Annotated in this window: 55 protein-coding genes, 5 tRNA genes and 1 pseudogene (2 of these 61 only partly in view); 48 read left to right on the top strand and 13 right to left on the bottom strand. The window is 68.8% G+C overall.

The window, feature by feature from the left end; translation table 11 throughout:
* The 7 genes from gltX to OHS16_RS07970 form a co-directional block, all read left to right on the top strand.
* Nucleotides 1–776, top strand: the 3' portion of a protein-coding gene (gene gltX, locus OHS16_RS08000; protein ID WP_328536475.1) for a glutamate--tRNA ligase. It extends 745 nt beyond the left edge of the window; only the last 776 of its 1,521 coding nucleotides appear in the window; its start codon lies off the left edge, out of view; the stop codon is at nucleotides 774–776.
* Nucleotides 777–892: 116 nt separating this feature from the next.
* Nucleotides 893–1,612, top strand: coding sequence for an HAD family hydrolase (locus OHS16_RS07995; protein ID WP_328536474.1), 720 nt, complete (start codon nucleotides 893–895; stop codon nucleotides 1,610–1,612).
* A gap of 87 nt (nucleotides 1,613–1,699) precedes the next feature.
* Nucleotides 1,700–1,771, top strand: a tRNA-Gln gene (locus OHS16_RS07990).
* 33 nt (nucleotides 1,772–1,804) lie between these two features.
* Nucleotides 1,805–1,877 (top strand) — tRNA-Glu (locus OHS16_RS07985).
* A gap of 61 nt (nucleotides 1,878–1,938) precedes the next feature.
* Nucleotides 1,939–2,011: transfer RNA gene (locus OHS16_RS07980), tRNA-Glu, on the top strand.
* Between the two features lie 8 nt (nucleotides 2,012–2,019).
* Nucleotides 2,020–2,091 (top strand) — tRNA-Gln (locus tag OHS16_RS07975).
* A gap of 19 nt (nucleotides 2,092–2,110) precedes the next feature.
* Nucleotides 2,111–2,183, top strand: a tRNA-Glu gene (locus OHS16_RS07970).
* 554 nt (nucleotides 2,184–2,737) lie between these two features.
* On the opposite strand, the gene ndgR is transcribed toward OHS16_RS07970, so the two are convergent.
* Nucleotides 2,738–3,454, bottom strand: coding sequence for an IclR family transcriptional regulator NdgR (ndgR, locus tag OHS16_RS07965; RefSeq protein WP_328536473.1), 717 nt, complete (start codon nucleotides 3,452–3,454; stop codon nucleotides 2,738–2,740).
* A 172-nt stretch (nucleotides 3,455–3,626) separates the two neighbouring features.
* Here ndgR and leuC point away from each other — a divergent pair, with 172 nt between their 5' ends.
* From leuC to OHS16_RS07945, 4 genes are all read left to right on the top strand, one after another.
* Nucleotides 3,627–5,051, top strand: coding sequence for a 3-isopropylmalate dehydratase large subunit (gene leuC, locus OHS16_RS07960; RefSeq protein ID WP_328536472.1), 1,425 nt, complete (start codon nucleotides 3,627–3,629; stop codon nucleotides 5,049–5,051).
* Between the two features lie 5 nt (nucleotides 5,052–5,056).
* Nucleotides 5,057–5,665 carry a 3-isopropylmalate dehydratase small subunit gene (gene leuD, locus OHS16_RS07955; protein ID WP_328536471.1) on the top strand — a complete coding sequence of 203 codons (609 nt, stop codon included), beginning with the start codon at nucleotides 5,057–5,059 and terminating at the stop codon, nucleotides 5,663–5,665.
* Nucleotides 5,666–5,769: 104 nt separating this feature from the next.
* Nucleotides 5,770–6,015: a hypothetical protein gene (locus tag OHS16_RS07950; protein ID WP_328536470.1), complete on the top strand. Its 246-nt coding sequence runs from the start codon at nucleotides 5,770–5,772 to the stop codon at nucleotides 6,013–6,015.
* A gap of 125 nt (nucleotides 6,016–6,140) precedes the next feature.
* Entirely contained in the window at nucleotides 6,141–6,800 is a 660-nt protein-coding gene (locus tag OHS16_RS07945; RefSeq protein ID WP_328536469.1) for an HU family DNA-binding protein, read from the top strand.
* Nucleotides 6,801–6,891: 91 nt separating this feature from the next.
* Here the strand turns inward: OHS16_RS07945 and OHS16_RS07940 are convergent, their stop codons facing one another.
* Together OHS16_RS07940 and cofC are read right to left on the bottom strand one after the other, a co-directional pair.
* Nucleotides 6,892–7,095: a hypothetical protein gene (locus tag OHS16_RS07940; protein WP_328536468.1), complete on the bottom strand. Its 204-nt coding sequence runs from the start codon at nucleotides 7,093–7,095 to the stop codon at nucleotides 6,892–6,894.
* A 34-nt stretch (nucleotides 7,096–7,129) separates the two neighbouring features.
* Nucleotides 7,130–7,798, bottom strand: coding sequence for a 2-phospho-L-lactate guanylyltransferase (gene cofC, locus OHS16_RS07935; protein ID WP_328536467.1), 669 nt, complete (start codon nucleotides 7,796–7,798; stop codon nucleotides 7,130–7,132).
* 134 nt (nucleotides 7,799–7,932) lie between these two features.
* Between cofC and OHS16_RS07930 the strand changes: the two genes are divergently transcribed.
* Genes OHS16_RS07930 through OHS16_RS07920 form a run of 3 tightly spaced genes read left to right on the top strand, consistent with a single transcriptional unit; the run spans nucleotide 7,933 to nucleotide 10,875 of the window.
* Nucleotides 7,933–8,685 (top strand): lysophospholipid acyltransferase family protein, encoded by a 753-nt coding sequence (locus OHS16_RS07930; RefSeq protein ID WP_328536466.1) that lies wholly within the window; start codon nucleotides 7,933–7,935, stop codon nucleotides 8,683–8,685.
* Nucleotides 8,682–9,683, top strand: a complete 1,002-nt coding sequence (locus OHS16_RS07925) for an NAD(P)H-dependent glycerol-3-phosphate dehydrogenase (RefSeq protein WP_328536465.1) — start codon at nucleotides 8,682–8,684, stop codon at nucleotides 9,681–9,683. The genes OHS16_RS07930 and OHS16_RS07925 overlap by 4 nt, the downstream gene beginning before the upstream one ends.
* Nucleotides 9,684–9,717: 34 nt before the next feature.
* Complete coding sequence (locus tag OHS16_RS07920) at nucleotides 9,718–10,875, top strand: D-alanine--D-alanine ligase family protein (protein WP_328536464.1); 1,158 nt, start codon at nucleotides 9,718–9,720, stop codon at nucleotides 10,873–10,875.
* Between the two features lie 69 nt (nucleotides 10,876–10,944).
* On the opposite strand, the gene OHS16_RS07915 is transcribed toward OHS16_RS07920, so the two are convergent.
* Complete coding sequence (locus OHS16_RS07915) at nucleotides 10,945–11,415, bottom strand: DUF3515 domain-containing protein (RefSeq protein ID WP_328536463.1); 471 nt, start codon at nucleotides 11,413–11,415, stop codon at nucleotides 10,945–10,947.
* Between the two features lie 20 nt (nucleotides 11,416–11,435).
* A complete protein-coding gene (locus OHS16_RS07910) occupies nucleotides 11,436–11,669 on the bottom strand; it encodes an Lrp/AsnC family transcriptional regulator (RefSeq protein WP_328536462.1) in 234 nt (77 codons plus the stop codon).
* A gap of 204 nt (nucleotides 11,670–11,873) precedes the next feature.
* On the opposite strand from OHS16_RS07910, the gene OHS16_RS07905 reads away from it, so the two are divergent.
* Both OHS16_RS07905 and thiD read left to right on the top strand, forming a co-directional pair.
* On the top strand, nucleotides 11,874–12,839 hold the full coding sequence (locus OHS16_RS07905) for a thiamine-phosphate kinase (protein WP_328536461.1): 966 nt from the start codon (nucleotides 11,874–11,876) through the stop codon (nucleotides 12,837–12,839).
* Nucleotides 12,836–13,630 (top strand): bifunctional hydroxymethylpyrimidine kinase/phosphomethylpyrimidine kinase, encoded by a 795-nt coding sequence (thiD, locus tag OHS16_RS07900; RefSeq protein WP_328536460.1) that lies wholly within the window; start codon nucleotides 12,836–12,838, stop codon nucleotides 13,628–13,630. Before OHS16_RS07905 ends, thiD begins: the two co-directional genes overlap by 4 nt.
* A gap of 328 nt (nucleotides 13,631–13,958) precedes the next feature.
* On the opposite strand, the gene rpmB is transcribed toward thiD, so the two are convergent.
* Complete coding sequence (gene rpmB / locus OHS16_RS07895) at nucleotides 13,959–14,144, bottom strand: 50S ribosomal protein L28 (RefSeq protein WP_015036441.1); 186 nt, start codon at nucleotides 14,142–14,144, stop codon at nucleotides 13,959–13,961.
* Between the two features lie 235 nt (nucleotides 14,145–14,379).
* On the opposite strand from rpmB, the gene OHS16_RS07890 reads away from it, so the two are divergent.
* From OHS16_RS07890 to mutM, 9 genes are all read left to right on the top strand, one after another.
* The gene (locus OHS16_RS07890) at nucleotides 14,380–16,008 is read left to right on the top strand and encodes a DAK2 domain-containing protein (protein ID WP_328536459.1); all 1,629 of its coding nucleotides are present in this window, start codon (nucleotides 14,380–14,382) and stop codon (nucleotides 16,006–16,008) included.
* Between the two features lie 64 nt (nucleotides 16,009–16,072).
* Nucleotides 16,073–18,256 (top strand): ATP-dependent DNA helicase RecG, encoded by a 2,184-nt coding sequence (gene recG / locus OHS16_RS07885; protein ID WP_328536458.1) that lies wholly within the window; start codon nucleotides 16,073–16,075, stop codon nucleotides 18,254–18,256.
* Between the two features lie 4 nt (nucleotides 18,257–18,260).
* Complete coding sequence (rsmD, locus tag OHS16_RS07880) at nucleotides 18,261–18,887, top strand: 16S rRNA (guanine(966)-N(2))-methyltransferase RsmD (protein ID WP_328540756.1); 627 nt, start codon at nucleotides 18,261–18,263, stop codon at nucleotides 18,885–18,887.
* Nucleotides 18,888–18,913: 26 nt separating this feature from the next.
* Entirely contained in the window at nucleotides 18,914–19,396 is a 483-nt protein-coding gene (coaD, locus tag OHS16_RS07875; protein ID WP_328540755.1) for a pantetheine-phosphate adenylyltransferase, read from the top strand.
* A gap of 96 nt (nucleotides 19,397–19,492) precedes the next feature.
* Complete coding sequence (locus tag OHS16_RS07870; RefSeq protein ID WP_328536457.1) at nucleotides 19,493–20,593, top strand: cell division initiation protein; 1,101 nt, start codon at nucleotides 19,493–19,495, stop codon at nucleotides 20,591–20,593.
* Nucleotides 20,594–20,751: 158 nt separating this feature from the next.
* Nucleotides 20,752–21,405, top strand: a complete 654-nt coding sequence (locus OHS16_RS07865) for a YceD family protein (RefSeq protein WP_328540754.1) — start codon at nucleotides 20,752–20,754, stop codon at nucleotides 21,403–21,405.
* Nucleotides 21,406–21,407: 2 nt separating this feature from the next.
* Entirely contained in the window at nucleotides 21,408–21,581 is a 174-nt protein-coding gene (gene rpmF / locus OHS16_RS07860; RefSeq protein ID WP_030753522.1) for a 50S ribosomal protein L32, read from the top strand.
* Between the two features lie 19 nt (nucleotides 21,582–21,600).
* The gene (gene rnc / locus OHS16_RS07855; protein WP_328536456.1) at nucleotides 21,601–22,419 is read left to right on the top strand and encodes a ribonuclease III; all 819 of its coding nucleotides are present in this window, start codon (nucleotides 21,601–21,603) and stop codon (nucleotides 22,417–22,419) included.
* 91 nt (nucleotides 22,420–22,510) lie between these two features.
* Nucleotides 22,511–23,371 (top strand): bifunctional DNA-formamidopyrimidine glycosylase/DNA-(apurinic or apyrimidinic site) lyase, encoded by an 861-nt coding sequence (mutM, locus tag OHS16_RS07850; protein ID WP_328536455.1) that lies wholly within the window; start codon nucleotides 22,511–22,513, stop codon nucleotides 23,369–23,371.
* Here mutM and OHS16_RS07845 read toward each other — a convergent pair.
* The 3 genes from OHS16_RS07845 to OHS16_RS07835 form a co-directional block, all read right to left on the bottom strand.
* Nucleotides 23,344–23,745, bottom strand: coding sequence for a winged helix-turn-helix transcriptional regulator (locus tag OHS16_RS07845; protein ID WP_328536454.1), 402 nt, complete (start codon nucleotides 23,743–23,745; stop codon nucleotides 23,344–23,346). The genes mutM and OHS16_RS07845 overlap by 28 nt on opposite strands.
* A 710-nt stretch (nucleotides 23,746–24,455) precedes the next feature.
* Entirely contained in the window at nucleotides 24,456–24,785 is a 330-nt protein-coding gene (cutA, locus tag OHS16_RS07840) for a divalent-cation tolerance protein CutA (protein ID WP_328536453.1), read from the bottom strand.
* A gap of 9 nt (nucleotides 24,786–24,794) precedes the next feature.
* The gene (locus OHS16_RS07835; RefSeq protein WP_328536452.1) at nucleotides 24,795–25,391 is read right to left on the bottom strand and encodes a helix-turn-helix transcriptional regulator; all 597 of its coding nucleotides are present in this window, start codon (nucleotides 25,389–25,391) and stop codon (nucleotides 24,795–24,797) included.
* Between the two features lie 160 nt (nucleotides 25,392–25,551).
* Here OHS16_RS07835 and OHS16_RS07830 point away from each other — a divergent pair, with 160 nt between their 5' ends.
* From OHS16_RS07830 to OHS16_RS07815, 4 genes are read left to right on the top strand one after another with little or no spacing between them, the layout of a single operon-like run.
* Nucleotides 25,552–26,157, top strand: coding sequence for a hypothetical protein (locus OHS16_RS07830; protein WP_328536451.1), 606 nt, complete (start codon nucleotides 25,552–25,554; stop codon nucleotides 26,155–26,157).
* A complete protein-coding gene (repSA, locus tag OHS16_RS07825; protein WP_443042573.1) occupies nucleotides 26,154–27,572 on the top strand; it encodes a replication initiator protein RepSA in 1,419 nt (472 codons plus the stop codon). Before OHS16_RS07830 ends, repSA begins: the two co-directional genes overlap by 4 nt.
* A gap of 2 nt (nucleotides 27,573–27,574) precedes the next feature.
* A complete protein-coding gene (locus tag OHS16_RS07820) occupies nucleotides 27,575–27,769 on the top strand; it encodes a helix-turn-helix transcriptional regulator (RefSeq protein WP_328536450.1) in 195 nt (64 codons plus the stop codon).
* Nucleotides 27,769–29,007 carry a tyrosine-type recombinase/integrase gene (locus OHS16_RS07815; RefSeq protein ID WP_328536449.1) on the top strand — a complete coding sequence of 413 codons (1,239 nt, stop codon included), beginning with the start codon at nucleotides 27,769–27,771 and terminating at the stop codon, nucleotides 29,005–29,007. Before OHS16_RS07820 ends, OHS16_RS07815 begins: the two co-directional genes overlap by 1 nt.
* A gap of 20 nt (nucleotides 29,008–29,027) precedes the next feature.
* Here the strand turns inward: OHS16_RS07815 and OHS16_RS07810 are convergent, their stop codons facing one another.
* Complete coding sequence (locus OHS16_RS07810; protein ID WP_328536448.1) at nucleotides 29,028–29,942, bottom strand: CAP domain-containing protein; 915 nt, start codon at nucleotides 29,940–29,942, stop codon at nucleotides 29,028–29,030.
* A 133-nt stretch (nucleotides 29,943–30,075) separates the two neighbouring features.
* Here OHS16_RS07810 and OHS16_RS07805 point away from each other — a divergent pair, with 133 nt between their 5' ends.
* From OHS16_RS07805 to OHS16_RS07790, 4 genes are all read left to right on the top strand, one after another.
* Entirely contained in the window at nucleotides 30,076–30,357 is a 282-nt protein-coding gene (locus OHS16_RS07805) for an acylphosphatase (RefSeq protein ID WP_328536447.1), read from the top strand.
* A gap of 381 nt (nucleotides 30,358–30,738) precedes the next feature.
* Nucleotides 30,739–30,954: a hypothetical protein gene (locus OHS16_RS07800; RefSeq protein ID WP_328536446.1), complete on the top strand. Its 216-nt coding sequence runs from the start codon at nucleotides 30,739–30,741 to the stop codon at nucleotides 30,952–30,954.
* Nucleotides 30,955–31,140: 186 nt separating this feature from the next.
* Entirely contained in the window at nucleotides 31,141–34,971 is a 3,831-nt protein-coding gene (locus OHS16_RS07795) for an AAA family ATPase (protein ID WP_328536445.1), read from the top strand.
* A gap of 199 nt (nucleotides 34,972–35,170) precedes the next feature.
* Entirely contained in the window at nucleotides 35,171–36,589 is a 1,419-nt protein-coding gene (locus OHS16_RS07790; RefSeq protein WP_328536444.1) for a sugar porter family MFS transporter, read from the top strand.
* A 40-nt stretch (nucleotides 36,590–36,629) separates the two neighbouring features.
* On the opposite strand, the gene OHS16_RS07785 is transcribed toward OHS16_RS07790, so the two are convergent.
* Nucleotides 36,630–38,159, bottom strand: coding sequence for a purine-cytosine permease family protein (locus tag OHS16_RS07785; protein ID WP_328536443.1), 1,530 nt, complete (start codon nucleotides 38,157–38,159; stop codon nucleotides 36,630–36,632).
* 158 nt (nucleotides 38,160–38,317) lie between these two features.
* On the opposite strand from OHS16_RS07785, the gene ftsY reads away from it, so the two are divergent.
* A complete protein-coding gene (gene ftsY / locus OHS16_RS07780) occupies nucleotides 38,318–39,538 on the top strand; it encodes a signal recognition particle-docking protein FtsY (RefSeq protein ID WP_328536442.1) in 1,221 nt (406 codons plus the stop codon).
* A gap of 211 nt (nucleotides 39,539–39,749) precedes the next feature.
* Here ftsY and OHS16_RS07775 read toward each other — a convergent pair whose 3' ends face one another.
* Nucleotides 39,750–40,406, bottom strand: a complete 657-nt coding sequence (locus OHS16_RS07775) for a bifunctional DNA primase/polymerase (protein WP_328536441.1) — start codon at nucleotides 40,404–40,406, stop codon at nucleotides 39,750–39,752.
* Between the two features lie 430 nt (nucleotides 40,407–40,836).
* Between OHS16_RS07775 and nsdA the strand changes: the two genes are divergently transcribed.
* From nsdA to ffh, 5 genes are all read left to right on the top strand, one after another.
* The gene (nsdA, locus tag OHS16_RS07770) at nucleotides 40,837–42,312 is read left to right on the top strand and encodes a transcriptional repressor NsdA (RefSeq protein WP_328540752.1); all 1,476 of its coding nucleotides are present in this window, start codon (nucleotides 40,837–40,839) and stop codon (nucleotides 42,310–42,312) included.
* Between the two features lie 300 nt (nucleotides 42,313–42,612).
* Nucleotides 42,613–43,962: an ammonium transporter gene (locus OHS16_RS07765; RefSeq protein WP_328536440.1), complete on the top strand. Its 1,350-nt coding sequence runs from the start codon at nucleotides 42,613–42,615 to the stop codon at nucleotides 43,960–43,962.
* The gene (locus OHS16_RS07760; RefSeq protein ID WP_328536439.1) at nucleotides 43,959–44,297 is read left to right on the top strand and encodes a P-II family nitrogen regulator; all 339 of its coding nucleotides are present in this window, start codon (nucleotides 43,959–43,961) and stop codon (nucleotides 44,295–44,297) included. Before OHS16_RS07765 ends, OHS16_RS07760 begins: the two co-directional genes overlap by 4 nt.
* A gap of 25 nt (nucleotides 44,298–44,322) precedes the next feature.
* Nucleotides 44,323–46,788, top strand: a complete 2,466-nt coding sequence (locus OHS16_RS07755; RefSeq protein WP_328536438.1) for a [protein-PII] uridylyltransferase — start codon at nucleotides 44,323–44,325, stop codon at nucleotides 46,786–46,788.
* A gap of 141 nt (nucleotides 46,789–46,929) precedes the next feature.
* Nucleotides 46,930–48,471, top strand: a complete 1,542-nt coding sequence (gene ffh, locus OHS16_RS07750) for a signal recognition particle protein (RefSeq protein WP_328536437.1) — start codon at nucleotides 46,930–46,932, stop codon at nucleotides 48,469–48,471.
* 77 nt (nucleotides 48,472–48,548) lie between these two features.
* Here the strand turns inward: ffh and OHS16_RS07745 are convergent, their stop codons facing one another.
* Nucleotides 48,549–49,397: an SAM-dependent methyltransferase gene (locus OHS16_RS07745; protein WP_328536436.1), complete on the bottom strand. Its 849-nt coding sequence runs from the start codon at nucleotides 49,395–49,397 to the stop codon at nucleotides 48,549–48,551.
* A 222-nt stretch (nucleotides 49,398–49,619) separates the two neighbouring features.
* Here OHS16_RS07745 and proS point away from each other — a divergent pair, with 222 nt between their 5' ends.
* The 9 genes and pseudogenes from proS to lepB (OHS16_RS07700) form a co-directional block, all read left to right on the top strand.
* Nucleotides 49,620–51,047, top strand: coding sequence for a proline--tRNA ligase (proS, locus tag OHS16_RS07740; protein ID WP_328536435.1), 1,428 nt, complete (start codon nucleotides 49,620–49,622; stop codon nucleotides 51,045–51,047).
* 255 nt (nucleotides 51,048–51,302) lie between these two features.
* Complete coding sequence (locus tag OHS16_RS07735; protein ID WP_328536434.1) at nucleotides 51,303–51,896, top strand: hypothetical protein; 594 nt, start codon at nucleotides 51,303–51,305, stop codon at nucleotides 51,894–51,896.
* Nucleotides 51,897–52,138: 242 nt separating this feature from the next.
* Nucleotides 52,139–52,585 (top strand): 30S ribosomal protein S16, encoded by a 447-nt coding sequence (gene rpsP / locus OHS16_RS07730; protein ID WP_328536433.1) that lies wholly within the window; start codon nucleotides 52,139–52,141, stop codon nucleotides 52,583–52,585.
* Nucleotides 52,586–52,587: 2 nt separating this feature from the next.
* Nucleotides 52,588–52,827: an RNA-binding protein gene (locus OHS16_RS07725; protein WP_007266827.1), complete on the top strand. Its 240-nt coding sequence runs from the start codon at nucleotides 52,588–52,590 to the stop codon at nucleotides 52,825–52,827.
* A gap of 105 nt (nucleotides 52,828–52,932) precedes the next feature.
* The gene (gene rimM, locus OHS16_RS07720) at nucleotides 52,933–53,478 is read left to right on the top strand and encodes a ribosome maturation factor RimM (RefSeq protein ID WP_328536432.1); all 546 of its coding nucleotides are present in this window, start codon (nucleotides 52,933–52,935) and stop codon (nucleotides 53,476–53,478) included.
* Nucleotides 53,478–54,299, top strand: a complete 822-nt coding sequence (trmD, locus tag OHS16_RS07715) for a tRNA (guanosine(37)-N1)-methyltransferase TrmD (protein ID WP_328536431.1) — start codon at nucleotides 53,478–53,480, stop codon at nucleotides 54,297–54,299. Before rimM ends, trmD begins: the two co-directional genes overlap by 1 nt.
* Nucleotides 54,300–54,429: 130 nt before the next feature.
* Nucleotides 54,430–54,780: a 50S ribosomal protein L19 gene (gene rplS / locus OHS16_RS07710; protein WP_328536430.1), complete on the top strand. Its 351-nt coding sequence runs from the start codon at nucleotides 54,430–54,432 to the stop codon at nucleotides 54,778–54,780.
* 33 nt (nucleotides 54,781–54,813) lie between these two features.
* Nucleotides 54,814–55,581 (top strand): signal peptidase I, encoded by a 768-nt coding sequence (gene lepB / locus OHS16_RS07705; RefSeq protein WP_328536429.1) that lies wholly within the window; start codon nucleotides 54,814–54,816, stop codon nucleotides 55,579–55,581.
* Nucleotides 55,574–56,217, top strand: a pseudogene (lepB, locus tag OHS16_RS07700) (signal peptidase I) (its annotated part continues 412 nt past the right edge of the window); the annotation flags it as partial. The gene lepB (OHS16_RS07705) and the pseudogene lepB (OHS16_RS07700), both read left to right, overlap by 8 nt.

The raw sequence follows: 56,217 nt of genomic DNA, 5'->3' as shown, positions 1-56,217 counted from the left end.
AGATCGGTGTCGCCAAGCGGATCCCGCAGTTCGGCCACCTTCCCTACGTCATGGGCGAGGGCAACAAGAAGCTCTCCAAGCGTGACCCGGAGGCATCCCTCAACCTCTACCGCGAGCGCGGCTTCCTTCCCGAGGGACTGCTCAACTACCTGTCCCTGCTGGGCTGGTCCTTCTCGGCGGACAAGGACATCTTCACCGTCGCCGAACTGGTCGAGAAGTTCGACATCGCGGACGTCAACGCCAACCCTGCCCGCTTCGACCTGAAGAAGGCCGAGGCGATCAACGCCGACCACATCCGGCTGCTCGACGTGAAGACCTTCACCGACGCCTGCACCCCCTGGCTGCGTGCCCCGCACGCCAACTGGGCGGAGGAGAGCTTCGACCGGGCGGCCTGGGAGGCCATCGCGCCGTACGCCCAGACCCGCCTCACCGTCCTCTCCGACATCACAGCCAACGTCGACTTCCTCTTCCTCGACCGGCCGGTGGAGGACGAGGCGTCCTGGGCCAAGGCCATGAAGGGCGACCCGGTGGCCCTGCTGACCACGGCCCGCGCCAACCTGGCCGAAGCGGACTGGGCCAGCCCGGAGGCCCTCAAGTCAGCCGTCCTGGCCGCAGGGGAGCAGCACGGCCTGAAGCTCGGCAAGGCCCAGGCGCCGGTCCGCGTCGCGGTCACCGGCCGCACGGTGGGTCTGCCCCTCTTCGAGTCACTGCAGATCCTGGGCAGGGAGCGCTCGCTCGAGCGCATCGACGCCGCGCTGGCGAAGCTGGCGGGATAGCCGGCCGTGTCCCGGGGCGGGCGGCAGTCGCACCTGCTGCCGCCCGCCCCGTCGGACCCGCCCCCCCGGACGCCTTCCCGGGGCGTCCGACGTGCTCCGCGCGGTACGTTCGGAGCATGCCGGTACGCGCCGTCCTCTGGGACATCGACGACACGATCTTCGACTACACCGGCGCCGACCGCGCCGGTATGCGAGCGCACCTGAACATCGAGGGCCTGCCCGACGGATACGGCTCCGTCGAGCAGGCCCTCACCCGTTGGCGTGAGATCACTGATCTGCACTGGGGCCGGTTCTCAGCCGGGGAGACCGACTGGCAGGGGCAGCGCAGGGCCCGGGTGCGGATGTTCGTCGGCCGGGACCTGAGCGACACGCAGGCCGACGACTGGTTCGGCCGGCATCTCGGGCACTACGAGGCGGCGTGGTCGCTCTTCCCCGACTTCGTTCCCGCCCTCGATCTGCTGACGGCGGACTACCGACACGGCGCGCTGTCGAACTCCTCCGTCCACAGCCAGGACCACAAGCTGCGCGTCCTCGGTGTGCGGGACCGCTTCGAAGCCCTCGTCTGCGCCGCTGAGCTGGGCTTTGCCAAGCCCCGGCCGGAGGCGTTCCTCGCCGCGTGCGACGAGATGGGGCTGGCCCCGGCGGATGTCGTGTACGTGGGAGATCACCCGGATATCGACGCAGTCGGCGCGCTCGCAGCCGGGTTGAGTGCCGTCTGGCTGGACCGTACGGACACGGCCGGCCGGCCCGAGCTGATCCGGATCACCGGACTCGACCAGCTTCCGGCCCTGCTGCGGCGCGATACCCGTTTTGGAGCGCCGTCCACCTTCAGGTAATGTTCTTCCTGCGCCGCTCGACCGGGCCGGAAGGCCGGAGTGGACGGTGCGATCCGAGCAAAACCTCGACAAGGGGTTGCGCTTTGGTGGGCTATGGTGTAATTGGCAACACAACGGTTTCTGGTACCGTCATTCTAGGTTCGAGTCCTGGTAGCCCAGCGCAAGATCAGCAGTAACCACCTTGAAGTACAAGCCCCCGTTGTGTAGCGGCCTAGCACGCTGCCCTCTCACGGCAGTAGCGCCGGTTCGAATCCGGTCGGGGGTACAGATCCTTCCCGCGAGATCATCAGGGTCGCACCCGATGGACTTGATGCAGGATCGCCAGGGCCCCCGTTGTGTAGCGGCCTAGCACGCTGCCCTCTCACGGCAGTAGCGCCGGTTCGAATCCGGTCGGGGGTACTCCACCATGGGCTATGGTGTAATTGGCAACACAACGGTTTCTGGTACCGTCATTCTAGGTTCGAGTCCTGGTAGCCCAGCGCAACATCTGTAGTACACGCCCCCGTTGTGTAGCGGCCTAGCACGCTGCCCTCTCACGGCAGTAGCGCCGGTTCGAATCCGGTCGGGGGTACAGGATGGAAGGGTCCTTCACTTCGGTGAAGGGCCTTTTTGCATGGCCGCGGCCGGCTGTCCGGCGGCCCGCCGGCCGGGCCGGGTTCGCGGATCTCCCGTTGCCCCGTGGGTGGTTCACAGTCCGTGGTGCCGCGCCGACTCCTCCTCCTGGGCCACTCTGCGCAGCGAGACCAGCAACGGCCCGCAGGCCCGTACTGCTTGCAATGCCGATAATGCTCAGGGAGTTGAGCAGAGACCGGAGCCGGGGCTGCTCGGCTGCACCCTGCCGTCCGGCTCACCGCGGATGTACTGCGTCGCGTCCATGGCACGGGACCTGCGTCGTGCCCGGGGGATCGTACGAGTCGATCTACGGCGATGTGCCGTTGCACGGTCCGGCGGCGACCGGTGTGATGCCGGTCCGGGGGAGGGGCCGCACGGTGGCGGATCGTCTCGCGCACCGCTCCGGCGCGAAGTGACCGGGCCGGGGGCGGCCGACCGGGATCCGGCGGCCGGGAAAGGGGGCCGCCACGACGCTGGGGCGGCCTGCTGAAAGGAAAAAGGCGCTGCGCGGCGTCAGCTGGTCCGGCGCAGGGCCTCGGAGAGCCGGCCTGCCGCGTCAATGACCGCCTGGGCGTGCATCCGGCCGGGGTGCCGGGTGAGCCGCTCGATCGGACCCGATACCGAGACGGCCGCGACCACGCGGTTGGAGGGTCCGCGCACCGGGGCGGAGACCGAGGCCACGCCCGGCTCGCGCTCGCCGATGGACTGGGCCCAGCCCCTGCGCCGTACGCCTGACAGTGCCGTCGCCGTGAAGCGGGCACCCTGGAGCCCTCGGTGGAGACGCTCGGGCTCCTCCCAGGCCATCAGGATCTGGGCCGACGAGCCGGCCTTCATGGTGAGGGTCGAGCCGACCGGAACGGTGTCCCGCAAGCCGGAGAGGCGCTCGGCCGCCGCCACGCAGATCCGCATGTCGCCCTGTCGTCGGTAGAGCTGAGCGCTCTCACCCGTGACATCGCGCAGGTGCGTCAGCACCGGTCCTGCCGTCGCCAGCAGCCGGTCCTCGCCCGCAGCAGCGGCGAGTTCCGAAAGCCGCGGGCCGAGAATGAAGCGCCCCTGCATGTCCCTCGCCACCAGTCGGTGGTGTTCCAGTGCCACGGCAAGACGATGTGCCGTGGGTCGTGCCAGCCCGGTCGCCGCGACCAGCCCGGCGAGGGTGGCCGGGCCGGACTCCAGAGCGCTCAATACCAGAGCTGCCTTGTCGAGAACGCCGACGCCGCTAGAGTTGTCCATGCAACGATACTCGCGTCTCACTCTGTGAAACGCAAGTTCAATTTTCTCGGGAACTTGCCAACCTGTAGGGGCGGCCGTACAACGGCTCGCAGTTTTCGCCCGGTACGGGGGTTCGGACGGGGACGCCCGATTTCTAGTTGGGCCGGCGAAGACGCCGGCCGGAGGGAAAGCGATGGGTAGGACACTCGCGGAGAAGGTCTGGGACGACCATGTCGTCAGGCGCGCCGAAGGCGAGCCCGACCTCCTCTTCATCGATCTGCACCTGCTGCACGAGGTGACCAGCCCGCAGGCGTTCGACGGCCTGCGCCAGAACGGCCGGCCGGTGCGGCGCCTCGACCTCACCATCGCCACCGAGGACCACAACACCCCGACCCTCGACATCGACAAGCCGATCGCGGACCCGGTGTCCCGTGTCCAGCTGGAGACGCTGCGCAAGAACTGCGCCGAGTTCGGTGTACGCCTGCACCCGCTGGGCGATGTCGAGCAGGGCGTCGTCCACGTCGTGGGGCCGCAGCTGGGTCTGACCCAGCCGGGCACCACGGTGGTCTGCGGTGACAGCCACACGTCCACGCACGGCGCGTTCGGCGCGCTGGCGTTCGGTATCGGCACCTCGCAGGTCGAGCACGTGCTGGCCACCCAGACGCTGACGCTGGACCGTCCGAAGACGATGGCCATCACGGTCGGGGGCGAACTGCCCGACTCCGTCACCGCCAAGGACCTGATCCTGGCGATCATCGCCCGTATCGGCACCGGTGGCGGCCAGGGCTACATCCTCGAATACCGCGGACCCGCCATCGAGAAGCTGTCGATGGAAGCCCGCATGACCATCTGCAACATGTCGATCGAGGCGGGTGCCCGGGCCGGCATGATCGCCCCCGACCGGACCACCTTCGACTACCTCCAGGGCCGTGACCACGCCCCGAAGGGTGCCGAGTGGGACGCGGCGGTCGAGTACTGGAAGACGCTGCGCACCGACGACGACGCGGTCTTCGACGCCGAGGTGTTCATCGACGGTGCCGAACTGGCTCCCTTCGTCACCTGGGGCACCAACCCCGGCCAGGGCGCGCCGCTCTCGGCCAGCGTCCCCGACCCGGCTTCGTACGAAGACGCATCGGAGCGCCTGGCCGCCGAAAAGGCCCTGGAGTACATGGGGTTGACGGCCGGACAGCCGCTGCGCGACATCAAGGTCGACACGGTCTTCGTAGGTTCCTGCACCAACGGCCGTATCGAGGACCTGCGGAACGCGGCCGCTCTCCTGGAGGGCCGCAAAGTCGCCGACGGCGTACGGATGCTGGTCGTCCCGGGCTCCGTGCGGGTCGCACTGCAGGCAGTGGAGGAAGGCCTGGACAAGGTCTTCACCGCCGCGGGCGCCGAATGGCGGCACGCGGGCTGTTCGATGTGCCTGGGCATGAACCCCGACCAACTGGCGCCGGGCGAGCGTTCCGCGTCCACCTCCAACCGTAACTTCGAAGGCAGGCAGGGCAAGGGCGGGCGTACCCACCTGGTCTCCCCGCAGGTGGCTGCCGCCACCGCGGTGCTGGGTCATCTGGCCTCGCCGGCCGACCTGTCCGACGCCCCGACCCTCGTGGAGGCCTGATTTCCATGGAAGCTTTCACCAAGCACACCGGCAGGGGCGTCCCGCTGCGCCGCTCCAACGTCGACACCGACCAGATCATCCCGGCCCACTGGCTGAAGAAGGTCACCCGGGACGGTTTCGAGGACGGGCTCTTCGAGGCCTGGCGCAAGGACCCCGAGTTCATCCTGAACCGTCCCGAGCGCGCGGGTGCCTCGGTGCTGGTGGCCGGTCCCGACTTCGGCACCGGCTCATCGCGTGAGCACGCGGTCTGGGCGCTGCAGAACTTCGGATTCAAGGCCGTCATCTCCTCGCGGTTCGCCGATATCTTCCGCGGCAACTCGCTCAAGAACGGCCTCCTGACCGTGGTGCTCGACCAGAAGGTCGTGGACGCGCTCTGGGACCTCACCGACGCCGACCCGAATGCCGAAATCACGGTGGACCTGGAGGGCCGGCAGGTCCTGGCGGAGGCTGTCGACGGATCAAAGCTGACGGCGGACTTCGAGCTCGACGAGAACGCCCGCTGGCGTCTGCTGAACGGTCTGGACGACATCGCCCTCACCCTTCAGAACGAAGCGGACATCACGGCTTACGAAGGGGCGCGCCCGGCCTTCAAGCCGCGCACAATTGAGGTCTGAGCAGCGCTTTTTCGAGACTGCGCCCCCTGCCGACCGGCAGGGGGCGCAGTCGCATGTTGAGCCCCCGTCGGGCGACAACTCGCCCCAGATGGCACAATCGGCGCATGGGAAGCGACAACCAACTCAAGCTCTACGCGGAAGTCGCCGAACAATTGAAAGAAGCGCACACAAGGGTGCGCGAACTGCAAGTCCCGGAGGGCGTAAGGATGGCGCTGTCCCGGAAGCTGTTGGTCATCACGGCCGCGGCGAAGCACGATCTCACCGATGCAGCAACGCGCCTGGATCGGTTGATGAAGGACCTCGACGAGGGTCGATTCCCCGATGGCAACTCCCTTGGTGGATCTCCGTGACGGTTCAGTTCGTTGCGGCACAAGGGTGATTAGACCGTTTCGTGTTTGATTTGCGGTATATATCTGCCTAACGTGCGAAAAAGCCTGAACAGTTTCGTTCTGGCAATGTCTCCGAAGGGGAAGACGTGAACAAGGCGCAGCTCGTAGAGGCCATTGCCGACAAGGTCGGCGGCCGCCAGCAGGCCGCAGACGCGGTGGACGCGGTACTGGACGCCATCGTCCGCGCGGTGGTCGGAGGCGACCGGGTCTCGGTCACCGGCTTCGGATCGTTCGAGAAGGTCGACCGCCCGGCCCGTTACGCCCGTAACCCTCAGACGGGAGAGCGGGTACGGGTCAAGAAGACCTCGGTTCCGCGTTTCCGCGCCGGTCAGGGCTTCAAGGACCTGGTCAGCGGCTCGAAGAAGCTCCCGAAGAACGATGTGGCCGTCAAGAAGGCGCCCAAGGGCAGCCTCTCGGGCGGATCTTCCACGCGTACGGCCGTCAAGAAGGCCGCGGCCAAGAAGGCCACCGCCGCCAAGAAGACGGCAGCGAAGAAGACCACGGCCGCGAAGACCGCCGCCAAGAAGACGACGCCGGCGAAGAAGACGGCCACAGCAGCCAAGAAGACCGGCTCCGCCGCGAAGACGGCCGCGAAGAAGGCCACGCCGGCGAAGAAGGCCACCACGAAGAAGGCCACCGCGAAGAAGACCGCCCCGGCGAAGAAGGCCGTGGCCAAGAAGGCGCCCGCGAAGAAGACCACGGCGCGCAAGACCACCGCCAAGAAGGCCACCGCACGGAAGAAGTAAGCGGCACAGGCCACCCACGCGTCGGGCCGGGCTCCCCTGGGGAGCCCGGCCCGCGGCGCGTCGGCAGGACAAGCCGCCGGAAGACGTGCGGTCAGAGGGTCTGCAGTGTGATCAGGGTGATGTGCCGGCTGTCGCCCTCACCCGTGGTCTCGATCCGCACCCGCTGGCCGGGCCGCAGGAGACGCAGCCCCCCGGCGTCGAAGGCCGGGGCGTCGAAATCCACCGGGGTGCCGTCGTCGAGCAGCACACTGCCGCTGCGGGTCTCGGAGTCGTATGTGTACGCGGTCGCCTGCATGGCCGCAGCTTAGAGCCTCGGGCAGGAGGCGCTGTCAGCCGCCGCCCGGCCCCCGCAGCCCGGCCGCCCCATACCGCCGGGATGTGTACCGGCCGAGCCCCATCGCGGCAGCGACCCGCAGATCGTCCCCGGTGTCCACGTCCTGGCGGACCGAGGCGACCCCGTCCAGCAGTATCTCCACAGCACCGGAGGCGGAATGCCCCGCCCGGGAGCGGCCGCCGAAAACCGGCCCCAATTCGACTCCGGGAGCCGACGTGAGCAACGTTGTGCCGATTCCGGCGGCATCAGCCAGAAATGCCCGTTGAAAATCTGCTGCACGGTCGAGCACCCGTCGCAATTCCCCGGGACGCAGCGCCGGAAGATCGGCATTCAGTGCGGCCACCGCCGCTCCGGGGCGCGACGCGCGCACCGAACGCGCTCCGAGCGTGAGTGCGCCGTTGAGTCCCGTCGTGGAAAGATCCGGCACAATCCGGGCACCCAGGGCAGCCAGCTCCGCCGACGCACGGGCGTCATTGGTGACTACGGCCACATCCCGCACGGCAGAACAAGCCAGTGCCGCGGCCACGGTGTCCTGGGCGAAGGCGAGAGCGAGCTCCGGGCGTACCTCGTCGTCCGCCGTCGGAGCAAGTCTGCTTTTCGCCAGCGCCAAGGGCTTCAGGGGTACGACCAGGGACCAGTTGGCGGCCCGATCCATGTTCGGCATCGGTCCTATTGTGGCCCGAGCCCGCGATACCGGACGGGCCGGGCCGGGCGTACGGTGTTCTCGACAGAGCAGGGGCCTGGGGCGAGACTCGACGTTCGGTGACCGGGCAATGAGTCCTAGAGGAAGGTGTCCGGGTGTCCGGCCGTAGAATCGGCTTCTGGTACCGCCTGGCGGCGGTCATTTCGAAACCGCCGTTGCTGGTTCTGTTCAAGCGGGACTGGAGCGGAATGGAACACATTCCGGATGACGGCGGATTTATCACCGCCGTCAATCACAACTCGTATCTGGATATGTTCTCCTACGGGCACTTCCAGTACAACACGGGTAAAGTCCCCCGTTTCCTGGCCAAGGCGGCGCTCTTCGACGTGCCTGGTGTCGGGCTGCTGCTGCGCGGCACCGGGCAGATCCCGGTCTACCGCGATTCCTCCAACGCGTTCGGCGCCTTCCGCGCCGCAGTGGAGGCCGTCGAACAGGGGCAGTGCGTGGCCTTCTATCCCGAAGGCACCCTCACCCGCGACCCCGGACAGTGGCCGATGACTGCCAAGAGCGGGGTCGCACGGGCCGCGCTGCTCACCAAGGCGCCTGTTATCCCGGTGGCCCAGTGGGGCGCCAACCTGGCCATGCCGCCGTACGCCAAGGAGAAGCGGATCCGCCTCTTCCCGCGGAAGACCCTGGTGGTCAAGGCAGGACCGCCCGTCGACCTGGCGCGCTTCTACGGCCAGGACCCGACGCCCGAGGTGCTGAGGGAGGCGACCGAGGCAGTCATGGCGGCGATCACCGCCCTGCTGGAGGAACTGCGCGGTGAGAAGGCTCCCGACGAGCCCTACGATCACCGCAAGGCCCGCACGGAAGAGCGGCGCAAGGCCGCAGGGGAGGGCACCAAGTGACGCGAGCGGCCGTTTTCGGCAACGGATCCTGGGGCACGGCGTTCGCCATGGTCCTCGCCGACGCGGGCTGTGAGGTGACCCTCTGGGGGCGCCGCGCCGGGCTCGTCGACGCCATCAACACGACTCGTACCAACCCCGATTATCTGCCGGGAATCGAGCTTCCCGCATCGGTACGGGCCACCACCGACCCCATCGAGGCCGCCCGCGGCGCCGACTTCACGGTGCTGGCCGTGCCGTCCCAGACACTGCGCGCCAACCTCGCCGACTGGGCGGAGCTGTTGCCGTCGGAGACCGTCCTGGTGTCGCTGATGAAGGGCGTCGAACTCGGCACGGCCAAGCGGATGAGCGAGGTGATCGAAGAGGTCGCCAAGGTCCCCGCCGAGCGGGTCGCGGTCCTCACCGGTCCCAACCTGGCCAAGGAGATCGCGGGCCGGATGCCGGCCGCCGCCGTGGTCGCCTGCTCGGACGAAGCAGTGGCCCAGCGCCTCCAGGCCGCCTGCCACACCGCGTACTTCCGGCCCTACACCAACACCGACGTGGTCGGGTGTGAGCTCGGCGGTGCGGTCAAGAACGTGATCGGCCTCGCCGTCGGGATCGCCGACGGCATGGGTCTCGGTGACAACGCCAAGGGCTCACTGATCACCCGCGGGCTGGCCGAAACCACCCGGCTCGGCCTGGCGATGGGCGCCGATCCGCTGACCTTCTCCGGACTCGCCGGGCTCGGTGACCTCGTCGCCACCTGCTCGTCGCCGCTCTCACGCAACCACACCTTCGGCACCAACCTCGGGCGGGGCATGACCCTGCAGGAGACCATCGCGGCCACCAGCCAGACGGCCGAAGGCGTCAAATCCTGCGAATCGGTGGCCGATCTGGCCCGGCGGCACCACGTCGAAATGCCCATCACCGAAACCGTCGTGGACATCGTGCATCACGGGAAGGCGCCGGTCGTCGCACTGAAGGAACTGATGTCACGCAGCGCCAAGGCCGAGCGTCGCTGACTGAATTCCTACCAGCAGGTACTCTCAACGCGATATGAGCAGCGAGAACTCCTCCCAGAACCCTGAGCAGCAGCGTCGTAAGCCGCGTGTGGCGGTCGTCTTCGGCGGACGCAGCTCCGAACATGCCATCTCGGTGGTGACCGCGGGCGCGGTCCTGCGCGCCATCGACCGTACGAAGTACGACGTGCTGCCCATCGGCATCACCACGGACGGCCGCTGGGCGCTGACCGCGGACGACCCCGAGCGGATGGCGATCAACGACCGTACGCTGCCGACGGTCGCCGCGCTCGCCGAGTCCACCGAGGGCGGCGTGGTGCTCTCCGTCGACCCCGGGAACCGTGAAGTCGTCTACAGCGAGCCGGGCTCGGTGCCCAAAGCGCTGGGGGACGTCGATGTCGTCTTTCCCATGCTGCACGGCCCGTACGGCGAGGACGGCACGCTCCAGGGCCTGCTGGAGCTATCCGGAGTGCCCTATGTCGGCGCCGGTGTGCTCGCCTCGGCCGTGGGCCAGGACAAGGAGTACATGAAGCGGGTGTTCATCTCCTTCGGGCTGCCCGTCGGCCCGTACGAGGTGATCCGGCCCCGCGAGTGGGACCGTGACCCGGCGGCCGCCCGGAGAAGAATCGTGGACTTCGCCGGCGAGCACGGCTGGCCGCTCTTCATCAAACCCGCGCGCGGCGGCTCGTCGATGGGCATCACGAAGGTCGACTCGCTCGCAGGTCTCGACGACGCGGTCGAGGAGGCCAGGCGACACGACCCGAAGATCCTGGTCGAGTCGCTGCTGCGCGGCCGTGAGATCGAGTGCGGAGTGCTGGAGTTCGAGGACGGGCCGCGGGCGAGCGTGCCCGCCGAGATCCCGCCGGTCACCTCGCACGACTTCTACGACTTCGAGGCGAAGTACATCGACGCGGCAAACGGCCTGGTGCCCGCGCCGCTGACCCCCGAGGAGACCGCCGAGGTGCAGCGGCTGGCCGTCGCCGCTTTCGACGCCACATCCTGCGAGGGCCTGGTGCGCGCCGACTTCTTCCTCACCGACGACGGCGGGTTCGTCATCAACGAGATCAACACGATGCCGGGCTTCACACCGATCTCGATGTACCCGCGGATGTGGCAGGAGAGCGGTGTCGGCTACCCGGAACTGGTGGACAAGCTCATCCAGGCGGCGCTGAGCCGTCCGACGGGCTTGCGCTGACGGCGCCCGCCCGGAGGTGGTCCGGTGCTGTGGCAGGCGGCGTCCGCCCCGCCGATGCCTGCCACAGCACTAGAGGATGGAAGGGTCGGTCCTGCTGACGGCGTGCGCGAAGTCGGAGAGCGGGGTGACGTCATGGGCGTACTGCGCCGCCATGGTCACCTCGATGTACGCCTTGCGGTAGGTGGTCGTGAACCGGGTGCCGCTCTTCTGCTGCTCCACCATCCAGTTCACCCCGTTCGCGGCGACCGCGTCCGCATGGGGGTCGTCCATCTTCGCGGGCCGGGGGACGCCGCAGCGCAGTACGATCGCCGCGTCCCCCCACCCGGCGGTCAGTTCCGAACCGGGGGAGGGGTCGCTGCGGGACTTCCCCGCGACGGAGTTCGGCAGCTCCTTGTCGAGCGCCTTGCACAGTGCGACCTGGTCCGCGGGCGGCTCGGGAACCGCGACGGGCGCCGCGTCGTCCCCCGAGGAGCAGCCCGCGGCAGCCAGCAGCAGTGCGCAGACGGGAAGAGGCAGGAGCCGATGGCGGGAGAACGTCACCGGCTCAGCGTAGACGGGGGCTACAGGTGGACGACCGGGCAGGTCAGCGTGCGGGTAATGCCGTCCACTTGCTGGACCTTGGCGACCACGATGCGGCCCAGCTCATCGACCGTGTCGGCCTGCGCCCGAGCGATCACGTCATAAGGCCCTGTCACGTCTTCCGCCTGGATCACCCCGGGGATCTTGCCGACGAGCTCGGCGACAGTTGTCGCCTTGCCCACTTCGGTCTGGATAAGGATGTACGCCTGTACCACGGAACCTCCAAGGCGGCCACGAGGATCATGTGGGGGAAAGGGACGCCACGGTATCGCGTCGCTCCGGGCAAGGGGGAGACCCCGGCGTCCGACAGCCGCGCGCGTTCGGGGCGCAGAGATAACAGAGTTGACGTACGTATTGACCGTACCTACAGCAGTGATGGCTCGCGACCGCAAGCGCACTGGGGCAGAAGGGGCACAAGAATGAAGGGCACCGTGGGGGAGCTCGGGGAGTTCGGGCTGATCAGAGAGCTCACCTCCCGGCTCACCACCACCCCGGCGGTACGGCTGGGGCCGGGCGACGACGCCGCGGTCGTGGCCGCACCGGACCGGCGGGTGGTGGCGAGTACGGACATCCTGCTCGAGGGCCGGCACTTCCGCCGCGACTGGTCCACCGCATACGACGTGGGCCGCAAGGCGGCAGCCCAGAACCTCGCGGACATCGCGGCCATGGGCGCGGTACCGACCGCGATACTTCTGGGCCTCGTCGTGCCGGCCGAGCTCCCGGCCACCTGGCCGACCGAACTGATGGACGGGATCCGCGACGAGTGCCAGGTCGCGGGTGCGGCCGTGGTCGGCGGCGATGTCGTACGGGGAGAGACGATCACGGTCGCCATCACCGCCCTCGGCGACCTGCGCAACCACGAACCGGTCACCAGGGCGGGCGCCCAGCCGGGCGATGTCGTCGCTGTCACCGGCTGGTTGGGCTGGTCCGCGGCCGGATACGCGGTCCTCTCCCGGGGCTTCCGCTCGCCGCGCGCCTTCGTCGAAGCACATCGGCGCCCCGAACCCCCGTACCACGCGGGCCCCGCGGCTGCCGGGCTCGGCGCCACCGCGATGACCGACGTCAGTGACGGCCTGGTGGCCGATCTCGGTCACATCGCCGAGGCCAGCAAGGTCCGGATCGATCTGCGGGCCGGACTCATCGACATCCCCACCCAGATGAACGACATCGGGCAGGCCGTCGGAGTGGATCCGCTGCAGTGGGTGCTCACCGGAGGGGAGGACCACGCCATGGTGGCGACCTTCCCGCCGGACGTGAAACTGCCTGCCCGCTGGAAGGTGATCGGTGAGGTGCTCAACCCCTCGGCGCTGCCCCAGGTGACGGTCGACGGAGCACCGTGGACGAGCAAGGGCGGCTGGGACCACTTCGGGGACGACCCCTCATGACGACGCCTCCACTGGTCCTGACCGTCGCAGGCTCCGACTCCGGCGGCGGCGCGGGCATTCAGGCAGATCTCAAGACGATGCTGGCGCTCGGCGTGCACGGAATGAGCGTGCTCACGGCGGTCACCGCGCAGAACTCACTGGGCGTGCACGGTGTGTGGGAGCTTCCCGCCGACGCCGTGCGGGCCCAGTACCGCGCCGTCGTCGACGACATCGGCGTCCAGGCAGTGAAAACCGGGATGCTGTCGTCGGGCGAGCTGGTGGAGACGGTGGCCGCGCTGCTCGCCGCGACCGGGGCTCCGGTGGTGGTCGACCCGGTGGGTGTCTCCAAGCACGGGGATCCGCTGCTCGCCGCATCCGCGCTCGACGCGGTGCGCACGAAACTGCTGCCGACGGCCACGGTCGCTACTCCGAACCTCGACGAGGTGGCCCTGCTCACCGGCGTGCAGGTGGAATCCGAGGCCGATCTGCCGCGGGCAGCTGCCGCGGTGCTGTCGTACGGGCCGCGCTGGGCGCTGATCAAGGGAGGCCATCTCGCGGGAGAGGCGGTGGACCTGCTGACGGACGGCACCGAGGAACACTGGCTTCGGGCGCCGCGGCACGACAACCGGCACACCCATGGCACCGGTTGCACGCTGGCCTCGGCGGTCGCCTCGTATCTGGCCCGCGGGCTCACCGTGCCGGAGGCCGTCGCGGCGGCGAAGACATACGTCACGGGCGCGATCGCCGGGGGCTTCCCACTCGGTGGTGGCATCGGGCCGGTCGATCACGGCTGGGGTTTCCGCGCCGGCTGAGGTCTTTCGTCCGGATCGGGCCCGACCAGTGAGGGGTTCCGGTGCCGTTGATCGCATGACGGGGGATCGCGCGGCGGAGGATCGCAGCGCTGAGGAGGGAGGCAGCTGGGGCCCTCGCCCTGGTCGGGCGGTCGAGGTTCCGGGGGAGGAACTGTGCCGTCGTCGGCAACGCGGCGAGGCGCGGTGCCAGGGCGTGCGCGCCCGGCACGATCCGGACGAGAGGTCCCGGCCGGATGGACGCCGAGGGGACGCGAAAAAGCCGGTCCACCGAGGTGGACCGGCTTTTCAAGGCAACCGCAAGGGGCTGCGCAACGACGAAACGTCGGCGTTAGCGCGAGACCTTGCCGGCCTTGATGCACGAGGTGCAGACGTTGAGCCGCTTCGGCGTCCGACCGACCACGGCACGCACGCGCTGGATGTTGGGATTCCAGCGACGGGGCGTACGGCGGTGCGAGTGCGAAATGTTGTTGCCGAAGCCCGGCCCCTTGCCGCAGACGTCGCAGTTGGCAGCCACGGGTCACTCCAAAGACTTCAGGTGCACTTACAGTGAAATCCGGCGCGCCGGAATCATTATCTGAAGTGGCGGTACCGGAGGAATGGCCCGATTCTCATCGGGCAACCGAAGCAGCATACAACGACTGCGTCGGAGATACGAAACTACCATGGTTGACCCCGCCTGCTTCCCGGCCCCCCGTCCGGGCCCCCGGGTCTACGCTGCGATGCAACCCCGCTGCTCAAGGAGGCTCCAGGTGCCGCAGCCCCCCGACGATATCGACGCCGTCGCGGTCCGCACCTGGTGCTCACTGGCCCTGGAGGCGCTGGGCAGGGACCGCGAGGAAATCGACGCGATCAACGTCTATCCGGTCGCCGACGGGGACACCGGCACCAATCTCTATCTGACGGTGGAATCGGCGGCCGCCGCCGTGGAAGCGGTGTTCACCGCGCACGAGACCGTCGAACGGGCGTCGGCCCCCGCGCTGGCCGACGCGGTACGGGCCATGGCGCACGGGGCACTGATCGGCGCCCGGGGGAATTCGGGGACGATCCTGGCGCAGTTGCTGCGCGGCATGGCCGAGGTGCTCGGCGCTCCCGCGGGTGACGATGATCACGCCGAACTGCTGCGCGCATCCCTGCGCCGTGCGGCCGAATCGGCGTATCAGGCGGTCGCGCACCCGGTGGAAGGCACCGTGCTGACGGTGGCCACCGCGGCTGCCGACGCGGCGGCCGGGGCCGGCCCCGGCTGCACCGCGGTGGCACGCGCGGCCTACGAGGGAGCGCGGACGGCGCTCGACGCGACCCCGGGGCAGCTGGCCGTGCTCGGCCGCGCCGGCGTGGTGGACGCGGGCGGTCGCGGACTCGTCGACATCCTCGCCACCCTGGTCGGTGCGCTCTCGGGGCAGGTGCCCGCGTCCGGTGGACGGGTGAGTGCACCGGTTCTGCCGCCGCACTTCGCCGACGACTGCCCGGCCGAGGGCGGTCCCGCCTTCGAGGTGATCTATCTCCTGGAGGCCGACGACGAGGCGGTGGCCCGGCTGCGGACCCGGCTCGACGGGCTGGGGGACTCCCTGGTCGTCGTCGGCGGCGACGGCCTGTGGAACGTGCATGTCCATGTGGACGACGCGGGCGCGGCCGTGGAGGCTGGCATCGACGCGGGGCGCCCGTACCGGATCAGGATCACCCACTTCGGCTCGGTGGTGGCCAGGCCGCGGGAGCAGGCCCAGCGCGCGGTGGTGGCGGTCGTCCCCGGCGAGGGTCTCGCGGGACTCTGCACGGAAGCCGGTGCGACCACGGTGCTCGCACGCCCTGGTGAGCTGCCCGCGAGCGGTGAACTGGTCGACGCCATCAGGCGGGCGCACGCCCGGGAAGTGGTGCTGCTGCCCAATGACGCGGAGCTGCGGCACACGGCGGCCGCTGCGGCGGAACAGGCCAGGGCGGAGGGCGTACGGGTCGCTCTCATCCCCACCCGGGCGGCCGTCCAGGGCATCGCTGCCCTGGCCGTCCACGAACCCGAGCGCCGCTTCGACGAGGACGTGGTGGCCATGACTGCGGCGGCCGGCGCCACCCGTTACGCCGAACTGGCCGTGGCGGAGCGGCAGTCCTGGACATCGGCCGGCATCTGTCAGGCGGGGGACGTGCTCGGCCTCATCGACGGCGATGTGGCGGTGATCGGTGCCGATCTGGCGACGACGGCGGAGTCGGTACTCCAGCGGATGCTGGCGGCGGGCGGTGAACTGGTCACCCTGGTACTGGCCGACGACGCGCCGCCGGATGTCGCCGAGCGGCTGGAGGCATTCGTCCGCGACGGCCATCTGGCCGTCGACACGGTTGTCTATCCAGGAGGCCGGCAGGCAGCGCCGCTGCTGATCGGGGTGGAGTAGCCGCCACCGGCCGCCCGCACGAGGCGCCCGGGAAATACCCCCGCTGTCGGACCCATGGTGTGCAATGGGCCGTGTGCCCGCGCTAGACGAACCCCTGAAGAACACGCTCGGCGCCCCCACCGCCAAGGTGATGGCCGAGCAACTCGACCTGCACACGGTCGGCGACCTGCTGCACCACTACCCCCGCAGATATGCCGAGCGGGGTGAGCTGACGCAGCTCGCCGAGCTGCCGCTGGACGAACACGTCACCGTTTTCGCGCGGGTGGCGGACGCCCGCGTCCTGACGTTCAACCAGGGCCGGGGCAAGCGCCTGGAGGTCAACATCACCGACGGCAGCGGCCGCCTGCAACTGGTGTTCTTCGGCAAGGGAATCCACAAGCCCCACAAGGACCTGCTGCCGGGCCGCCGGGCGATGTTCGCCGGCAAGGTGTCCAGGTTCAACCAGAAGCTGCAGCTCGCCCACCCCACGTACGAACTGCTGGACGACGACACGGACGCGGGGGCCGTCGAGGCCTGGGCGAATCAGCTGATCCCGATCTATCCGGCGTGCAAGGGGCTGGAGTCCTGGAAGATCGCCAAGGCGGTCGACGCGGTACTGCCGAGCGCCGGGGAGGCCGCCGACCCGCTGCCGGCCGCACTGCGCGAAGGGCGCGGACTGACCACGCTGCCCGATGCGCTGCTGAAGGTGCACAGACCGAAGACCAGGGCGGATGTCGCGACGGCACGGGACCGTCTGAAGTGGGACGAGGCCTTCGTGCTCCAGGTCGCTCTCGCCCGGCGGCGTCACGCGGAGGCCCAACTCCCCGCCGTGGCAAGGAGACCTGTGGCGGGCGGTCTGCTGGACGCCTTCGACGCCAGACTGCCGTTCACCCTCACCGAGGGGCAGCTGAAGGTCTCCGGGGAGATTTTCGGCGAACTGGCGACCGAGCACCCGATGCACCGGCTGCTCCAGGGGGAGGTCGGGTCGGGAAAGACCATGGTCGCGCTGCGCGCGATGCTCGCCGTGGTCGACTCCGGTGGGCAGGCCGCGATGCTCGCGCCCACCGAGGTGCTCGCCCAGCAGCACCACAGATCCATCACCGAGATGATGGGGGAACTGGCCGAGGGCGGGATGCTCGGGGGCGCGGAGCAGTCCACCAAGGTGGTGCTGCTGACCGGCTCCATGGGTGCTGCCGCCCGCCGCAGGGCGCTGCTGGACCTGGTCACGGGTGAGGCCGGACTGGTGATCGGCACCCATGCACTCATCGAGGACAAGGTGCAGTTCCACGATCTCGGACTGGTGGTCGTCGACGAACAGCACCGGTTCGGCGTGGAGCAGCGTGACGCTCTGCGCGGCAAGGGCAAGCAGCCCCCGCATCTGCTGGTCATGACCGCGACACCCATCCCCCGTACCGTCGCGATGACCGTCTTCGGAGATCTGGAGACCTCGGTACTCGACCAGCTCCCGGCCGGCCGCTCACCCATCGCCACCCACGTGGTGCCGGCCAAGGACAAGCCGCATTTCCTGGCACGCGCCTGGGAACGGGTGCGCGAAGAGGCGGGCAACGGCCACCAGGCGTACATCGTGTGCCCGCGCATCGGGGACGGCGAGGACGAGCCCAGGAAGAAGCAGGCGGCCGATGAGGCGGACAAGAGGCCACCGCTCGCCGTGGTGGAGATCGCCGAGCAGCTCGCCAAGGGCCCGCTGAGCGGACTCCGCATCGAAATGCTGCACGGACGGATGGCACCCGACGACAAGGACGGCGTGATGCGCCGCTTCGCCGCCGGCGAGGTGGACGTCCTGGTCGCGACGACGGTCATCGAGGTCGGCGTCAATGTGCCCAATGCCACCGTGATGGTGATCCTGGACGCCGACCGTTTCGGCGTATCGCAGCTCCACCAGTTGCGCGGCCGGGTGGGCCGCGGTTCCGCGCCCGGTCTCTGTCTGCTGGTCAGCGAGGCCCATGAGGCCGGCCCCGCGCGCGCCAGACTCGATGCTGTGGCCGCCACTCTCGACGGCTTCGAGCTCTCCCGCATCGACCTCGAACAGCGCCGTGAGGGCGATGTGCTGGGTCAGGCCCAGTCGGGTGTGCGTTCCTCGCTGCGGATGCTGGCGGTGATCGAGGACGAGGAGGTCATCGCAGCCGCCCGTGAGGAGGCCGCGGTGGTGGTCGCCGCCGATCCCGAGCTGACGCATCTGCCCGAGCTGCGCATCGCGCTGGACGCCCTTCTCGACCAGGAGCGCGAGCGGTATCTCGACAAGGGCTGAGAGACTGACCGGGACAGGCTCGACCCCACTCCCGAGAAGGACCGAGATGACCCGCGTGATCGCCGGTACGGCAGGCGGACGGCTCCTGGCCGTGCCGCCGGGCAACGGCACCCGCCCCACGTCCGACCGTGCGCGGGAGGGGCTCTTCTCGACCTGGGAGTCCCTTCTGGGGACGCTGGAGGGAACCAGGGTCGCCGACCTGTACGCGGGATCCGGGGCCGTCGGTCTGGAGGCACTGTCCCGCGGATCGGTGCACGCGCTGCTGGTCGAGGCCGACAGCCGGGCCGCCGCCACGGTACGTGACAACGTCCGCACCCTTGGTCTCCCCGGAGCGGAGGTGCGCAGCGGCAAAGCGGAACAGATCGTGACAGGCCGCGCGCCCGAACTCCGCTATGACGTCGTCTTTCTCGATCCGCCCTACGCCGTCACCGATGACGATCTTCGCGAGATACTGCTCACACTCCTCGCTCAGGGCTGGCTCGCGGAGGATGCCGTCGTCACGGTGGAACGGAGCACCAGAGGCGGAGAGTTCAAGTGGCCCAAGGGTTTTGAGCCGTTGCGGGCCCGTCGCTACGGCGAGGGCACGCTTTGGTACGGTCGCGCCGCCTCTACGTGCGAAGACGCACGATGACCGGACCCGGGAGCGAGGGACTTCAGTTGCGCCGCGCCGTATGTCCGGGGTCATTCGACCCCATCACCAATGGCCACCTCGACATCATCGGCAGAGCCTCGAAGCTGTACGACGTCGTACATGTGGCTGTGATGATCAACCAGTCGAAGAAGGGCCTGTTCTCCGTGGAGGAGCGGATCGAGATGATCCGCCGGGTCACCGCCGACTTCGGAAACGTCGAGGTCGAGTCCTTCCACGGCCTGCTCGTCGACTTCTGCAAGCAGCGCGACATCCCGGCCATCGTGAAGGGCCTGCGGGCGGTGAGCGACTTCGACTACGAGCTGCAGATGGCTCAGATGAACAACGGTCTCTCCGGAGTCGAGACGCTGTTCGTTCCGACCAACCCCACCTACAGCTTCCTCTCGTCCAGCCTGGTCAAGGAGGTCGCGACCTGGGGCGGGGACGTCTCGCACCTGCTGCCGCCGATGGTTCACGATGCCCTGGTGGAGCGCCTCGGCGCGAAGCGATGAACTGACAGTCCGTCACCAGGTGTCGGGCGGGCGCCGACTGGCCGTACAGTCGTCCCCGTCCGTCTCCAGGCCGGAAGAACAGGTGGCGAGCACACGGTGGACGTGCAGAAGAAGCTCGACGAGATCGTCGACACGGTCGGCAACGCCAGATCCATGCCCATGTCGGCCTCCTGCGTGGTCAACCGCGCCGAGCTGCTGTCGATGCTCGAAGAGGTCCGGCATGCCCTGCCGGGTTCGCTGGCGCAGGCCGAAGAGCTGATCGGCGGCCGCGAGCAGCTGGTCGAGGAGGCCAGGAGCGAGGCCGAGCGGATCATCGAGGCGGCCCACCTCCAGCGCGGCTCCCTGGTCTCCGACACCGAGGTCGCCAGGCAGTCCCAGGGCGAGGCCGACCGTGTTCTCGCCGAGGCGCACCGGGAAGCCGACGAGATCCGCGCCGAGGCCGACGACTACGTCGACTCCAAGCTGGCCAACTTCGAGGTCGTCCTCACCAAGACGATCGGCTCCGTCGACCGGGGCCGGGAGAAGCTCCTCGGCCGCGGCCCTGGGCTGGACGAGCAGGGATACGAGGACCCGGAGGCTCCCGAGCGCAGTCACGACCCGGAGACGCTGAAGGTACGGGCCGACGAGTACGTGGACACCAAGCTCGGTGCCTTCGAGGCGGTGCTGGCCAAGACGCTCGAGGCGGTGGGCCGGGGCCGGCAGAAGCTGCACGGCCGGGTCGCCACGGACGACCTCGGAGTGCACATGGCCGCCCAGGACGAGCTCGGTATGCAGCGCAGCAGCGATGCCGACTTCCTCGCCGACCTGGCAGAGCCGCAGGCCGCGGTTCCGGCCCAGCCACAGGCCCCGATGGAGCCGGCCCCGATGGAGCAGGCCCCGATGGCGGCGCAGGTGCCACCCGATGTCATGGGGCAGCAGCCGGAGATCCCGGTCCAGCAGGGATACGACCCGTACGGCTATCAGCAGCAGGTCCAGCAGCAGGACCCCTACGGCTACCAGGACCCGTACGCGTACCAGCAGGACCCGTACGGCTATCAGCAGCAGGTCCAGCAGCAGGACCCCTACGGCTACCAGCAGCCCGATCAGTATCAGCAGCAGCAGCCGCAACAGCAGCAGAGTGCTCTCGACGAGACCAGCCTCTTCGACACCAGCATGATCGACCTCGACCAGCTGCGCGCATACGAGCAGGGGCGGTAGCGGGCCGAAGGGGCGGATTGGGTCTACGGCGGCCGGTCCAGTATCCTGGCTCTTCGGTCGCCGTATGTCCGCGATCACCGTTGCCCGTTTTGAACGTTTCTGATGCGGCAGCGCCACATTCCCAGCAGTTTCTCAGAGATCCGAAAGCAGGAAGAGCCCTGAACGCCCGCCTCGACCACCGCAACCCCCTCGTGTTCGACACACACGAGCTGGGCCGGCGTCCCGGTGCGCTCCAGCGGCTTACCCGCTCGATCGCAGCCCCCGCCGACCTCGGTATAGAAGGGGTCATCGGAGTGCCGGAAGGCACCCCCGTGGAACTGCAGCTCCGCCTGGAGTCGGTCATGGACGGGGTGCTTGTCACAGGCACCGCCGGTTCAACCGCCCGGGGGGAGTGCGTAAGGTGTCTGGAGCCGCTGGAGCGAGAGCTCGAAGCGGATTTCCAGGAGATGTTCTCGTACCCTGACGCCGATGACCGGGGCCGCAGCAAGAAGGCGGACCCCGTCGACAGTGCCGAGGACGAGGACGAGGAAATCACCCCCCTCGAGGACGGCTTGTTCGACCTCGAACCCGTGCTGCGTGATGCGGTGGTGCTCGCACTGCCGATGCAGCCGGTGTGCCGGGAGGATTGCGCCGGTCTGTGTTCCGAATGCGGAATCAGGCTGGATGACGAACCCGGCCACCACCATGACGCCGTCGACGCTCGATGGGCGGCGCTGCAGGGACTCGTCGGGACCGGCCAGGTCGACGAGAAGGACAACGTGAACGATGCTGCGCCTCAAGTGGAGCGCGGCGCCGAGAAGCAGGAGAAGTAGCCGTGGCTGTTCCGAAGCGGAAGATGTCGCGCAGCAACACGCGCCACCGCCGGTCGCAGTGGAAGGCTGCGGTCCCCACCCTGGTTGCGTGTGAGCGCTGCCAGGAGCCGAAGCTCCAGCACATCGCGTGCCCGAGCTGCGGCACCTACAACAAGCGCCAGGTCCTCGAGGTCTGAGCGGCTGGTGAGAGGCGCAATGTCTGACGTCAACAAGACGGACAATGCCTCGTCCCACACGCTTCTGGAAGGGCGGCTCGGGTACAGACTCGAGTCCGCCCTTCTGGTGCGTGCACTGACTCACCGTTCGTACGCATACGAGAACGGCGGTCTGCCCACCAACGAGCGACTGGAGTTCCTCGGGGATTCCGTGCTCGGCCTGGTGGTCACGGACACGCTGTACCGCACCCACCCCGACCTCCCGGAAGGCCAGCTGGCCAAACTCCGGGCCGCGGTGGTCAACTCGCGTGCGCTCGCAGGGGTGAGCCGTGGGCTCGAACTCGGTCTCTTCATCCGGCTCGGCCGGGGCGAAGAAGGCACGGGCGGGCGGGACAAGGCGTCCATTCTCGCCGACACCCTTGAAGCGGTGATCGGCGCCGTCTATCTCGATCAGGGCCTTGAAGCGGCATCGGAGCTGGTGCACCGGCTCTTCGATCCGCTGATCGAGATGTCCTCCAACCTCGGTGCGGGCCTGGACTGGAAGACCAGCCTCCAGGAACTCACCGCGAGCGAAGGCCTCGGAGTTCCGGAGTATCTGGTCAGTGAGACCGGACCGGACCACGAGAAGACCTTCACTGCTGCTGCCCGCGTCGGTGGTGTCTCGTACGGCACCGGCACCGGCCGCAGCAAGAAGGAAGCGGAACAGCAGGCCGCGGAATCCGCATGGCGTGAGATCAGCGCCGCCGCGGAGAAGCGAGCGGTGGCGGCCGAGGCCGCTGCCGAAGTGCCTGAGGAGCCCGAGCCCGAAGCGGACGCCGACGCCCCTTCGGCTCCGGCCGCCGGTACGGCTTCGGCCTGACGCCGGCGCTTTCCCCGCCCGTCCCCTCCGGGGGGCGGGCGGTCCGTGTTCACCGGCCGCCCGGACCGCGGCCGTACTGCCGAGGAGTGCCGTGCCCGAGCTGCCCGAGGTCGAAGTCGTCCGGCGCGGACTCGAGCGCTGGGTGGCCGGACGTACCGTCGCCGCGGTCGAGGTGCTCCACCCCCGGGCAGTGCGCCGCCACGTGGCGGGCGGCGCGGACTTCGCCGCCGCTCTGAAAGGGCACAGGTTCGGGGTGGCCCGGCGGCGGGGCAAGTACCTGTGGCTGCCGCTCGACGACGGCGCGACCTCGGTCCTCGGCCATCTGGGCATGAGCGGCCAGTTGCTCGTCCAGCCCGGCAGCGCACCGGACGAGAAGCACCTGCGGATCCGTATCGCTTTCGACGACGCGGACGACACCGAGCTGCGTTTCGTCGACCAGCGGACTTTCGGCGGACTGTCGCTCCACACGAATTCCCCCGACGGGCTGCCCGATGTCATCGCGCACATCGCCCGCGACCCGCTGGACCCGGCCTTCGACGACGACGCGTTCCACTCGGCGCTGCGTCTTCGCCGTACGACCATCAAACGCGCGCTGCTGCACCAGTCGCTGATCAGCGGGGTCGGCAACATCTACGCCGACGAGGCGCTCTGGCGTGCCCGGCTGCACTACGAGCGTCCGACGGCGTCCTTCACCCGCCCCCGCACCGCCGAGCTCCTTGGCCATGTACGCGATGTGATGAACGCCGCGCTGGCCGTAGGCGGCACCAGCTTCGACAGCCTCTACGTCAACGTGAACGGTGAATCGGGCTACTTCGACCGGTCACTGGACGCATACGGGCGCGAGGACGAGCCCTGTCGCCGCTGCGGGACCGCGATGCGCCGACGCCCCTGGATGAACCGCTCCAGCTACTTCTGCCCGCGCTGTCAGAGACCGCCGCGCGCCGCGTCGTAACTCCCGCGCGCCAGGAGCACGTCGTCCATCCGGCCTTCGACGAGATGGATCAGATCCAGCAGCCGCTGCGCGACCTCCCGCCCGAGCGGGGTGAGTTCGTAGTCGACGCGCGGGGGATTGGTCGGCTGGGCCTCGCGGTGCACCAGACCGTCCCGCTCCAGGGCGTGCAGCGTCTGGGAGAGCATCTTCTCGCTGACACCGTCGACGCGCCGCCGCAGTTCGTTGAAGCGCAGCTGACCGCCGTGCAGCGCCCCCAGGGTCAGGCTGCCCCAGCGGCCTGTGACGTGTTCGAGCGTGCCACGCGAGGGGCAGGCCCTGGCGAACACGTCGAAGGCGCGGTCCTCGGCCTCGCCGTCCCGGAGGGTGGGTTCCATAGCGGAAGCATACTCCGGTGCAGCGCTAACTCAGTGGCTGCGCAAACCCATGGGCTGCGGTAGCGAAAAGTTAGTAGTCACGTCCGCGCGCGGCTCAGAAGCCGAAGAAGTGACGCTTCAGGTTCCTGACCTGCGGCTGACTATTCGATCAACGCGCTGACCTGGTATTGAGCTGTCAACGGTTGTCAGTGTTGGTCGACCTTGAGCACCCTTTCACGGCCCAGTGACGGCCCGAGAGGGTGCTTCTTCTTGCCAGCTCGTCACCGCCGCCACGTCCTCAACCCACCACTCACCCCGGCTCCCATCCCGTCCGCCTTCGACCCACACACCGTGGAGCGGGCGTGGTTCAGGGCGTCAAGGTGGAGCGCGCCACTGTACGAACGACCTTGACGCCCTGGGCCGCGACTGCTCGGCTCTGCCTGGGTCGGAGGTGGTCGGGATGGGAGCCCCACAACGTTCACCACGAATCCGCCGGCACTCGCCAACGGCGCCCAATCCATCCCGGAGTCTGAGCGCCCCCGCCGGAGGCGTGTCTTTGCCCGCGGCTTCCCCTCGTCAGGATCTCTCGCTCTAGTTGCGCGACCGGCGGAGCCGGGGCCCAGCGCGGGGCGGAGACAGGAGCGCAGGGCCCCGGCGGTGAGCCGGGGAGCGCGCGACGAGCGGAGCGAGGAGCCTTGATGAGGTAGAGAAATCCGTAACAGCTTCTGGTGTCATGGCCGTTCGGTCTGCTCGACGATCCAGGCGGCGTAATCCGGTGCAGCGTCCGTGATCTCCGTGGCGACGACGCACGGGACTTCGTAGGGGTGCTGGTCGTTGGCTCGGGCGATGATCGCCGGTACGTGCTCGGCCCTGGTGTGCAGCGTGACGTGAGCCTCGGGGCGATCGTAGATTTCGCTCTGCCATCGGTAGATGGACCGGATCGGTGACGTGATGTGCGCCCCGGCACACAAGCGGTCGGCCACCAGGCTGCGTACGAAGTCGGCAAGCCACGCCTCTTCTGGCGCTGTGATCGTTACGGCGCAGAGTCGAACGTCTGCCACGGGGACTCCTTAGTCCGTCTTGAGTGCTGCGATCAGGTCGCGGCATGCTTCCTCGCTGCGGGCAGCGGCCCCCCAGCCGGTCATGATCTTGCCGTCGTAGCTGAGACCGACCCAGCGGCCGGACATGTGGATGCCGTGAGGGTGCAGCACGAAGTACAGAGTCCCCTTCGAGCGCACGGGGCCTTCGTTGGCGACGTACCAGCCCATCAGGATCTCGTTGTCCCACAGGCGTAGTTCACCGTTCCACATGAAGCCGCCGTCTTCGACCGTGATCCCGCGCGTGACCGTGTCGAGGTGGATCAGCTCGTCCTGCTGGTGGAAGCGGACTTCCTGAGCGGTGATGACCTCGACGCCGTCCTTCGACGTCTGCCAGGACATCCACCAGTCGCCGGACAAGTTCACGCGGTGCGAAGGCATGCCCGCCAACTCGTTGACCGTGATCTTCAGCGCCTGGGCGATAGCAACGGCCAGGGAGAGTACGGGCTGCTGCTCTCCCGCCTCGTACCGCCTGATCTGCCGCTTGTCGACGCCTGCGGCAATGGCCAGGTCCGCCTGGGACATGCCCAGCTCGGCCCTGCGCTGCTTGATGATTTCGCCCATTTCCATGCCCCCATCATGAGGGGACGTTCTAGTCCTTGACAACAGGACGGATCCGCCCTCTACTACTAGAGGCAGTATTAGTCCTCACGCAGAGGACGAAAACGTCGGGAGCGGCGCACCCACCGCCAAGCAGATTCGCCGCTCCCCATCCCCTGAGGGAGCTTCCATGATGCCTGCGACACTCACCCCTTCGCACGCTCTGTCTCTCGTCCGGCCTGTCGAGACTGCGTCGGTGCCTCTGTCGGCTCCGCTGTCCCGGTCGGACGATGCCGAGGTCATCCCGTCGCCGTGCATGACGTGCGGCGCTGAGGTGGAGGGCTGGGGCTGGATCAACTACCACGGCCGTGGCGTCCTCGTGCACGAGGTTGACGAAGAGACCACGCCGTGCCCGGTCTCGCGCCCGATCGACTGGGCAACCGGCAACGTCCTGCCCTCGATCACCCTGGCTGGGCTGTCCACCATTGAGTGGGTCACCGCCCTGTACTGCTCGGACTACACCACCAAGTCCCGGCCCCAGCTCGCCGAGTTGATCGTCCTCATCGGCCGTGGGCTGGACCTCGTCGGGTACGAGCACGTGGCGCAGAAGGCGGTACAGCTTCAGGAGTTCTGGGCCCACTGCGAGAACAACACCGACACCCCGGCCGTGTGGGACACCTACTGCGCCCGCTTCGACCGCGCCCGGATCATGCAGGCCTCCTACGAGGTGGAGCGCAACTTCCGCGCCCTCAACAAGGTGCTGTCCCAGCCCGTGGGCTCGGGGGTCGCCGCGTGAGCCGCTTCCCCGTCGCCACGGCGGCCCTGACTGACGTCGCGGCCGCCGTGGGTACCGACCCCACCACCCTGTCCGACGCCCTGCGGGTCACCTCGGCCCCCGGCTTCGAGCGCTGGCAGGAGCAGGTACGCCGTACCGGTGGCTGCGCCAACCCGATCCACCTGAGCGGCCACTCACGGACCGTGGACACGCGTACCGGGGAGTTCTTCGAGTACTCCACCAGCAGTGAGCCGGGCGGCCGGTTACGGATCGCGTGCGGCAACCGCCGTGCCTCCCGCTGCCCTTCCTGCGCGTGGACCTACGCCGGGGACACCTACCAGCTGATCATGGCCGGACTCGTCGGCGGCAAGGGCATCCCGGCCACGGTGGCAGAGCGCCCCCGCGTCTTCGCGACGCTCACCGCGCCCTCGTTCGGCCCGGTACACAACCGGCCCACCACCGGCCGCTGCCGCTGCGGCACCACCCACCCGGAAAACGACCCCGCCCTCGGTACGGCACTCGACCCCGACCGGTACGACTACGCGGGCGCGGTCCTGTGGAACAACCACGCCGGGCAGCTCTGGCAGCGCTTCACGATCTACCTTCGACGGGAAGTCGCCGCCCGCGCCGGACTCACTCAAGCCGCGCTGCGGGATGCGGCCCGGATCTCGTTCGGGAAGGTTGCCGAGTTCCAGAAGCGTGGCGCTGTCCACTTTCACGCCATCATCCGTATCGACGGACCGGACGGCCCCGACACCCCAGCCCCGGCCTGGGCCACGGTCGCGCTCCTGGATGACGCGATCCGCGCCGCCGCGAAACGGGCCACAGTCCCGCTCGCTTCCGCCGGCCGTTTCCCGGCCCGGATTCTCGGGTGGGGAACACAGATCGATGTCCAGCCCATCGGCGCTCTCGAAGACCAGGACGACGTCACCGAGCAAGCCGTCGGCGCCTACGTCGCGAAGTACGCCACCAAGGCAGCCGAGACGACCGGCACCCTTGACCGGCGGGTGGGAGAGCTGCGGGAGCTCGACTCCCACCCAGACATGCCCGACCACACCAAGCGGCTCATCAAAGCCTGCTGGGAGCTGGACGCCGACTACCCGGAACGGCTCCTCGCGCACTGGTCGCACATGCTCGGCTTCCGGGGCCACTTCTCCACCAAGTCCCCCACCTACTCGACCACCCTCGGAGCCCTGCGCGGCGCACGGGCCGACTGGCGCGCACAACAAGAACGCCGGGACAAGGGCCTGCCCGACCTCGACCAGGACGACGACACCGAAGACACCACCCTGGTCATCGCACACTGGGAGTACGCCGGACAAGGCCACACCCCTGGCGAGTCCTGGCTCGCCGCCTCGATCGCTCGCGATCTCAAAGCCAACCGCGACACCGCACGCGAAGCCCTCGCCGACCTCCACAACGCCGGGGAGTGGTGACCATGGCGCGCACCCTGCCCAACCGCTACCTGACCCCGATCGACCTTGCGGACCTGCTCGGCGTCCCGGTCGAGACCGTCTACCAGTGGCGGCGCAAGCACACCGGTCCCCGCGGCTTCCGCGTCGGCCGACACCTCCGCTTCGACCCCGAGGACGTACGCGCCTGGGTCGCCACCCTCATGGAAGAGGCAGCCTGATGGCCGGACACGTCCAAGACCGCTGGTACAAGACCACCACCGGACCTGACGGCAAGACAGCCAAGGTCAAGACCGAGCGCTTTGGCGTCGGCCTCCGCTACCGCGCGCGCTACGTCGGCCCTGATGGCACCGAGAAGAGCCAATCGTTTCCCGACAAGCAGAAGCGCAAGGCAGAGACGTGGTTGTCGAACATCGAAGCCGACATGTCGCGCGGCGACTACATCGACCCTGACGCCGGGAAAGTGACCTTCGAGCAGTACGCAACGAAGTGGATGACTACGCAGGTCACCGACCCCGCCACGCGGGAGTCAGTCGAGATGCGGCTTCGTCGCCACGTGATCCCGCACCTGGGAAAGCGTCCCATCGGCTCGTTCAATCCGACGCACCTCCGGATGTGGATGCGGACGCTGGAAGACTCGGGGCTGTCGCCTGCCTACCGGCGTGGGATCTTCGCGCACGTCTCGACTGTGTTCACCGCCGCTGTGGAGGACCGAGTCATCAGGGCGAACCCGTGTAGTGCCCGGTCGGTCAAGGCTCCCCGACTCGATCCACGCAAGGTGAAGCCCTGGACAGCTGATCGCGTAATGGCGGTGCGTGCGGCTCTGCCTGAGCGCTACCGCGCCCTCGTCGAGCCTGCGGCTGGGTGCGGCATGCGACAGGGGGAGATCTTCGGCTTGGCGGTCGAGGATGTGGACTTCCTTGGCGGGATCGTTCACCTGGTGAGGCAGGTCAAGTTGTTGCACAATCGCCCGGTCTTCGCTCCGCCCAAAGGTGGCAAGGAACGGGACGTGCCGCTGCCTGAGTCGGTCGCCTTCGCCTTGGCGGCTCACCTGACGCGCTATCCAGCGAAAGAGATCACCTTGCCGTGGAAGACGCTGGACGGTCCACCCGTGACGGCAACGCTGATCTTCTACAGCCCTGAAGGTCTCTCCCTGAACCGGAATCGCTTCAATCACCGAGAGTGGAAGCCCGCTCTGCAGGCCGCTGCGGTGCCCGCTGGCCGTGACAACGGGATGCATGCGCTGAGGCACTTCTATGCCTCCGTGCTGCTCGACGCGGGCGAGAGCATCAAGGCTCTGAGCGAGTACCTGGGGCACCATGACCCCGGCTTCACGCTGCGGACCTACACGCACCTGATGCCCGCCAGCGAGACTCGCACCCGTTCCGCCGTGGATCGCGTTTTCATGCACCAAGAGGATGCGGCTGACGGCCCTGAGACGGCCCAAACGGGCTCATAGGCCCCTGACCTGCGGCTATCTCAAAAGCCGAAGTCCTGGGTCCACCAGGGGCCGCCGGATCCGAAGTGCACGCCGACGCCCAGGGTCTTGTAGTCGCAGTTGAGGATGTTGGCGCGGTGGCCGGGGCTGTTCATCCAGGCGTCCATCACGGCCGCCGCGTCGGCCTGGCCGCGCGCTATGTTCTCGCCGCCCAGACCCTTCACACCTGCCTGGTCGGCGCGGTCCCAGGGAGTGTCCCCGTCGGGGTCGGTGTGGTCGAAGAAGCCGCGAGCGGCCATGTCGTCGCTGAACGCTCCGGCCAGCGAGGCGAGATCGGCCTTCGCCTGCACGGGCTGGCAACCGGCCGTCGCCCGCTGCTGATTGACCAGGCTCAGCACCGCTGCCGCAGCTGCGCTCTCGGCGCTCGCGGGCGCAGCTGTCCTGGCGGACGCCGAACGTTCGGGCGTGGCGGCGGCTGTGGCGCTATGAGTGGGAGCCGCGCTGCGGGTCTCGCTCCGGTTCGCGGGGGCCTTCGTCCGGTCGGAAGTGGGAGCGGAGCTCTTCGGCCCGGTCTTCGGCGCGCCGTTCGACCTGCCGGGGGAGGGGGAGGTGGAAGGAGCGTGGGCCGGCGCCGTGGCGGAGTTCGCGGGTGACGAAGGGGTGCCGGCGGTCGGTGTGACGGACGCACCGCCCTGCGTCTGCAGGTCCGGTACGCCGTCCGCGCGGACCTGATCGCCGCCGCCGGAACCGCCGACCGAGTAGGTGTTCCCGCCGGGCAGCAGCCCCGAGGCCATCGCCACGGCGCCTACCGCCACCGCGGCGGATACGCCGAGCAGTCCGGTACGCACCGGCGCTGCCACGCCCTTGCGGCGGGCGCGGCTGCGGTGCCTGCGCCCCGGAACTCCCGCCTGGGCAACGGCGGCAGGTACGGCGGCGGAGCGACCATGGCGTCCCATGTACGGTGCCTTTCTCGTTCTCGACGTCAAACGTCTTTCACCCGAATGGGTGAGGCTCATTGGGTCGGGACTGTAGCCCATGGCGCCTGACGGCGAAGTGTCCCGCAAGCAATTGGCCAGTTAGCGTGCACACATGAAAGAAGATGTACGACTCACGGCTTGGGTGCGAGGCAAGGTGCAGGGCGTGGGCTTTCGCTGGTTCACCAGGGCAAATGCCTTGCAGATCGGCGGACTCACCGGTTTCGCCCTCAATCTGGAGGACGGCAGGGTGCAGGTTGTCGCCGAAGGGCCGCGTGAGAACTGCCACCGTCTGCTGGAGTGGCTCAGGTCATCCGACACACCCGGCCGCGTCGACGGTGTCACTGAGATCTGGGACACTCCGCGCGGCGTCTACCAGAGCTTCGCGATCCGCTGACAGAGCTGTGAAGAAGGGGCCCCGGAAGCACTCCGTGATGGGCCCCGGGCCTCTGTGCAAGGCAGAAAACGCCTGATGGTTGCCAAGAAGCGCGCTCCGTGCCAGGCTGCCTCAGTAGTGATGATCTCCACGCCCCCTGGGCCCCGCAGGAGAGTCGCATCGCGGGTACTTCCGCCGTGCGCCCCCGGGTCTGCCCACCGATACGGGGTGTGATCGTGTTGACCGTCAAACTTTTTGGTGAGACTCTGGAAGCCCCGCGCACCTCAGCTGCTTGGCAGTAGGAAAACGCAGTAAGACAGAGGCTGCCGAGCACCGCGGGTGCGATTCCCCCTACGACCACCACATCTCCGGTCGGTCACTCAGTGTGGAGGACCATCCATCATGGCAAAGGCGCTTCTCGGTTACGTCGGCGGTTCCGACCCGCGACTTCTCTCCGAGATGCGACGGCTTCAGCAGCGTGTCCAGGATCTCGAATCCGAGCTCGTACGGATTCAGTCCGAGAACGACGCGCTGGCCGCCGCTGTTCAGCACCACGGAGACTCGTTGCTCGACGGTATCGACATGGACGTACCCCACGCGGAGCCTGCGCTCACCTGACCCTCGCCCCACAAGGGAAAGGTCGGGCTGATCCGTCAGCCGCTTGAGATCCAGTGCGCAAGGATATGCAAGGGACGCTTCGGCGTCCCTTCTTTCTGTCCGCCTCGGTGGATCTCTTCCTTTACCGTCTGATGTGCCCTGCACCTTCATGGGCGAAACCGGCGGTGAAAGGTAGAGTCCGGCGGCGTGCACCTCAAGGCCATGACCCTCCGCGGGTTCAAATCCTTCGCCTCGGCCACCACTCTGCGGTTCGAGCCCGGAATCACCTGTGTCGTGGGACCCAATGGATCCGGCAAATCCAATGTGGTGGACGCGCTCTCCTGGGTCATGGGAGAACAGGGCGCGAAAACACTGCGCGGCGGCAAGATGGAAGACGTCATCTTCGCCGGCACCACCGGGCGTCCGCCGCTCGGCCGCGCCGAGGTCTCCCTCACGATCGACAACTCCGATGGTGCGCTTCCCATCGAGTACGCCGAAGTCACCATCACCCGGATCATGTTCCGAAATGGCGGCAGCGAGTACCAGATCAATGGCGACACCTGCCGGCTGCTGGACATCCAGGAATTGCTGTCGGACTCCGGCATCGGGCGCGAGATGCACGTCATCGTCGGGCAGGGGCAGCTCGACTCGGTACTCCACGCCGATCCGATGGGGCGGCGGGCCTTCATCGAGGAAGCGGCGGGCGTACTCAAGCACCGCAAGCGGAAAGAGAAGGCGCTGCGGAAGCTGGACGCCATGCAGGCCAATCTCGCCCGCGTACAGGATCTGACCGACGAACTGCGCCGTCAGCTCAAGCCCTTGGGGCGGCAGGCAGCCGTTGCACGGCGCGCCGCCGTCATCCAGGCGGACCTGCGCGATGCCAGGCTCCGCCTGCTCGCCGACGATCTGGTGACCCTGCGCGAGGCGCTGCGGACCGAGGTCGCCGACGAGGCCGCACTCAAACAGCGCAAGGAGACCGCCGAGGCCGCGCTCAAGGCGACCCTCGCCCGGGAGGCCGAACTCGAGGACGAGGTGCGCCGGCTGGCGCCCCGTCTGCAGCGCGCACAGCAGACCTGGTACGAGCTGTCACAGCTCGCCGAGCGGGTGCGCGGGACCGTATCTCTCGCCGACGCGCGGGTGAAGAGCGCGAACGCGGCGCCCGACGACGAGCGCCGGGGCCGTGACCCCGAGGACATGGAGCGCGAGGCGGCCAGGATCCGCGAACAGGAGGCGGAGCTCGAAGCCGCCCTCGAGTCCGCGGAGCGGGCCCTGGAGGACACCGCGGCCCACCGCGCCGAACTGGAGCGTGAGCTGGCGGCCGAGGAGCGCAGCCTCAAGGACGCGGCCAGGGCCATCGCCGACCGCAGAGAGGGCCTCGCCCGGTTGAACGGCCAGGTCAACGCGGCCCGCAGCCGGGCCGGTTCCGCACAGGCCGAGATCGACCGGCTCGCCGAGGCCCGGGACGGAGCTCAGCAGCGGGCGGTCGCGGCCCAGGAGGAGTACGAGCAGCTCAAGGCCGAGGTGGACGGCCTCGACGCCGGCCACCAGGAGCTGGCCGGACAGCACGACGCCGCGAAGTCCGCGCTGGCGGACGCCGAGGCGGAGCTCACCGCGGTGCGGGAGGCCGCGACCACTGCGGAGCGCCGGCGGGCGGCGCTTTCGGCGCGGCACGAGGCGCTGGCGCTCGGTCTGCGCCGTAAGGACGGCACGGGGGCGCTGCTCGGTGCGAAGGACCGGCTGACGGGTCTGCTGGGTCCGGCCGCCGGGCTGCTGACGGTAGCCCCGGGGTACGAGGTCCCGGTGGCGGCTGCCCTGGGAGCGGCGGCCGACGCGATCGCGGTGACCGACACCGCCACTGCCGCGAACGCTATCCGGCTGCTGCGCAAACAGGATGCGGGGCGTGCGACGCTGCTGCCCGGCACGGGCTCCGGCGACACCGCCGGGAGCGGAAGCGGCCGAGCGGGCCGGACGTCCGGCGACCGAGGTGCGCCGGCCGAGCGGGAGCCGTCCGGTGGAGTGCAGGTACCGGACGCGATCCCCGGCCAGGCCACGCCGCCGGCGGCCACGATGCCCGGAAGTGCGGCACATGCGCCGGTTCCCGGACAGTCGGCCGGTGGATCCGCCGACGTCACGCGCGATACCTGGAGCGGGGCGCCGGACCGTACGGAACACATCGCGGCGAGCCGCCACGAAGCCCGCGCCGAGCGGCCCCCGCAGCGGACGGCCGTGGCGCCGGTGCCGACGCTCGCGGTCGATCTGGTGGGCGGACCGGAAGAGTTGCTGCCCGGGGTGCGCAGACTGCTGAGGAACATCGCCGTCGTCGGGACACTGGAGGACGCCGAGGAGCTGATCGCTGTTCATCCGGGGCTCACCGCCGTCACGGCCGAAGGAGACGTTCTCGGGGCGCATTTCGCGCACGGCGGTTCGGCTGGAGCACCGAGCCTCCTCGAGGTGCAGGCATCGGTGGACGAGGCGGCCGCCGAGCTGACAGGGCTGGCCGTACGGTGCGAGGAGCTGGCCGAGGCGCAGCGCGCCGCGGGGGAGCGGCGCACCGGGTGCGCCGCTGCCGTCGAAGAGTTCGGGGAGCGGCGGGCGGCAGCCGACCGGGAGAAGTCCGGCGTCGCCCAGCAGCTCGGCCGGTTGTCCGGCCAGGCGCGGGGCGCCGCAGGCGAGGCCGAGAGGTCGGCGGCCGCCGCGGCCAAGGCCCAGGCGGCACTGGAGCGCGCGACCGAAGAGGCCGAGGAACTGGCCGAGCGGCTCCTGGTGGCCGAGGAGGCACCGGTCGACGAGGAGCCGGACACCTCCGTGCGGGACAGGCTGGCGGCCGACGGCGCCAACGCCCGGCAGACCGAGATGGAAGCCAGGCTCCAGGCCCGCACGCACGAGGAGCGGGTCAAGGGGCTCGCCGGTCGGGCCGAAGCGCTGGACCGCGGGGCGCGCGCCGAGCGCGAGGCGCGGGCACGTGCAGCACAGCGCCGCGCCCGGCTGCGCCACGAGGCCGCGGTGGCGGCAGCGGTGGCGGACGGCGCCCGGCAACTGCTCGCCCATGTCGAGATCTCGCTGGTGCGTGCCGAGCAGGAGCGGGCGGCGGCCGAGGCCGCCAAGGCGGAGCGCGAGCAGGAACTGGTGGCCGAGCGGAGCCGGGGCCGCGATCTCAAGGGAGAACTCGACAAGCTCACTGATTCAGTTCACCGGGGCGAGGTACTAGGTGCTGAGAAGCGGCTGCGTATCGAGCAGCTCGAGGACAGGGCGCTGGAGGAACTGGGCGTGGAACCCGCTGGACTGATCGCCGACTACGGCCCGGGCCAGTTGGTACCGCCTTCTCTTCCGGCGGAGGGAGAGGAGCTGCCCGATGATCCGCAGCATCCGAGGAACCAGCCGGTGCCGTTCGTCAGGGCCGAACAGGAGAAGCGGCTGAAGTCGGCCGAACGGGCGTACCAGCAACTCGGGAAGGTGAATCCGCTCGCTCTCGAGGAGTTCTCGGCGCTCGAGGAACGGCACAAGTTCCTTTCCGAGCAGCTTGAAGACCTGAAGAAGACGAGGGCCGATCTCCTGCAGGTGGTGAAGGAGGTCGACGAGCGTGTCGAACAGGTCTTCACCGAGGCATACCGGGACACCGCGCGGGAGTTCGAAGGAGTCTTCGCGCGGCTCTTCCCCGGGGGTGACGGGCGGCTGATCCTGACCGACCCCGACAACATGCTCACCACCGGTGTGGACGTCGAGGCACGGCCCCCGGGCAAGAAGGTCAAGCGCCTGTCGCTGCTGTCCGGCGGGGAGCGGTCGCTTACCGCGGTGGCCCTGCTGGTGTCGATCTTCAAGGCCCGACCGAGCCCGTTCTATGTGATGGACGAGGTCGAGGCCGCACTGGACGACACCAATCTGCAGCGCCTGATCAGGATCATGGAGGAGCTCCAGGAGAGTTCGCAGCTGATCGTGATCACGCATCAGAAACGGACCATGGAGGTCGCCGACGCGCTGTACGGCGTCTCCATGCAGGGCGACGGCGTCTCCAAGGTCATCAGTCAACGGCTCCGTTGAAAAATCTTCAAGACTTGAACACAACTCATCCATGCTTGCAGGTCGAGGTCATGGAAGGGCGGGTATTGACTTCGAAACATGAAGGCATAGTCTCTGCAACGTTGTCTTTACCTTCAAGTGGTGGCTGGCGAGAACGTATGCGCCACTTGAAGGGCTCGTCCCCCCATGCCCGTCCTAGCAACGGGCCCCAGGAGTTCACGTGAGCAGCACTGCGCAGGCACCGACGCCCGGAGGCAGCCCGGCTGCCCCGGAACACCTCGCACATGTCATCTTCATCACGGCCGCGGCTGCGATGGGCGGCTTCCTCTTCGGTTACGACAGCTCCGTGATCAACGGAGCCGTCGAGGCCATCCGGGACCGTTACGACATCGGTTCGGGAACTCTCGCCCAGGTCATCGCCGTCGCCCTGATCGGCTGTGCCATCGGTGCCGCCACGGCGGGCCGTATCGCGGACCGTATCGGCCGTATCCGGTGCATGCAGATCGCGGCCGTGCTCTTCACCGTCAGTGCCGTCGGATCCGCGCTGCCCTTCGCCCTCTGGGATCTGGCCTTCTGGCGGATCGTCGGCGGCTTCGGCATCGGCATGGCCTCCGTCATCGGCCCGGCCTATATCGCCGAGGTCTCACCCCCCGCCTACCGCGGCCGCCTCGGCTCCTTCCAGCAGGCGGCGATCGTCATCGGCATCGCTCTCTCGCAGCTCGTCAACTACGGCATTCTGCAGATCGCCGACGGGAACCAGCGCGGTGATGTCATGGGCCTCGAAGCCTGGCAGGTCATGCTCGGTGTGATGGTCATCCCGGCCGTCATCTACGGTCTGCTCTCCTTCGCGATCCCCGAGTCCCCGCGCTATCTGATCCATGCGGGCAAGGACGCCAAGGCCAAGAAGGTGCTGGCCGATGTGGAGGGCACGCACATCGATCTCGACGCTCGGGTCGCCGAGATCGAGCACGCGATGAAGAGCGAGCACAAGTCGACGTTCGGTGATCTGCTCGGCGGCGGCTTCTTCTTCAAGCCGATCGTCTGGGTCGGTATCGGGCTCTCCGCCTTCCAGCAGCTGGTCGGCATCAACGTCGCCTTCTACTACTCCTCGACGCTGTGGCAGTCGGTCGGCATCGACCCGACGGACTCGTTCCTCTACTCGTTCACCACGTCGATCATCAACATCATCGGCACCGTGGTCGCGATGATCTTCGTCGACCGGGTCGGCCGCCGGCCGCTGGCGCTCATCGGCTCCGTCGGAATGGTCATCGGCCTCGCCTTGGAGGCATGGGCCTTCTCCTACGACCTCGTGGACGGCAAGCTGCCGGCCACCCAGGGCTGGGTCGCGCTCGTCGCGGCCCACTGGTTCGTCTTCTTCTTCGCGATGTCGTGGGGTGTCGTCGTGTGGGTTCTCCTCGGCGAGATGTTCCCGAACAACATCCGCGCCGCCGCGCTGGGTGTGGCCGCATCGGCCCAGTGGATCGCCAACTGGGCGATCACGGCCAGCTTCCCGAGCCTGGCCGACTGGAATCTCTCCGCGACCTATGTGATCTACACCGTCTTCGCGGCGCTCTCCATTCCGTTCGTGCTGAAGTTCGTGAAGGAGACCAAGGGCAAGGCACTGGAGGAGATGGGCTGACCCCCGCTGCCGTTTCTTCCGTGTCGCGTGACACCCCGGCTCAGTCCCTGAGCCGGGGTGTTGCGTCTTCGGGGAACAGCCCCGGACGCCGGACGCCGGAGGACCGGACGGGCAGCGCACCCGATGCGTGGTCGGGTGCGGGGCTCGCATCCCGGTCGCCGCACCCCGGTTTGGGGAGTGCGGCGTAGAGCGAGCCCGCGACCAGCGCGCTGACCGCCCAGCCGAGACCGTTGCGTCCCGGCCAGGTGTCCGCCAGCGGACCGGCGAACCACGAGGAGTCGGCGGTGCCCGCGCGGGTGAACACCATTCCGGCGGCCAGAGCGGCCGCCCAGGCGCCGACAGCAGCAGGGCTGAAGCCACCCCGGTACCAGTAGGCGCTGGTGCGCGTGGTGTCCATCAGCGCATCCGTGTCGTAGCTGCGCCGCCGCAGCATGTCCACGCCGAAGACACCGATCCAGGCGGAGAACGCCACCGCGAGCAGCGAGAGAAACGCCACGAACGACCCGAGGAAGCTGGTCGCGGCCAGCATCAGGATCAGCCCGAGGACCACACTGATCACGGCGTTGACGGAGACCGCCCACGCGCGGGGGACATTGATGCCCAGAGTCAGCGCGGTGAAGCCGGCCGAGTACATCGACATGGCGTTGATCAGCAGCGTACCGACCACCGCGATGAGCAGATACGGGACCGCGAGCCACATCGGCAGGATGGCGCCGAGGAAGGAGACCGGGTCGGCCGCGGCGGCCAGGTCCGGTGTCGAGACCGCCATCACCGTCCCCATCAGCACCATCGGCAGGACGACGATGCCCGCTCCGCCGACCGTGCTCGCCACCAGGCCCCGGCTGGACGAGCCGCGGGGCAGGTAGCGCGCGAAGTCCGGTGCGGCGGGCGCCCAGCTGAGACCGCCTGCGGCGATCAGCCCGATGCCGGCGACCAGTGATGCGGTGGAGCCCGCCGGCCGGGCGAATACGGCGGCCCAGTCGGTGGTCACGATCAGATGGACCAGGACGAGCACCGAGAAGACCGCGAAGAGATACGCCGCCCACTTGTTGCACAGCTGTACGGCGTTGATGCCCAGCCCCGAGATCAGAAAGGTGCCGGCCACGAAGACCAGCAGCGTGGCCACGATCAGTGGCGTGCTGCTGCCGATACCGAAGCAGATGTCGAGCACGGTCAGCATGGCGTAGGCGCCGGTGACCGCGTTGATCGTTTCCCAGCCCCAGCGCGCTACCCAGATCAGCGCGCCGGGCAGCAGATTGCCGCGCTGGCCGAAGACCGCACGGGAGAGGGCCATGCCGGGGGCTCCGCCGCGTTTGCCGGCGATGCCGATGAAGCCGACCAGACCGAAGCCGATCACAGGTGCGGTCACAGCGGCGATCAGGGCCTGCCAGAAGTTCAGACCGTCGGCGACCACCAGGCTCGCGCCCAGCGTGAGCAGCAGCACACTGATGTTCGCCGCGACCCAGGTGGGGAAGAGGTCGCGGACACGACCCGTGCGCTCATGGTCAGGAACGGGCTCGAGGCCGCGGGTCTCCATCGTGCCTTCGGTGACATCGGTGGCGTGGGGCATGCGGGACTCCATGGAGACGGCGGGGGACAGGCGCCTTCCGGCGCGGAAGCGCCATCCTCGTACGGGCACCCCATAAAGACCAAATAATGCAGTTCATTCCTTATGTGATCTCTTGAGAAGGCTCGCCGGATCGAGCCGTGACTGATACTGGGTGGGTTATGGAAATCGTGATCCTTGCTGTAGTCATCGCCCTGGTCGCCTTCGGCGCGATCAGCGGGCTCGTGGTCAGCAGCCGCAAGAAGAAGAAGCTGCCCACGGCACCGCCGAGTGCGCCGACCCTCACCGCTCCTCCCGCCGAGCCCCAGGTCGGCGAGGAAGCTGCCCCACCGCGCGACGAGAAGCGCCGCACCATCGAAGAGGTGGATCTCCCGCCGGCCGACGCGGCCGCAGGAGCACCCACCGCCGTTGAGGACCCGGTCGTCGCGGAGCCGGTGGCTCCCGAGATCGAGATCCCCGAACCGACCGAGGGCCGCCTGGTCAGGCTGCGTGCCAGGCTCGCCCGCTCCCAGAACTCCCTCGGCAAGGGTCTGCTGACCCTGCTGTCCCGGGACAATCTCGACGAGGACACCTGGGAGGAGATCGAGGACACCCTGCTCACCGCGGACGTCGGTGTCGCGCCCACGCAGGAACTGGTCGAGCGGTTGCGCGAGCGGGTCAAGGTGCTCGGCACCCGTACGCCTCAGGAGCTTCGTACGCTGCTGCGCGAGGAACTGCTGAATCTGCTGGGCACCGGCTTCGACCGTGAGGTCAAGACCGAGAGCGGTACGGACACCCCGGGTGTCGTCATGGTCGTCGGCGTCAACGGCACCGGCAAGACCACCACAACGGGCAAGCTCGCCCGTGTCCTGGTCGCCGACGGCAAGAGCGTGGTGCTCGGTGCCGCCGACACCTTCCGTGCTGCCGCGGCCGACCAGCTGCAGACCTGGGGCGAGCGGGTCGGCGCGCGTACGGTGCGCGGTCCCGAGGGCGGCGACCCGGCCTCCGTCGCCTTCGATTCGGTCAAGGAGGGCATCAAGGAGGGCGCGGACGTCGTCCTCATCGACACCGCGGGGCGTCTGCACACCAAGACCGGGCTGATGGACGAGCTCGGCAAGGTCAAGCGGGTCGTGGAGAAGCACGGCCCGCTGGACGAGGTGCTGCTCGTGCTCGACGCGACGACCGGGCAGAACGGACTGGTGCAGGCGCGGGTGTTCGCCGAGGTCGTGGCGATCACCGGAATCGTGCTGACCAAGCTGGACGGCACGGCCAAGGGCGGCATCGTGATCGCCGTCCAGCGTGAACTGGGTGTACCGGTGAAGCTGGTGGGTCTCGGAGAGGGCCCTGACGACCTGGCTCCGTTCGTACCCGATGCGTTCGTGGACGCGCTGATCGGCGACTAGCGAGGACGCGGCGCAGCTCGGGTCGGGTTTCCGAGCAGGGAAGGGACCGGTCACACGGTGCAGGTGTGGCCGGTCCCTTCCGTTTCACGGCCGGTGGCGGACACCACCGCACCGGGCTGTCCTGTCCGGCGCCGCGCACACCGCGCGCCGCCCTCGACCCGCGGCGCCGAGGCGGCTCATGGACGCAGGGGACTCGGGCGGTTCAGCGGACTCACGGGGCGAGGCTGCGATGACAGATGTACGCCAGGGTGCCCAGCAGCAGCTTGGCCTGGGGAAGGTCGTTCGCCGTCTCCAGGGACGGAGGGCGCAGCCAGCGCGCAGGTCCCAGGCCGCCGTGGCTCGACGGCGGCGCGGTGATGTGGTCGCCGGGGCCCAGGCAGTGCAGATCGAGATCCGCGTCGTCCCAGCCCATGCGGTAGAGCAGTTGGGGGAGCTGGGATGCGGCTCCCGGCGCGACGAAGAACTGGGCGCGGCCGTCCGGGGTGGCGCTCACCGGTCCCAGCGGAAGGCCCATCCGCTCCATCCGCACCAGAGCCTTGCGGCCCGCGGGCTCCGCGATGTCGAAGATGTCGAACGAACGGCCCACCGGCAGCAGCACCGCCGCGCCGGGGGTCAGCGACCAGGCTCTGGCCGCTTCGTCGAGAGTGGCGCCGGCCGGCACCTCCGCGGCGAACCCGAGAGGGTGGGCACCGGGGGTCGCGCACGTGTCGTCGCCGCAGGAACAGCGGCCTGCCGCGGCCCGTGCGCCGGGAACCACGTCCCAGCCCCACAGCCCGGTGAACTCGGCCACCGCCGTGCACTCCGACGTGCGGCCGCGACGCCGGGTGCCGGAGCGAATGTCCCGGATGCCGCCGATAGTGAAGCCCATGCCCCCTCCAACGGGTCGTACTCGCCGGTGGTTACGACTTGGAGTGTGTCCGTCACTCTGCGTCGCAAACGCACAGGTCCCGGCGGTGCGGAGTGACATCCGGGGGCTTGCGCGAAATTTCGCACGCCCCGGCGCACATCGCTCCGCCCGTCTCCGATCGTCGAGTGTCAAGTGAATCGCGCCCTGTGGCGCGGGAGTTCATTCAAAGGGGTGGCGAATGGTGGCGTTTCCGGGATCGCCCTCGCGGGGCGGGTGATCGTTGGATTACGTTCTGTACACGAACCCTCGGGTGGGGTGCTGCCGCGAGTATGCCGGGGGCAAGCCGGTTTTCTGTTCGAGGGGGCGCAAGCCCCCGACAGAGGACATCAACTCGCGGCATTCTGATATGGGTTGGCGTAGTCAGAACATCGGCGGGATGGGGGCGTTCCCAGTGGGCGGCAATGGCGACGGCGGCACGAGCGCCGGAAAGCGCCCGAACGAGCAGTTGGGCTCGTGGTTCGTGCGCAGCGGCTGGTCCAAGGGCGAGCTCGCACGCCAGGTGAACCGCCGGGCGCGGCAGATGGGCGCGCACCACATCAGCACCGACACCTCGCGGGTCCGGCGCTGGCTGGACGGCGAACAGCCACGGGAGCCGATCCCGCGCATCCTCTCCGAGCTGTTCTCCGAGCGCTTCGGCAGTGTGGTCGCCATCGAGGCTCTCGGCCTGCGCGCGGCCCACCAGTCGCCTTCGGTGTCCGGCGTCGACATGCCGTGGGCCGGCCCGCAGACCGTCTCGCTGCTCAGCGAGTTCTCCCGCAGCGATCTGATGCTCGCCCGGCGCGGCTTCCTGGGCACATCGCTGGCGCTGGCCGCGGGGCCCTCCCTCATCGAGCCGATGCAGCGCTGGCTGGTGCCGGCCCCGGCGGGCGAACCGGCGGCCGAGGAGCCTCCGGGCCTCTCCCGGCGCCCTTCGAGGCTCTCGGGGCCCGAGCTCGAACTGCTCGAGTCCACCACGGCGATGTTCCGGCAGTGGGACGCCCAGTGCGGTGGGGGCCTGCGCCGCAAGGCGGTGGTCGGCCAGCTCCATGAGGTGACCGACCTGCTGCAGGAGCCCCAGCCGGCAGCCACCGCCAAGCGGCTCTTCCGCAGCGCGGCCGAACTGGCGGAGCTGGCCGGCTGGATGAGCTACGACGTGGGGCTCCAGCCCACCGCGCAGAAGTACTTCGTGCTCGCCCTGCACGCCTCGAAGGAGGCCGGGGACAAGCCGCTCGGCTCGTACATCCTCTCGTCCATGAGCCGTCAGATGATCCACCTCGGCCGCCCCGAGGACGCACTGGAACTCGTCCACCTCGCTCAGTACGGAAGCCGGGAGTGCGCCACCCCGCGCACCCAGGCGATGCTGTATGCGATGGAGGCGCGCGCCTACGCGAACATGGGCCAGCCGAGCAAGTGCAAACGGGCCGTGCGGATGGCCGAGGACACCTTCTCCGACGCCGGTCTGGACGGCGAGCCGGAACCCGACTGGATCCGCTTCTTCTCCGAGGCCGAGCTGAACGGCGAGAACGGCCACTCATTCCGCGACCTCGCCTACGTCGCGGGTCGCAGCCCCACGTACGCCTCGCTCGCCGAGCCGGTGATGGAGGACGCTGTCGCCCTCTTCGGCAAGGACGAGGAACACCAGCGTTCGTACGCTCTCAACCTGGTCGGCATGGCCACGGTCCACCTGCTGAAGAGGGAGCCCGAACAGTCCGCTCTCTTCGCGACGCAGGCGCTGACCATCGCCAAGCGGGTGCGCTCCGAGCGCGTCAACACCAGGCTGCGCAAGACCGTGGACACCGCGGTCAGGGACTTCTCCGGAGTCCCCGCGATCGTCGACCTCACCGAGCGTCTCGCCGAGCAGCTGCCGGAGACCCTGGAAGCGGTCTGAGCGGCATACAGAACCCCGGTCACGACGGCGCACCCCGTGATGCCCGACTCGGCTCCCCCGCGCCAGGTCAACCGGGTGGCCGTCGTGGCCGGTTTGTGATGTGCCCGGGGCGCCGTCCGGCCACTGGGCCGAACACGCAATTCATCCGGGCGTAACACGCCCCGCTCCTTCGTCACGGCGGCGAAACATCGTGCAGCATCGGCGGAAACCGCGCTGCGCCAATCTCATGGCGCATAACCGGCCCGTACTTTTCCGCAGCTCCCGCCCGCACGCGGCCGCACCGACGACGAGGAGACGCCGATGCCCCCAGGCATCATGACCCTTGCTGCAGACGCCCCGAAGCTGTCTTCCGCGAACACCGGGTTCATGCTCATCTGCTCCGCCCTGGTGATGATCATGACACCGGGCCTGGCCTTCTTCTACGGAGGCATGGTCCGGGTCAAGTCCACCCTGAACATGCTGATGATGAGTTTCATCAGCCTCGGGATCGTCACGATCCTCTGGGTGCTCTACGGATTCAGTCTGGCCTTCGGCGCGAGCAACGGATTCTTCGGGTGGTCCAAGGACTATCTCGGGCTGAGCGGTATCGGACTGACCGAGCTGTGGCCCGGCTACACCATCCCGGTCTATGTCTTCGCCGTCTTCCAGCTGATGTTCGCGATCATCACTCCTGCGCTGATCAGCGGCGCGCTGGCCGACCGTGTGAAGTTCACGGCGTGGGCGCTGTTCATCGCACTGTGGGTGACGGTCGTCTACTTCCCGGTCGCGCACTGGGTCTGGGCCTCGGACGGATGGCTCTTCAAGAAGGGCGTCATCGACTTCGCCGGCGGTACCGCCGTGCACATCAACGCCGGAGCCGCGGCGCTCGGCGTGATCCTGGTCATCGGCAAGCGCGTCGGCTTCAAGAAGGACCCGATGCGCCCGCACAGCCTCCCGTTGGTGATGCTCGGCGCGGCCCTCCTCTGGTTCGGCTGGTTCGGCTTCAACGCCGGATCCTGGCTGGGCAACGACGACGGTGTGGGCGCGGTGATGTTCGTCAACACCCAGGTGGCCACCGCTGCCGCGATGCTTGCCTGGCTGGCCTACGAGAAGTTCCGGCACGGCTCCTTCACCACACTCGGTGCGGCATCCGGCGCGGTCGCCGGCCTGGTCGCCATCACCCCCTCAGGCGGTGCGGTCAGCCCGCTGGGCGCGATCGCGGTCGGCGCGATCGCCGGTGTGCTGTGCGCCATGGCCGTGGGCCTCAAGTACCGCTTCGGATTCGACGACTCGCTCGATGTCGTCGGTGTCCACATGGTCGGAGGAGTCGTCGGCTCGCTCCTCATCGGCTTCTTCGCCACCGGTGGTGTGCAGTCCGATGTGGCGGGCGTCTTCTACGGCGGCGGCTTCCACCAGCTCGGCATCCAGGCGATCGGGGTCTTCTCGGTCCTCGGATACTCCCTGGTCGTCTCCGCGGTACTGGCCTTCCTGATCGACAAGGCGATCGGGATGCGGGTGAGCGAGGACGTCGAGGTCGCGGGCATCGACCAGGAAGAGCACGCCGAGACCGCGTACGACTTCAGCGGAGCGGGCGGCGGCAGCGTCTCCCGCACGGCAGGCCCCGCACCCGGCCCTGCGGCCGGAACCCAGAACAAGAGGGTGGACGCATGAAGCTCATCACCGCAGTCGTGAAGCCCCACCGGCTCGACGAGATCAAGGAGGCCCTGCAGGCCTTCGGGGTCCAGGGACTCACGGTCACCGAGGCCAGCGGATACGGCCGCCAGCGCGGCCACACCGAGGTCTACCGTGGAGCCGAGTACACCGTGGACCTGGTACCGAAGATCCGTATAGAGGTCCTTGCCGACGACGCGGATGCCGAACAGCTCCTCGAAGTCGTGGTGAAGGCCGCCAGGACCGGCAAGATCGGTGACGGCAAGGTGTGGAGCATCCCGGTCGAAACCGCGATCCGGGTCAGGACCGGCGAACGCGGTCCTGACGCGCTCTGAACGAGCTGGAGACGGGAGCTGCTGGGTGACGAGTGCCGACAGGATCAACGAACAGCCGAACGATTCGGGGCCCAGCGGCTACCCGGCGGCCCGGCTGCGCCTCCTCCAGGAGAAGGCGCAGCCCGGGCCGCCGCGCCGCTCCGCGCTCGCCGGGCTCACGGACGCCTGGGTCCAGGCGCTCTTCACTTCGGCCGCCGAGGCGGCGGGGGTGCGGGGCGCTGCGCTGGTGGCGGTCGGCGGCTACGGCCGTGCCGAGCTGTCGCCACGCAGCGATCTGGACCTGCTGCTGCTGCACGACGGGAAGTCCGACGCGAGCGCCATCGCCGCGCTGGCCGACCGGATCTGGTACCCGGTGTGGGATCTGGGGCTCGCCCTGGACCACTCCGTACGTACCCCTGGAGAGGCGCGCAAGACCGCGGGCGACGACCTGAAGGTGCATCTCGGGCTGCTCGACGCCCGGCACGTCGCGGGCGATATCCAGCTCGCGGCCGGACTGCGTACGACGATGCTCGCCGACTGGCGCAACCAGGCACTCAAGCGGCTTCCCGAGCTGTACGAACTGTGCCAGGAGCGAGCCGAGCGCCAGGGCGAGCTGCAGTTCCTGCTCGAACCCGACCTCAAGGAAGCGAGGGGCGGGCTGCGTGACGCCACCGCACTGCGGGCGGTGGCGGCCTCCTGGCTCGCCGACGCCCCCCGCGCGGGACTCGACGACGCACGCCGGCGCCTCCTCGATGCCCGGGACGCACTGCAACTGGTGACCGGCCGCGCGACCGACCGGCTGGCCCTCCAGGAGCAGGATCAGGTGGCCGCGGAACTCGGTCTCCTGGACGCCGATGTGCTGCTGCGCGAGGTGTACGAGGCCGCCCGCACCGTTTCCTACGCGAGCGATGTCACCTGGCGTGAGGTGAACCGGGTGCTGCGCTCACGAGCGGCCAGGCCTCGGCTGCGGACCATGCTGGGCGGCAAGCCTCCGGTGCCCCAGCGGACCCCCCTCGCCGAGGGGGTCGTCGAGCTGGAGGGCGAGGTGGTCCTCGCCCGCACTGCCAGGCCGGAGCGCGATCCGGTCCTCCCGCTGCGTGCCGCCGCGGCGGCGGCCCAGGCCGGGCTGCCCATCTCGCTGCATGCCGTACGCCGCCTGGCCGGCACCGCCGGCCCGCTGCCGGTGCCCTGGCCGGCCGAGGCGCGTGAGCAGCTCGTCACCCTGCTCGGTGCGGGGGAGTCGACGGTGCCTGTGTGGGAGGCACTGGAGGCGGAGGGACTGATCACCCGGTTGCTGCCCGACTGGGAGCGGGTGCGCTGCAGGCCGCAGCGCAATCCCGTGCACACCTGGACCGTGGACCGCCATCTCGTCGAGGCGGCGGTCCGGGCCTCTTCGCTGACCCGCCGGGTGGGCCGCCCCGACCTGCTGCTCGTCGCTGCTCTGCTGCACGACATCGGCAAGGGCTGGCCGGGCGACCACTCGGCAGCAGGCGAGGTCATCGCCCGGGACGTGGCCACGCGCATCGGCTTCGACCGTACGGACGCGGAGGTGCTGGCCACACTGGTGCGCTACCACTTGCTGCTGGTCGAGACCGCGACCAGGCGTGATCTGGACGACCCCGCCACGGTGCGGTCGGTGGCGGACGCGGTGGGGGCGGTCTCCACCCTGGAGCTGCTGCACGCGCTCACCGAGGCCGACGCGCTGGCCACCGGCCCTGCGGCATGGTCGTCGTGGCGGGGGTCCCTGGTGGACGATCTGGTCGAGCGGGTGACCGCGGTACTGATCGGCGACGTCCCCGCAGAACCCGACCCCGAGGACCAGGACCGGCCGGGCGCGGAACAGGAACGGCTGGCGATGGAGGCGCTGCGCACCGGCGAGCCGGTACTGGCGCTGCACGCCCAGACCCAGGCCCCTCGGGAGGACGGCAGCCCCGAGCCGGTGGGCGTGGAACTGCTCATCGCCCTCCCCGAGCAGCCGGGTGTCCTGCCGGCCGCGGCCGGTGTGCTGGCTCTGCACCGGCTCACGGTCCGCGCCGCCGACCTGCGCGCCGTCGAACTGCCGACCGGGCTCGGCCGGCAGTCGACCGTGCTGCTGCTGAGCTGGCGAGTTGCGGCGGAGTACGGCTCACTGCCGCAGGCGGCCAGGCTGCGGGCGGATCTCGTCAGGGCGCTGGACGGCTCTCTCGACATCCGGGGCAAGCTGGCCGAACGGGAGGCGGCGTACCCGCGGCGCCGGGGCATCAAGGCGCCTCCGCCGCAGGTCAGGCTGGCCTCGACGGGCTCCCGGCTGGCCACGGTGATCGAGGTCAGGGCCCAGGATGCGCCGGGCCTGCTGCACCGGATCGGACGTGCGCTGGAGACAGCGGCCGTCCGGGTACGCAGTGCGCACGTCTCGACGCTGGGCGCCAATGCCGTTGACGCGTTCTATGTGACGGGCGCGGAGGGGAAGCCGCTCTCGGAGCAGGCGGCGGTGGAACTGACCCGTGGACTCGAGACGGCCCTGCGGGGGTGAAGCCCGCAACGGGCCTTTCCCCGGCGGGCCTTTTCCCCGGCGGGCAGGGAAAAGGCCCGCCGCAGGCATTCCATCCGCGGAGGGCGGATACCCTGGGGTACAACCGTCACCCTTCCCCCGACCCGAGGATCCGCGACCACCGTGTTCGACACCCTCTCCGACCGCCTTGCCGCGACATTCAAGAACCTCCGGGGCAAGGGCCGCCTGTCCGAGGCGGACATCGACGCCACAGCACGCGAGATCCGCATCGCGCTGCTCGAAGCGGACGTGGCGCTGCCCGTCGTCCGCGCCTTCATCAAGCAGGTCAAGGAGCGCGCGGCCGGCGCCGAGGTCTCCCAGGCGCTGAATCCCGCCCAGCAGGTCATCAAGATCGTCAACGAGGAGCTCATCGGCATCCTCGGCGGCGAGACCCGCCGGCTCCGCTTCGCCAAGCAGCCGCCGACCGTGATCATGCTCGCGGGTCTGCAGGGCGCGGGCAAGACGACACTCGCCGGAAAGCTGGGTCTCTGGCTCAAGGGTCAGGGACATGCTCCCCTGCTTGTGGCGTGCGACCTGCAGCGTCCCAACGCCGTCAACCAGTTGAGCGTCGTCGCCGAGCGTGCGGGCGTCGCCGTCTTCGCCCCCGAACCGGGTAATGGAGTCGGGGACCCCGTCAAGGTCGCCCAGGACTCCATCGAGTTCGCCAAGTCCAAGCAGTACGACGTGGTCGTCGTGGACACCGCGGGCCGCCTCGGCATCGACCAGGAACTGATGCAGCAGGCTGCGGACATCCGCGATGCCGTCAGCCCCGACGAGGTCCTGTTCGTCGTCGACGCGATGATCGGACAGGACGCGGTCAACACCGCTGAGGCCTTCCGCGACGGTGTCGGCTTTGACGGTGTTGTGCTCTCGAAGCTCGACGGCGACGCTCGCGGCGGCGCCGCCCTCTCGATCGCCCATGTCACCGGGCGCCAGATCATGTTCGCGTCCAACGGCGAGAAGCTGGACGAGTTCGACACGTTCCACCCGGACCGTATGGCGTCCCGCATTCTCGGCATGGGCGACATGCTCAGCTTGATCGAGAAGGCCGAGCAGACCTTCAGCCAGGCCGAGGCCGAGCAGATGGCCTCCAAGCTGGCCAGCAGCAAGGGCAAGGACTTCACGCTCGACGACTTCCTGGCTCAGATGGAGCAGGTCAGGAAGATGGGCAGCATCTCCAAGCTGCTCGGCATGCTGCCCGGCATGGGGCAGATGAAGGAACAGATCAACAGCATCGACGAGCGCGACGTGGACCGCACCGCCGCGATCATCAAGTCGATGACCCCGGCCGAGCGCCAGGATCCGACGATCATCAACGGCTCCCGCCGTGCCCGTGTGGCAAAGGGCTCCGGTGTCGAGGTCAGCGCGGTGAAGAGCCTTGTGGAGAGGTTCTTCGAAGCCCGCAAAATGATGTCGCGCATGGCCCAGGGCGGCGGAATGCCGGGGATGCCGGGGATGCCGGGCATGGGTGGCGGCCCCGGCCGGCAGAAGAAGCAGCAGAAGCAGGCCAAGGGCAAGCGCAAGAGCGGCAACCCGATGAAGCGCAAGGCCGACGAGCAGGCCGCGGCCCTTCGCCGCGAGCAGGGTGGTACGCCCGGTCTGCCGGCCGGTCAGGACGACCAGAACTTCGAGCTGCCCGACGAGTTCAAGAAGTTCATGGGCTGATCCAGCCCGCCGCGCGTACCCGTCGCGCACAACGGCCCACGCCCCTTTTCGGGGCGTGGGCCGTTCTTCATCCGTTCCTACGGGGTGCGGGCCACGACATAGCGGAAGATGTTCGGCATCCAGACCGTGCCGTCGCGGCGCAGATGGGAATGGAGCGCCTCGGCGACCTCCTTCTCGACCTGGGAGCGGTCCGTCGCCTGTATCGCCCCGTCGAACAGGCCCGTCGACAGCAGCCCGCGTACGGCGCTCCTGACGTCCGCGTAGCCGAACGGGCACGCAACCCGCCCCGAACCGTCGAGCCGCAGTCCCGACTGCGCCGCGATCTCCTCGAGGTCGTCCCTCAGCGGCTGTCGTGGCCCATCGGCCAATCGGGTGGCGACCCGCAGCACCGCAGACGTCGCGCAGCGCTCCGGCGGCCCCCAGCCGGTCAGCACCACGGCGCTGCCGCGCTCGGTGAACGGCAGGGCGTCCTCGATGGCAGTCGGCAGGCCGTCGGCGTCTCCCGCCACACAGCCGATCGGTTCGAACGCGGTGAGCAGGTTGTACCGCGGGACCGTGGAGTCCGCGGCGTCGGCGGGACCGCCGAGCACCAGGCGCGTCCGTCCTTTCCGGGCGCCTGCCGGGGTCCGGTGCTGCGTCTCGTCGGGAAGCAGTCGCTCACGGGCCAGCGCGATCCGCTCCGCGTGCCTGTCCACGCCGGTGACGCCGGCGCCCCGGCCCGCTGCCATCAGCAGGGCCAGGCCCGAGCCGCAGCCGATGCCCAGCAGCTGAGTACCGCTGCCCACGTCCAGTCGTTTGTAGACCGCTTCGTAGAGCGGTACGAGCATCCGTTCCTGGATCTCGGTCCAGTCGCGGGCCCGCGAAATCGCTTCCGCAGAAGGAGCCGTTGCTGCGTGCCGCTGGTTACGGACGAGCGTTGATGACATCGAAAGCGCCCCAATTCGCCGAGAGATCAGTTGTGCCCTGAATGCCGGCCCCCGTGCAGATGTGCGCGCACTCTCCTCGTATGCCAGAGAACTCCGCATCCGCGCTCAAGTCCAGGGGTGGGTGAGGCAATGCTTGTACGGTTGGTTCACGCGCCCAGGCCGTGCGCCCCCGGAAAAGAAAATGCACACGCTCCCGGGGGCGCCGGCCGTACGATTCGCGCCATGTCCAAGGCTCCCGTTCTCACGCCCCGTGCGGTCGACTTTCCCCGCTGGTACCAGGACCTGATCAACAAGGCCGAACTCGCGGACAACGGCCCGGTGCGCGGCACCATGGTCATCCGTCCGTACGGCTACGGGCTGTGGGAGCGGATGCAGCAGGAGCTGGACGTCCGCATCAAGCACGCGGGCGCTCAGAACGCCTACTTCCCGCTCCTCATCCCCCAGTCTTACCTGAGTCGTGAAGCTCAGCACGTCGAGGGCTTCGCGCCCGAGCTCGCGGTGGTCACCCAGGGAGGCGGCAGGGAACTCGACGAGCCGGTCGTGGTGCGGCCCACCTCCGAGACGATCATCAATGAATACTTCTCGAAATGGGTCCAGAGCTACCGTGACCTCCCCCTGCTCATCAATCAGTGGGCCAATGTGGTCCGTTGGGAGATGAGGCCGAGGGTGTTCCTGCGAACGACTGAATTCCTGTGGCAGGAAGGGCACACCGCGCACGCGGACCGCGCCGGGGCCAGGGATTTCGCCGCGCACATCCACCGGAACGTCTATGCCGACTTCATGATCAATGTGCTGGGAATCGATGTCGTGCTCGGCCGCAAGACCCCGAGTGAGCGCTTCGCCGGGGCGATCAACACCCTCACGCTCGAGGGGATGATGGGAGACGGCAAGGCCCTTCAGATGGGGACGAGCCACGAACTCGGCACCAACTTCGCCAACGCCTTCCACACCCGGTATCTGTCGAAGGACGGACATCAGGAACTTGTCTGGCAGACATCGTGGGGAGTCTCGACCCGCATGGTCGGCGGACTGATCATGTCGCACGGCGACGACAGCGGTCTGCGGGTGCCGCCCCGGCTTGCGGCCGTCCAGGCCGTGGTCGTCGCCATCAAGGGTGACGAGGCGGTGGCCAGGGCACAGGAGATCGGTGACGCCCTGCGGACCGCGGGAATCCGCGCCCAGGTCGACAGCCGCACCGACGTTCCCTTCGGCCGCCGGGCGGTGGACTGGGAGCTCAAGGGCGTGCCGGTGCGCATCGAGATCGGCCCGCGGGATCTGGAGGCAGGCACGGTGATGCTGGTCCGCAGGGTGGTGGATCCGCAGGCTCCGGGCGGCAAGGAGACCGTGCGGATCGAGGATCTGCCCGGGCTGCTGCCCGCCGTGCTCGAGGAGGCCCAGGGGCTGCTGCTGAAGGAGTCCCGAGAGCGCCGGGAGTCCCTGACCAGCGACGTCACGACCATCGGGGAAGCCGCCGATGTCGCGAAGGCCGGCGGATGGGCGCGTATCCCGTGGGCCACCGTCGGTCCGGCGGGCGAGGCCGAACTCGCCGGAAAGTCGGTGTCCGTCAGGTGCCTGGTCGCGGAGGACGGGGCGGTGCCCGAGACGGATGACGCGCCGGGTACGGTCGCCTTGGTAGCCCGTGCCTACTGAACCGGGGCCCGCCGATTCGGCCGGAACGCCCCTTGCGCATCGACGGGAAGGCCTCGTACCGGCGCGGGAGCCGTGCCTACGCGCCGGGGCGTACACAACCCTACGTACCACCTTGGTGTGAGCTGTGAGGCTTCTCCGCAGATCAGCGCACCCGCCCTCGTCCGGACGCATCAATGGCAACTGACGGGTACGTGCAAATTATTTGGGATGCCCCGGAATAGGAACACAGCGGCACCCCGGCTCGTTGTGTACGACGTGAGCACGACACCAACTGTCCTCGCCGCAGAACTGGCGCAGGCGTGGGCCGACATTCAGCGGTACCACCCCGAGCTGCCCGATCTTGCCGCGCCCGAGTCCCTGATCGGTGAGTCCTCGTCCGCATGCGGCGCTGAACTCTCCTTCGAGCGACTGCTCCATGAGGCAGTCCACGGCATCGCCGCAGCGCGAGGTGTCCGCGACACCTCCCGAGCCGGCCGCTACCACAACCGCCGATTCCTGGCCATCGCGGAGGAAATGGGCCTTGACCACCCGGAGGAGCCGCATCCCAGCAGCGGGTTCTCGCTGGTCGCGCTCAACCCGGAGGCGAAGCGCAGATACCGCCCGACCATCGAGCGGCTGCAGCGCGCCCTGAAGGCGCACACGGTGGCCACCGCCGCCGACACCAAGCGCTCCTTCCGGGGGCCGGCCGCCCGGCACGGCTCGTCCGGCGGCGGTGTGCGGGTCAAGGCGGTCTGTGACTGCGGACGCAACGTCCGGGTCGTTCCCTCTGTGCTGGCCCAGGCGCCCATCGTCTGCGGCGGCTGCGGCAATGCCTTCCGCATCCCGGAGGCGGTGGCCGCCGCCGGCTGACTCCAGCAGGACCGTGCGACGCCTCCGGGCCCGGGCTCACGGAGCCCGGGGCCGCCGGACGGTGAAGCGGTGGCCGGTCACCGACTGCTGTGGACGTATGGCACAATGGACAGCTGTACTCGACGGCCGCACAGGAACCCTCTCGTCCTCCGGCTGACGCGTCCATCGGGCACCCGAGTACCGCAACCCCACGTGGCATCCCGTTGTGCCCAACCACGTCAAGACCAGGAGACACCACTTCCGTGGCAGTCAAGATCAAGCTGAAGCGTCTGGGCAAGATCCGTTCGCCTCACTACCGCATCGTCGTCGCCGACTCCCGTACCCGCCGTGATGGCCGGGCCATCGAGGAGATCGGCCTGTACCACCCGGTGCAGAACCCGTCGCGTATCGAGGTCAACTCGGAGCGTGCGCAGTACTGGCTGTCCGTCGGCGCCCAGCCGACCGAGCCCGTCATGGCGATCCTGAAGCTCACCGGTGACTGGCAGGCGCACAAGGGCCTTCCGGCCCCCGCGCCGCTGCTGCAGCCGGAGCCGAAGGTCGACAAGCGCGCCGCGTTCGAGGCTTTCGCCAAGTCCATCGAGGGCGACGAGCCGAAGGGTGAGGCCATCACCCCCAAGGCGAAGAAGGCCGAGAAGAAGGCGGACGAGGCGGCCCCGGCTGCTGAGTCCACCGAGCCGACCGAGGCCTGAGCATGCTCGAGGAGGCTCTCGAGCACCTCGTGAAGGGCATCGTCGACAACCCCGACGACGTGCAGGTCGCCTCGCGCAACCTGCGTCGCGGGCAGGTGCTGGAGGTTCGGGTGCATCCCGACGACCTCGGTAAGGTGATCGGCCGCAACGGCCGCACCGCGCGTGCCCTGCGCACCGTCGTAGGCGCCATCGGCGGCCGTGGCATCCGCGTCGACCTCGTCGACGTGGACCAGGTCCGCTGAGCAGAAGTTGAACACCGGCTCGGGCCGGGGAGGGCTTACGAGCCGTCCCCGGCCCGTAGTCGTCTACGCGGTCATGCCGTAGGCACACGACAGGAGTAAACACAGGTGCAGCTGGTAGTCGCGCGGATCGGCCGCGCCCATGGCATCAAGGGCGAAGTCACCGTCGAGGTACGCACGGACGAGCCGGAGCTGCGGCTCGGGCCCGGTGCCGTACTCGCCACCGAACCGGCGTCGGCGGGGCCTCTGACCATCGAAACCGGCCGGGTGCACAGCGGCCGGCTGCTGCTGCGCTTCGCGGGGGTCAAGGACCGCACCGGAGCGGAGGCCCTCCGTAACATCCTGCTGATCGCCGAGGTCGACCCGGAGCAGGCGCCGGAGGATCCCGATGAGTACTACGACCATCAGCTGATGGACCTCGACGTGGTGCTCGCCGACGGCACCGAGGTCGGCCGGATCACCGAGATCACCCATCTGCCCTCGCAGGACCTTTTCATCGTGGAGCGTCCGGACGGCAGCGAGGTCATGATCCCGTTCGTCGAGGAGATCGTCACATCGATCGACCTTCAGGAGCAGCGGGCCGTCATCGACCCGCCTCCCGGACTGATCGACGAGAGCCAGGCCGAGACCGTCTCCAGCAGGGACGAGGACTGATGCGGCTCGACGTCGTCACGATCTTTCCGGAGTACCTGGACCCACTGGACGTCTCGCTGGTGGGCAAGGCGCGCGCGCGTGGCCGGCTCGACGTGCATGTGCACGACCTGCGCGAGTGGACTCACGACCGGCACAACACGGTCGATGACACCCCGTACGGCGGAGGCCCCGGCATGGTCATGAAGACCGAGCCCTGGGGTGAGGCGCTGGACGACGTGCTCGCAGCCGGATACGAGGCGGGGGCCGGCGAGCCCGTGCTGGTCGTGCCCACCCCCAGCGGACGCCCCTTCACACAGCGGATCGCGGTCGAACTCTCCGAGCGCCCCTGGCTGATCTTCACCCCGGCCAGGTACGAGGGCATCGACCGGCGCGTCTTCGACGAGTACGCGACCCGGATGCCGGTGTACGAGCTCTCCATCGGGGACTATGTGCTGGCCGGCGGCGAGGCCGCAGTGCTGGTGATGACGGAGGCCGTGGCCCGGCTGCTGCCCGGCGTGCTCGGCAACGCCGAGTCCCATCGCGACGACTCCTTCGCGACCGGCGCCATGGCCGACCTCCTCGAAGGCCCGGTCTACACCAAGCCGCCCGAGTGGCGCGGCCGCGGAGTCCCGGACGTTCTGCTCAGCGGCCATCACGGCAAAATCGCCCGCTGGCGACGGGACGAGGCCTTCCGCCGCACGGACCTCAACAGGCCGGATCTGCTGGAACGCAGCGACCCCGCGTCGTTCGGCAAGAAGGACCGCGAGATGCTCTCCATCCTGGGCTGGAAGCAGGGGGACGGCGGACGATTTGGGCGAGAGCCCGGAGCCGTGGAAGAATAAGCCGCTGCTGTACGTCCGGCGTGCGCCCCTGCCACAGGGGGAACGACGACCGTCCGACGCGATCAGCTCCCGAACTCATCACAATGATTCCGTCGATGACCTGTGGCATCGGCGAAGAAAGCAGAAGATCATGTCCAGCCTGCTCAACGACGTCAACGCCGCATCCCTGCGGAGCGACCTTCCTGCCTTCCGCCCGGGTGACACCGTCAACGTTCACGTCCGCGTGATCGAGGGCAACCGCTCGCGTATCCAGCAGTTCAAGGGTGTAGTCATCCGCCGCCAGGGTGCGGGCGTCAGCGAGACCTTCACGGTCCGCAAGGTCTCCTTCTCCGTCGGCGTCGAGCGCACCTTCCCGGTGAACAGCCCGATCTTCGAGAAAATCGAGCTGGTCTCCCGCGGTGACGTCCGCCGCGCGAAGCTGTACTTCCTCCGTGAGCTGCGCGGCAAGGCCGCGAAGATCAAGGAGAAGCGCGACAACTGAGTCCACAGGGTGGCCGGATAAACTCTGGCCCCGATGGACACCGAAGCACAGCACATGGAGCGCGGCCTCTCTCCCGAACCGGACACGTCCGGTGAGGGCAAGGGGTCGCGCTCCATGCGTTTCGCCGCCTTCGCCGGGGGGCCGTGGCGCAGGGCAGGGCTGCTGGCCGTGGTCTGCGCCGTTTTCCTCCTGCTGCTGAGCCACTACGTGATGCAGCCGTTCCTGATCCCCAGCGGCTCCATGGAACCCACCCTCCGGGTGGGTGACCGGTTGCTGGTGAACAAATTGGCGTACCGTTTCGGCTCGGTGCCACGCCGTGGCGACGTCATCGTGTTCGACGGCACCGGATCCTTTGTGCAGCAGGCTCCGTCGCGGAACCCCGTCACCCACGCACTGCGCGGGGCGGCAGCGGCTCTGGGACTGGCCGAGCCCGCGGATACCGACTACATCAAGCGCGTGGTGGGAGTGGGTGGCGATCATGTGGTCTGCTGCGACAAGCGGGGGAGACTCGAAGTGAACGGTCGGCCGGTGCGCGAGGAGTATCTGTACCCGGGCAACCCTCCGTCGGAGGTGCCATTCGACATCGTCGTGCCCGACGGGACGCTCTGGGTCATGGGCGATCACCGGTCCCGTTCCAGCGACTCCCGTGACCACCTGGGCGAGCCGGGCGGCGGAACGGTCCCCTTGGACAGAGTCATCGGGCGGGCCGGCTGGATCGCCTGGCCGTTCGCCCACTGGTCATCGCTGCCCCCGGCCGGAGCCTTCGCGCAGGTGCCGGCAGCCGGTGGCTCGCATGGGTAACCGGGGGCGCACACGAACGGAACAGCTGGGCGACGAGAGGCTGCCCACGGGCACCCGGACGACGGGCGTGAGATCCCTGCCGACCCGCGCCGAGCGACGGAAACTCGCGCGCCGGGTCAAACGGCGGCGGCGCAGGTCGGCGGTGAAGGAGGTCCCGCTGCTGATCGTTGTGGCGCTGCTGATAGCCCTGGTGCTCAAGACCTTCCTGGTGCAGGCCTTCGTGATCCCCTCGGGCTCGATGGAAGAGACGATCCGGATCGGCGACCGGGTGCTGGTCGACAAGCTCACCCCCTGGTTCGGCTGGCAGCCGCACCGCGGTGATGTCGTGGTCTTCAAGGACCCCGGCCACTGGCTGCCGCCCGAGGAGCAGCAGACGGGCGACGATCCGGTCGGCGTCAAGCAGCTCAAGGAGGGACTCACCTTCATCGGGCTGCTGCCCTCGAACGACGAACAGGATCTGATCAAGCGGGTGATCGGTGTCGGCGGGGACACCGTGAAGTGCTGTGACACCAACGGCAGAGTCACCGTCAACGGCGTCCCCCTCGACGAGCCGTATCTGCATCCGGGGAATCCGCCGTCGAAGCTGAGGTTCGAGGTCAAGGTCCCGATCGGCAGGGTCTTCGTGATGGGAGACCA

Origin of the sequence: Streptomyces sp. NBC_00344, assembly GCF_036088315.1 — a bacterium.
In the GTDB taxonomy this organism is placed as follows: domain Bacteria; phylum Actinomycetota; class Actinomycetes; order Streptomycetales; family Streptomycetaceae; genus Streptomyces.
The sequence above is the reverse complement of the archived record's forward strand: the minus strand, read 5'-3'. Positions and strand labels throughout refer to the sequence as shown.

Excerpts from the sequence above, each read along its gene's own strand:
- OHS16_RS07995 (WP_328536474.1), top strand. The coding sequence starts at position 893 with ATGCCGGTACGCGCCGTCCTCTGGGACATCGACGACACGATCTTCGAC.
- ndgR (WP_328536473.1), bottom strand. The coding sequence starts at position 3,454 with ATGGACAACTCTAGCGGCGTCGGCGTTCTCGACAAGGCAGCTCTGGTA.
- leuC (WP_328536472.1), top strand. The coding sequence starts at position 3,627 with ATGGGTAGGACACTCGCGGAGAAGGTCTGGGACGACCATGTCGTCAGG.
- leuD (WP_328536471.1), top strand. The coding sequence starts at position 5,057 with ATGGAAGCTTTCACCAAGCACACCGGCAGGGGCGTCCCGCTGCGCCGC.
- OHS16_RS07950 (WP_328536470.1), top strand. The coding sequence starts at position 5,770 with ATGGGAAGCGACAACCAACTCAAGCTCTACGCGGAAGTCGCCGAACAA.
- OHS16_RS07940 (WP_328536468.1), bottom strand. The coding sequence starts at position 7,095 with ATGCAGGCGACCGCGTACACATACGACTCCGAGACCCGCAGCGGCAGT.
- cofC (WP_328536467.1), bottom strand. The coding sequence starts at position 7,798 with ATGCCGAACATGGATCGGGCCGCCAACTGGTCCCTGGTCGTACCCCTG.
- OHS16_RS07920 (WP_328536464.1), top strand. The coding sequence starts at position 9,718 with ATGAGCAGCGAGAACTCCTCCCAGAACCCTGAGCAGCAGCGTCGTAAG.
- OHS16_RS07905 (WP_328536461.1), top strand. The coding sequence starts at position 11,874 with ATGAAGGGCACCGTGGGGGAGCTCGGGGAGTTCGGGCTGATCAGAGAG.
- thiD (WP_328536460.1), top strand. The coding sequence starts at position 12,836 with ATGACGACGCCTCCACTGGTCCTGACCGTCGCAGGCTCCGACTCCGGC.
- recG (WP_328536458.1), top strand. The coding sequence starts at position 16,073 with ATGGGCCGTGTGCCCGCGCTAGACGAACCCCTGAAGAACACGCTCGGC.
- rnc (WP_328536456.1), top strand. The coding sequence starts at position 21,601 with ATGTCTGACGTCAACAAGACGGACAATGCCTCGTCCCACACGCTTCTG.
- OHS16_RS07845 (WP_328536454.1), bottom strand. The coding sequence starts at position 23,745 with ATGGAACCCACCCTCCGGGACGGCGAGGCCGAGGACCGCGCCTTCGAC.
- OHS16_RS07835 (WP_328536452.1), bottom strand. The coding sequence starts at position 25,391 with ATGGAAATGGGCGAAATCATCAAGCAGCGCAGGGCCGAGCTGGGCATG.
- OHS16_RS07830 (WP_328536451.1), top strand. The coding sequence starts at position 25,552 with ATGATGCCTGCGACACTCACCCCTTCGCACGCTCTGTCTCTCGTCCGG.
- OHS16_RS07820 (WP_328536450.1), top strand. The coding sequence starts at position 27,575 with ATGGCGCGCACCCTGCCCAACCGCTACCTGACCCCGATCGACCTTGCG.
- OHS16_RS07815 (WP_328536449.1), top strand. The coding sequence starts at position 27,769 with ATGGCCGGACACGTCCAAGACCGCTGGTACAAGACCACCACCGGACCT.
- OHS16_RS07810 (WP_328536448.1), bottom strand. The coding sequence starts at position 29,942 with ATGGGACGCCATGGTCGCTCCGCCGCCGTACCTGCCGCCGTTGCCCAG.
- OHS16_RS07805 (WP_328536447.1), top strand. The coding sequence starts at position 30,076 with ATGAAAGAAGATGTACGACTCACGGCTTGGGTGCGAGGCAAGGTGCAG.
- OHS16_RS07800 (WP_328536446.1), top strand. The coding sequence starts at position 30,739 with ATGGCAAAGGCGCTTCTCGGTTACGTCGGCGGTTCCGACCCGCGACTT.
- OHS16_RS07785 (WP_328536443.1), bottom strand. The coding sequence starts at position 38,159 with ATGCCCCACGCCACCGATGTCACCGAAGGCACGATGGAGACCCGCGGC.
- ftsY (WP_328536442.1), top strand. The coding sequence starts at position 38,318 with ATGGAAATCGTGATCCTTGCTGTAGTCATCGCCCTGGTCGCCTTCGGC.
- OHS16_RS07775 (WP_328536441.1), bottom strand. The coding sequence starts at position 40,406 with ATGGGCTTCACTATCGGCGGCATCCGGGACATTCGCTCCGGCACCCGG.
- OHS16_RS07765 (WP_328536440.1), top strand. The coding sequence starts at position 42,613 with ATGCCCCCAGGCATCATGACCCTTGCTGCAGACGCCCCGAAGCTGTCT.
- OHS16_RS07760 (WP_328536439.1), top strand. The coding sequence starts at position 43,959 with ATGAAGCTCATCACCGCAGTCGTGAAGCCCCACCGGCTCGACGAGATC.
- OHS16_RS07745 (WP_328536436.1), bottom strand. The coding sequence starts at position 49,397 with ATGTCATCAACGCTCGTCCGTAACCAGCGGCACGCAGCAACGGCTCCT.
- proS (WP_328536435.1), top strand. The coding sequence starts at position 49,620 with ATGTCCAAGGCTCCCGTTCTCACGCCCCGTGCGGTCGACTTTCCCCGC.
- OHS16_RS07725 (WP_007266827.1), top strand. The coding sequence starts at position 52,588 with ATGCTCGAGGAGGCTCTCGAGCACCTCGTGAAGGGCATCGTCGACAAC.
- trmD (WP_328536431.1), top strand. The coding sequence starts at position 53,478 with ATGCGGCTCGACGTCGTCACGATCTTTCCGGAGTACCTGGACCCACTG.
- rplS (WP_328536430.1), top strand. The coding sequence starts at position 54,430 with ATGTCCAGCCTGCTCAACGACGTCAACGCCGCATCCCTGCGGAGCGAC.
- lepB (WP_328536429.1), top strand. The coding sequence starts at position 54,814 with ATGGACACCGAAGCACAGCACATGGAGCGCGGCCTCTCTCCCGAACCG.